Raw genomic sequence first — 57671 nt, forward strand, 5'->3', positions numbered from 1 at the left:
TCGTCGCTGCCACCTTGCCCGACCGAATCGCTTCAGCTGCTTTTTCAGGCTCATTCGTTTTAACGATATCGCCATCCGCGACACCTGCTTTTAAATAGGCATTCACCACATTTTCAAGCTGGATGTCTGCGGTGATGACCACGCGCATTCCTGACATATTTTCAATCTGGGAGACCATCCCTCTTCCCATCTGGCCTGCACCGACAAGCCCCACTTTGATGATCTTTCCTTGCTTCTCCAATTCTTCTAGCTTTCTATTTATCCCAAGCATGGCCCAGTCTCCTTTATGTCAGACTTTTAATATACGGATTTCAGCTCCGAGCGCCAGTTCCGGCAGAGGCGTTTTTTCCACACACATCGTGCCCGGCAAATCTGCATTGCAATCTCCTGTAAAAGCGATCGTGCAATGCCCGATGTCCCGAAGCGTTTCATTCACTTTGCTGCCAACGAAAAGTATTTCGTACCGTTCCCCATTGATTTCCAAAAAATCGCCCACTTCTACACCTTCAAGCAAGTCCGCTTTTTCATGGATGACGGCGAATGAGCGAAGTTCTTCTGGAACGGTGTTATTGAAAATGACCATCATACTTTCTTCGGCGAACAATTCCACTTCGTCCCCGATTTCTGTGATTTTCGCTTCGTATTTTTTTATCATATGCTTTCCACCCAATCCTTTTTTAATACATACCAAAGCTCAATAAGTACGCGATGACAACAGCCAGCGGCCCTGTAATCAGCCGTGAAATCAATACCGCTGGCACACCGACCTCGATGGTTTCCGGTTCTGCTTCCCCGAGAGTCAACCCGACCGGAACAAAATCAGCCCCTACTTGAGGGTTGATGGCGAACAAGGCAGGAAGTGCGAGTTCAGGCGGAATGTTGCCGCGCCCGATTTCCACACCAACCAAGACGCCGACGACTTGCGCAATAACTGCGCCTGGCCCGAGCAAAGGAGACAAGATAGGCAAAGAACAAACGACTGAGAGAATGAGCAGCCCCACAAAGTTTCCGGCAAGCGGCGTTACGAAGTTTGCGATGATGTCCCCGATGCCTGTAAAGGTGATGATCCCGATTAACATACTGACAAATGCCATGAAAGGCAAAATATTCTTGATGACCTGGTCGATTGTTTCGCGTCCCGCTTGATAAAGAACCCCGACCACTTTTCCTGCACCACGGCCGACCCGTTCGACGATGTTCATCTTTTTCGGCGGCTCGTCGCTGCTGTTCGCTGCCACTTTTCTTCTGGCTTCCTCTTTTAATTCCTGTGGAGTTTTGCGCACGGCTGGTGCTACCGTTTCATCCGCCGCTTTTTTTACTTCCTCCTGGTCTTCATAGGGTGCCGCTTCTGTACTGATATCTGAAACCGTTACCCCTGAGACGAAATTCTCTTCATTGATGAATTTCATCAATGGCCCGGATGGCGAGGTCGGATTTACATTGATCGTTAGGATGTTCATTTTTGGATAGACACCGCAACGCGCTGTTCCGCCGCAGTCAATGATGACGCAAGCCATCGTTTCTTTCGGATAGGAATTCTTGAACCCATCTACTGCTTCAGCACCTGTTAAGCGGGCAATTTCCGTTGCCACAGGGTGAATGCCCCCACCTGTAACCGATACGATGTAGCGCTGCGTTTCGTTTGGACGGATGGTCAGCGGGCCGCCCCAACCTCCTCGGCCTTTAGTCACGGAAATCGCTTTAAAATTTAATGGTGATTTAATGTCTGACATTTCGCCTGCCCCCTTTTCAATTAAGCACCTTTACTGTTAAACTTCCATGCCTTTTGATTTCATCATGCGGATCGTAATGAATTCAGTTACGATTCCACGAAGCAGGATAACGATGATCCCGACTAAAAAGAAACGGATAGCTAAAGGTCCGAGAGACAAGCCCAGCTCCGTAATCCCAGCTGCGATTCCGAGATAGACGAATAGTTCAGCTGGGTTCGCATGCGGGAACAATCCAGTAATGGGGTGTACAAATGACACAGCGGAGTCATAAAAAGCCGGTTTTTGTTTTTCAGGCAAAAATTTGCCGAATGTATAAGCCATCGGATTCGTTAAAAAGAAGACCGCCAAGACGGGGAAGATCGTATAGCGCAAGATAATGTTCTTTGTGCTCTTTGCGGCCAAACGGTTGATGCGTTCTTCACCGATCAACCGGATCAACGCATTGATTGCCGTGATTAGAACAATCAATAAAGGAATGATTCCTGTGACAAGCCCTGTAAATGTATCTGCCCCTGCTTGGAACATGCCGATAAAGCCTTCAGCGAGCGAAACTAGAAAATCCATCCTGATTCCTCCTTATACTGCTAGATTCGTTTTTTTGCTCATTTGCGCTTCAATTTTTTCAATTGCCATTTTAAACGCCTGCCCATCGGGTTCATCGTTCAGTTTTTCTTTTAACGACTCGATATGCAGCCCATTGTACTTAGAAAACTCCTCAAATCGGCTAAATACCGTCACCCCTTTCATGAGTTGGCACTCGATCAACAAGCCCTCTTCATCTGTCACCAATATGGCGATGACGCCTATTCCTAATTTTTGTTTCTGTATGCCCACCCCCAGATAACCGGAAGGCCGATTGCTCATTTTTTTTAATGTAGCTTGGTAATTCCTTAACTGGATTTTCGTCATCAAAATTTGAAGGATCCATATCCCTGCAAATATAGCGATAAACCATCCCCACAAAATATATCCCCCCTCGCCTTTTACATTTGTTCAAACTAAGCACAAATGTTATTAGAGTTATTATAAAAGCGCTTTCAAAATAAATCAATAGTTGTTGAAAGAATATTTTAATTATTTCGCCAAATGTAAATATCGGTTTCTTGGAAGCTGGTTTTGTCCACGTGTTTGGGGACTTGCAGCAGACTTTCTACTATAATAAAGGCGCTTGTTGTAATGTGATGTTCTTTGTATCGAGCCAGTTATTATTGTTTCCTATTGAAAACAGCGGTGCGAATATTGGTTTCGCACCGCTGTTTTATTTTTCAATTTGATGACAGCAATCGATTTTTAAAGAAACACAATAAACGCCAAGACGCTTGCGAGCACAATACGGTAAATGGCAAAGGGCATCAACTTGACGCGTGCGATAAGTTTCAGGAAAAACTTGATGGAAATTAACGCGAATATAAAGGCAGCAGCAAATCCGGCGGCATAGAAGCTGAGATGATCAAATGAAATGGCTTCCCAATTCTTCACGAGTGAGACAATCGAAGCTCCAAGCATGATCGGCACGGCCATGATAAACGTAAAATCAGCTGCGGTTCTATGATCCAAGCCAAGAAGTACGCCTCCTGAAATAGTTGAACCTGAGCGTGAAAAGCCTGGCCATAGTGAGAAACATTGAACAGTTCCGACACTCAATGCTTTGAAATAGCTGATTTCATCCAGTGAATTGATCGACGGTTTTTTGGGACCGAATTTATCGGCGATGATCATGAAGAAAGCGCCAACGACCAAACCGATCAGTACGGTTTCAATGCTGAATAGGTGCTCGTCAATGAAATCTTCAAACAGCAAGCCGAAAATCCCAGCCGGAATAATGCCGATTAAAACATGCAACAAATTGAATGCCGTGAGCGTGTCTTGCTCGATTTTGTACAAACCGACAAGGCTCAGCATGCGTTTCCAAAAGATGAAGACGACCGCGAGTATGGATCCGAGCTGAATGACGATTTTGAAGGTATTGGCTGATGGCCCGCCTAAAAAGCCTTCGGTGTTGAGCCACAAATCATCAAAGATGATCATATGCCCCGTTGATGAGATGGGCGCGAATTCGGTCAGGCCTTCCACTATCCCGAGCACCAGCGCTTTCAATATTTCGATGATCTCCATAATTGCTCCTTTTAAACGTAATGGACGGACAATATGAAGACGCTTGTTTTTTTGCATTGGTTGCGCTAAAAAGTTCTTGGCCGATTTTATTTTTTTCACTCAATACGGTTCCCGTTTACTGAACACATCTCTGTCCGGACAGGGGGCGATGTATTTTGTAAACAACCGCTCCAGCTTGTGCCCCGTCTACTGAAACATTCTATGAAAATCAAAACCCGCAAGCCGCCTATTGTTTAGACAGAGGGCCCGCGGGTTTAAAATGCTTATTCGTAAATGCCTACATCGTCAAATCCTTGAGCCGTGGCTTTCTCTTCTGCGCTGCCTTCTCCGTAGAGATCAGCCGCTGATTGAACGATGAGCTTGCGGGCTTCGCTGAAGTTGGAAGTTGGCGTCAAGTAAACCGTCAATGCGCGATAGAAAATCTGGCCCAGTTTTTCTTTGCCGATTTCTTCGCCGATCAAGTAAGCTGCGTGGTTGGTGATGGATGAATTGATATGGACGCCGCCATTGTCTAAGTTCATCGGTAAGTCATAGAATTCGTCCATATGGGAAGGGTAGTTGCCTTCGCCGTCACCGTACGGAATGTAATCCGCATTGACTGGATATTTGCTTGGGTCGCTCAAGCTGCGCAACGAGGCTCTTCCGTCTTCTTTGGCCTCAGGGCCCATGATGTCTTCCCCGACTTCCCAATCGTCCTCATCAACCAATGCGCCGAAAATGTCCGCAAAGGATTCGTTCAATGCGCCGGATTCAAAGCGGTATTGGAGGTTCGCCGAATTGGAGATCACGCCGTGTGTCATTTCATGTGCTGCCACGTCCAACCCTGCCGATAATGGCACCATGAACGAGCCATCGCCATCGCCGTAAGTCATGTGGCGGCCATTCCAGAATGCGTTATTGTAGTTTTCACCGTAATGGACATACGAAATGATGGCCATCCCCTTGTCGTCAAGCGAATTGCGGTCGTGTTCATCGTGAAAATATTCATAGACCTGTTCCGAGTTGTAATGAGCATCAACTCCGGCGTGTAAATATTCATCTTTCCACGATGCACTGTGGTTCGTCATGATTTCCCCGTCATTGGCATCGAAAGTATAGATCCCCTCCAAGCCTTCATGGGATTCATCTGACAAACTGAAGGTCGTGCCTCCTCTGGCTTCTTTAGTCTTTGTCGTGTGAATTTTGCGCTGCTCCCCAAGTACGCCGGTTCCGACGGATTGATGGATGTCTTCCGCATGCATGATTGCATTGTACTTGTCGACCACTTCACCGGTTTTCGCATCCACAAAGACAAACCAGTTGCCGGGCTCATCACCGAGGAAGTTGACGTTAACTTTATAAACCAGATGATTCTCCCCCTCAAACGGATAGACGACGACTTCCGATTCGGGCGCGTATTCGAGCTCTTCCGGTGCATCGACTGCGCCTTTCGCTGTTTGAACAGCATTCAAGACACTCACAGTCGGTGCCGTATCACTGCTGCTGGCGGCCGCTTCAGGGAAATGGCCGCCGTTGACGGAAACCAATTCATCTTGTTCATTGTAGTGGACGACCACTTCCGCTCCTTCCACCGGGATGCCGTTGACGGCCTGGTTAAAGCGGACATGCGTCATGCCGAGCGCATCCTTTTCCACCGCTTTTTGCTTTAAGTTTTTCTTAGGGTTTTTCAGTCCCGTCTTGTTTTCGTTTTCCGCTAGATAATCCAGCGCATTCGACGCATTGCTTGAAGCCCGTTTCTCGGCGATTTTCTCTTTGACGAATACAGGAACATTGGCGTTTTCATTCCACGTTTTATCAGGGGCCCCGTTACCTTGAGGGCCATTCGCCAATGCGTTGCTGGCTGTGAACGAACTTGCGACGAGAGCAGATGATAAAATAACAGGGACAATGTATTTTTTCTTCAAATTTTTTCCTCCTCGACTTTGATAAAATTTAGTATACCGAAGGAAATTTGGGCAATCAATTAAATTACAGATTATTTGGTATATTTGAAAAATACTACCTAGAAATTTTTGTAGAGCCTCTACCTTTCTGCATAAAGGAAAATATTGGATTTTTAAAAATTCCGCTAACAGCAGGAGAAAAGGCGTATGTGGAGATCAACACCGGCCATTTTGAAATTTAAAAAGAGGAACCGCTTAATTTGGTATCTGATAGATCCACGCACATTTAAAGGGCCATCCCCGACCGGATAGCCCTTTTATCGTGTTGCTGTGAAGCAAGCTGTATTCAGCTGATATTTTCCAATGCATCCTTCGACGCGCCCTCTTCTTTTTTTATGATGGACATCGAACCGTCGCCCTCTAGCACGATCGCTTCCACTTGTTCAAAGGAGCTCAAGCCCTGCTGGCGGACTTTTCCGCGCAGGTCGTCTTTTCGGATGCGATGTTTTTCCATGCTTTCTTCGTCGAACTCACCGTTATGATAGATGAAACTGGGCCTAGCTTTGATCAATTGGGCGAAGCTCTTGGAATTTACCGATAGTTTCGAAACAATATACTGCAGCAAGGTGAGCATGAACAAAACAACCGCCCCGTCTGCAAAAGACACTTTATCGCTGGTGATGATGCTGCCGAGTGTCGCCCCGTAGGTCACGGTAATGATGAAGTCAAAAATATTAACATTGGTCAAACTGCGTTTTCCCGAAGTCCTCAAGAGAAGGATCAGAAAAGGATATGCCAATAAAGACATAATCGCAATGCGCAGGACGCTTTTCCATCCATCGAATATAATCGTATCAAGCATTTCAAGACCACCTTCCTTGTTGCCGAAGATTCTCCTTATGCCCCACCCATACCCTGCACCTGCTTCATTAAACAGCTGCAACAACAAGAAAAAACGGAGACCTCGTCCGACTTCGGCCAAGTTCCCCGTTTTTTAAAGCGTTAATGTGTCATTGAAGCCAACTATCCAAAAACACCTGTTGGTCGCCTTTGAAATATCCTTCAAAGAACTCCCTGAATTGTTGCTTCGTCACCCGCTGAAATTGAAACTCTTCATAATAATCCGCTAAAAACTCCAGTGCCGCCTCGTTTCCGCCGCGTCCTTCGAAAAAGCCTTTCAGCAATAAAGGAACTTTTCCATACACGGTTGCATAATAGGCCGGTGTATTAAATTCGCCGAGCGCCAAATCAGCATAGGTTTCCGTTTCATAAGACTCTTCATAAGCCTTTGCATTTTGAAAACCGCTGTCTACATCACCGTAATAGTCGCTGAGAAACAAGCCGGTACTGAACTTGGTCAAACTCTCATCGAGCCAAGCGTTTTCGTATGGATCATTGGCAACGACATAGTAAAACCATTGATGGGCAATTTCGTGTACCAAAATCGAATCGAGCAAACCTTCTTCCGTCGGCACTTCAACAATATTTGGGTATTCCATATAGCCGTCATTCGCGATCACATCCAGTTCAGCAAACGGATAATCGCCAATGTTTTCTTCGAAATAAGCAAATGCTTCAACTGACAGTTCAGCTGTCTCTTCAAGGATGTTGGACTCCGCCGGCACAAACATTCGCAATTCTGTATTTCCGGACTTGCGCTCTGCGACTTGCCAATCGGCTGGATCCAAAAACGCCGCATAGAAATCCCTGATGGCTCTTCCGGTCAAAGTTCCAGATGAACTGGCTTCCGCATGACCATCTGGTGCAGAAGAGGCGATCAGATAATCGCCTGGCAATTGGTATGTAACCGTATAATCCCCGAACCCTGTTTCATAAGATTCGCCTTTGGGGTCGTATTCATTAACTTGCCAACCCTCGGCGTATTCAGCAAGCATCGGATACCAATGCGCTAAGTAAAAATTGTTTTCCACTTGCGCCAAACGCATGCCATCTTCGGGAACAGTGAGTGTGTATTCGACCGTGACAGCTTGTTGGTCGCCTGGCATTAACTTCGATTCCATCTCGATGAATAGACCGCTGCCATCCAATTCATAGCGCAATTCATCATCACCAGAAGTGATTGAATTCACTTCAACATTAGCCGGTTCACCTGAATAACCATTAGTCATTTCCGCATTCATGGCGTTGGGGACAAAGTGAAACGCGAGATCTGCCCAGCTTTCCGTCGAGTCATTTGTAATCAGGATGTCGGCAGAGACCTGGAACATGCCTGGTTCCGTCATCTCGAGCTTGATGTCATAGCTTGTGCTGCCACTTGGAATGATGGTATTTTCCGTCTGCTAATCCGGTTCTTCTAAATAGTGCTGAATAGACCAATAAGCAAAAACTAACACGAGTACAAGTACCGCTGCGACAACAGAAACCTTTCTCAATAGCACACCTCCTCACCTGAATAACGAATTCATCTCAGGAAATAACACACTATTCCCGGAATGAATAATAACTATTCATTCGGTTTTTTTGAAAGAAGCCCGTTTGCGGATATCCTTACCTACCAATGGTTCGCTATCTCCTGCTGGTTGTTTAGCTGAATTGATCATAGCCTCAGCCAACACCTCAGTGGGAAGTGGCTGTTGAGAGCGGAATAGCCCTGCTTTATTCATGAATTGAATGGCTTTCAATCCGAATACTTCAAATGTGCGATCACTTCCCTTTCTCATCAAGATGGGCGGTTTGATGATGGTTAGCTTAGGAAATCTTAGCTCTTTGACCGCCTCCTCCAATTGCCCTTTCATCTTCGAGTAAAAGCTGCGGGCTTTTGGCGAAGCGAATTCGGCAGACACCAATACATAACGGCCGACGCCATTTTCTCTTGCGGCTTTCGCAAATTCATATTGATAACCATAATCGACGTTCCATTGTGCCTCTTTGCTTCCTGCCGCTTTGATTGTCGTGCCCAAACAAGAAAACAATACATCCCCTTTCACCAAATCACGCCATTCATCCGGCCGGTCAAAATCGATGACATGCACCGTTAATTTATCATGCTGAATATCCAGGGCACGCCGAACAAATACATCGACACTTTCAAATGAATCGTCTTTCATCAATTGCTCTACAAGGTCTTTTCCTGTCGCTCCTGTTGCGCCAATCACCAATGCGTCCATAATGGTCCTCCTTGAAAGCTCCATGTTAGAATTGGGCTCTACTATTTGGTTGTTGCGTTTGTTTTAAATGATTTTAGTCACCAAACCGATAGTCTGTCACGTGAATCGTTCTCTTCATTCAAATATTCCAAATCTCGAAAACCAAAACTGCGCGCATTTTCATAGAGCGCGCGAAGCATTTGCTGATCTTTGCAATAGATCGTCGTATAGATTGTATCGACTATTAGCAGGACCAGCTGACAATCGCTTGCAACAAACTCTTCGTATGTTTCAGGATGTGAAGTGACAGGCCCCTGAAACGCCCGAAGTTCCGCAAAAATCACATAAGCTCGGTCGGTTTCGATTACTTCTTTCAGCTCTGAACCTGTCAATTGCTCTCTATTAAGTGGAAACAGCTCGTTCATATGACTTCCATTCCTACTTGCAAAGGCTTCTACTTTGTCTATGTGCCACTTAAAGTCTTGAACGTTTATTGGCTGGAGGATGTCTTTTACAAAACTTCCATAGTCATTCGGCAATTCAAAACTGATTCCTCTGAACAAATTCTCATCTCCTCTAAGTGATGGGTGAATTCAACTAGTAGCCATTCAACAAAAAAGCGCCAATCCTTTTTATGGTGGCACTTTTCCTTCACTGTATTAACATCTGACGAATTTCCGCTTAAAACCAAGACGCCCTTTTTCCAAGCCTTGCTGGATGCTGTCATAGGCATAGAGCTGCGTCGGTTTCCTGTTTTCCCGTTTGAGCTCGACTTTGCCGACAGCTTTTGCCGTGTCGGCCGCTTTGTCGCTCAATGGCTTATAGGAAATGCCGACTGTGTAGAGAAAATTATTCATCGATGCTTTTGTCCGTTCAGGGGAATGGTGGATCGTGGCTTTCACCGTATCCAGCGTGGCGGAAATTTTGTCTTCCGAGAATTCACTGTCCTTGCGGTTGCCGAGCAGCCAGCAATAACAGCTCCAGCCGGCGGACATGCGCAGCTCATCCCCGCTTTTGATCCATTTATCGGCGACTTGCTGTGCAATATCGGATTCCGATAAAGTGACCGCCACGACGTAATCCGACAGCATATAGAAATAAGCCCCGTCCATCCAACGGTCGAAATCGGCTTCTGTCATCGCTTTTGGGTCGGCGATAATGCCCGCAAAATACATCGCGTCGTAATTGCCTGTCGCGTATAATTCCTCTGCTAAAGGCTGGTCAAATTTGATTTGTTTGGCCATCGGCTTCATTGCGCCGGTCGCGACACCGAATACCGGTTCTTTCGCGCCGCTCGACAGGTACATCTTCTTCGTCCGTTCTTTCCCTAAGGCTTTGAGTTCTTGCATCACCGTATGGAAATCCATGTTTGGCACTCCCTTCCGTCTATTCTTCAAGGTAAGAAAAAGACTTTCCTTGCTGCTCCATTCGATGCTATCGAAAACAACCGGAAAACGCTTACTACATCAATTTTCTAGAATCTTTACCATTTGACGTTCTTTTTTATTCCAGCCGAATTCGTCAAAGTCGTGGGCGATTTCGCTATCCTCGTGCACCTTTCGCATGCTTTTCAATAGCTCTTTTTCATGTTCCGGCATAAACCGTGCGCTCATGTGGTTGACGATCAGCTTTTGGGCACCGGCACGGCTTGCCACTTTCGCCGCATCCAAAATTGTCGAATGGCCGTATTCTTTGGCGAGTTTTTCCGTTTCGCCATCGAACGTCGCTTCATGGACGACCAGGTCGGCATCTTGCGCTAATTGTTCCGATTTCAAGCAGTACTGGGTATCGCCGAGAATGGCGACCGTAAAGCCGGGTACTGCGGGGTCGGTCACTTCTCTGGATTCCACTTTTCGCCCGTCCGCAAGCTCTACGGTTTTGCCCGCCTTTAACTTGGCAAGCAGCGGGCCTTTCGGGACACCGAGCTGTTGCGCTTTGTCCATATCGAGCTTCGGCAACAGCGGTTTTTGCTTGATGCGGTAGCCGTAAGTTGGGATGACGTGCGCCAGGAGGCCCGCTTCGACTGTCATCGTCTCGTCTTCAAAAACGACGCCTTCTGTCACTTCATGGAAACGGATCGGGTATGTCAAATGCGTCCGGCTTAAGCGCAAAGTCATTTCCACATATTCCTTCAGCTCTTTCGGCCCATATAAGTCGAGTGGCTCATCGCCCCCCTGGAACGAACGTGACCCCAATAGCCCTGGCAAGCCGAAAATATGGTCGCCGTGCATGTGGGTAATGAAGATCTTCTCGATTTTCCGCGGTTTGATCGTCGTTTCAAGAATCTGGTGCTGGACCGCTTCCCCGCAGTCAAACAGCCAGACAGCGCCACGCTCCTCGTGTAATTTCAAGGCGAGCGCCGATGTATTTCGTTGTTTTGACGGCATGCCCGCCCCTGTTCCTAAAAATAATACTTGCATTAGCGTTTCTTCCTCTCATGGTCACTCAGAAAATCCTTGCTTAAACTGGTTTGTGCGTCATGCTTCGATTGATGATAAGGCATTCCCCTCGAGACGGAACCTTTGCCGAAACGGCTTTCGAGCTTGGAAACCAAGTCCAGGATCGGTTCATCTTTCGCGTGTTCCTCGAAATTGAACAGCGATAATTGCTCGGTCATGTCGCCTTTGTCGACGACGTTTGAGACGGTCACACCGACAAGCCGCAGCGGTTCGCCGTTCCAATGCGTTTCAAACAATTGCCACGCCTGCAGCATGATGTCTTGTTCTTTCCAGACGGTATTGTTCAAGGTGACGCTGCGCGTGCGGTTTTTCCAGTCCGCACTGCGCGTTTGGATGCTGACGGTCGGACCTGCCAGGTTTTTTGCATGCAGCCTTGCCGCGACTTTGGCGCTTAAGGTCCGGAAGATTTTCTTCAAACTTTCCAAATCGGTCTCATCAAATGGCAATGTCGTGGAGGTGCCGACGCTTTTCCGGTCGTAAATCGAATCCGGATCGACTTCGCGATTGTCTTCTCCTCTGGCGCGCGCTTGCAGCCGCACCCCGTTTTTCCCCATTCTTTCTTTAATCAAGCCCTCCGGCGCCTTCGCCAAATCGCCGATCGTATAGAGCTTCAAGCTATTGAGCTTTTTCGCGGTGCTTTCCCCGATGCCGTGCATTTCAATAACTTCCCTCGGCCATAGGATGCGCTGGATATCGCGCTTCCTGAGAATGGTGATGCCGAGCGGTTTTTTCATATCGGACGCCGTTTTGGCGAGGAATTTATTTGGCGCGATGCCAATGGAACACGGCAAGTCCAGTTCTTTCAGTATGCGCTGCTGGAGCTCTTCTGCAATATCCACCGGGTGCCGGTCAACCGAAAGTTCCGTCACGTCGATATAGGCTTCATCGATCGACACCGGCTCGACGGCATCGGTATAGGTGCGCAAGATCTCGAACATTTGCCGCGACGCTTCCCGGTAGCGGTCGAAGTTCGGCGGCATCAGCAACAGTCCCGGATACTTCTTTTTCGCCTCGTGCACTTGCATCGTCGTGTATATGCCATGCGCCCGCGCCTCGTAAGAGCAAGTGACGATAATGCCTTTGCGCTCTTTCGGATTCCCCGCAATCGCCAAGGCTTTCCCTTTCAGCGACGGATCGTGCGCCTGCTCGACGGATGCATAAAAGCTATTCATATCAATGTGGAAAATAACTCGCCCCGCCATAACAATCGCTTCGCTTTCCTTTTTCTTTCAGTGTATCAAAAAATAGGCGAACAGGCATCCTGTTCACCTTTTTGTTCTGGAGCATGGAGCACTGTTACATCAAGTATATCCGCTTGTTGTAATTCTTAGTTGGACTGGTGAGCGTGGTGTGTTGCTCATTGTTTGTTTCATCTTTAAGTAGCCGCCTCCCGCTTTGGGCTGGCCTCTCACAATAAGCCAAGAAGAATACTTGTCTTATTGCTTCGGCTCGCCTGTGTGCGCGGTTCGGCTTTAAGATTTCATTGGATGTTTCATGCGATGAAGAGTCTCTGTTGAATGGAATCATCCACTGGTGGATATCGCTTATTTAGACTTGTGAGCGTGGTTTGTTGTGCACTGTTTGTTTCATCTATTAAGCACCCGCCTCCCGCTTTGGGCTGGCCTCCCGCAATGAGCCGAGAAGAACGCTCGTCTCATTGCTTCGGCTCGCCCGTGTGCGCGGTTCGGCTTTTAGATTTCATTGAGGGTTGCGTGCGAGGAAATGTCATTGTTGAGTGTTTTCATCCGCTGGTGGGGACGCTTAGCTAGACTTGATGGTTACGAAGTTGCCGTGGCCATTCAATTTGAACTTACAAAGCTGAACAAAACTATTCAAATTAATTCCATTGTCAGATGCATTTTATTTACTTGTTAAAACTAGAGATGAAGCGGAAAGGGGAGAATGGATGGCGAGGGGAAGCCGAGTCCATTCATTTGCGACGCATCTGCTTGCAAATCATTTGCGATGCCCGAACATAGTGAGGATTGAGCAGATACAGGAGCAACGCTTTTCATATGATGCCCGATCACAGAGAAACTAGGCACCCTGGATTAAGCACTGGTGGGGGAAGCGGCTAAATACCCGCCCCATCCCCGGGCAGCGTAATCTCCAGTACTAAAAAACAGCCCCGATAAGCCAAGTGTAATGGCCTGTCGGGGCTGTTGCTATGGTTTGATTAACGTGTAGCTGCTTCTTTGACGATTTCGACCAAGAGCTCGGTCAGTTTCTCGAGCTCTTGGACCGGCATGCGTTCGTTCGTCGTGTGGATTTCTTCATAGCCGACACATAGGTTGACCGTCGGGACGCCGTGGCCGTTGATGATATTGGCATCGCTTCCGCCGCCGCTCGTGAGGACAGGCGATGGCCGTCCGATGCGCTCTGCTGCGGCTTTCGCGATATCTACGACAGGGTCCATTTCATCAAAACGGAAGCCTGGATACATGAGCTGGACATCTGTTTCCGCACGCCCGCCCATTTCCTTCGCAACTTCTTCAAACACGGATTCCATATGCGCCGTCTGGTCAGCCAATTTGTCTTCGCTGATCGAACGGGCTTCAGACAGGATGTGGACTTCGTCGCAGACGATGTTGGTCGCTTTGCCGCCTTCGAAACGGCCGATGTTGGCGGTCGTCTCTTCGTCGATGCGCCCGAGTTTCATGCGCGCGATCGCTTTTGACGCGATGGTGATGGCAGAGACGCCTTTTTCCGGTGCCACGCCGGCATGAGCCGTCTTGCCGTAGATGGTGGTCCACAGTTTTGCTTGGTTCGGCGCCGCTGTCACGATGCCGCCGACTTGGCCGTCGCTGTCGACTGCGTAGCCGAATTTCGCTTTCAAAAGGGATGCGTCAAACTCCTTGGCGCCGACCAATCCGCTTTCTTCGCCAGCCGTAATCAGGAATTGGATATCCCCGTGCTCGACGTTTTCTTCTGACAGATGGCGTGCGAGTTCCAATAATGCCGCGACGCCAGCTTTGTCATCAGCGCCAAGAATGGTCGTGCCGTCTGAATACACATACCCGTCGCGGACTTCCGGCTTGATGCCTTTGCCCGGTACGACTGTATCCATATGTACGGTGAAATAAATCGGCGGCGCGTCTTTTCTCGAACCTTCGAGTGTCGCGACTAGATTTCCAGCCCCGTGTCCGGTGCGTTGTTTCGAATCGTCTTCCACTACGCTAAAGCCGAGAGCTTCCAGCTTGTTCGTCAATATTTCCGCAATGGCGGCTTCTTCTTTTGTTTCGGAGTCGATTTGCACAAGCTCCAAAAATTCTTCCAATAAGCGATCGGTTTTCATTCCAAAAACTCCTCTTCTATTCCATTTATTCCAGCTTCTATTATAGCCTTAGCACTTGCCGACTTCATGCAAAACGCATCAATCTCTTCCCTCTGACAGGAAGAGATTGATCGCAAATGCTTATAGCGGCATATTGCCGTGTTTTTTCTTCGGCCGTTCGTCTTTTTTGTGGCGCATCATTTCAAGTGCCTGAATCAGTTTGATGCGTGTTTCGCGCGGGTCGATGACGTCATCGACCATGCCGCGGGAAGCGGCGACGTACGGATTTGCGAATTTCTCGCGGTACTCTTCGATTTTGGCTGCACGTGTCGCTTCCGGATCATCGCTTGCGGCGATTTCGCGGGCAAAGATGATATTTGCGGCACCGTTCGGCCCCATCACGGCGATTTCGGCATTCGGCCATGAGAATACCAAATCCGCGCCGATCGATTTCGAGTTGAGCGCGACGTAGGCTCCGCCGTAGGCTTTACGCAAGATGACGGTCATTTTCGGCACCGTCGCTTCCGAATAAGCATAAAGGATTTTCGCCCCGTGGCGGATGATGCCGCCGTGTTCTTGCTTGATGCCCGGGAAGAACCCAGTGACATCTTCGAATGTAATGAGCGGGATATTGAAGCTGTCGCAGAAACGGATGAAACGCGCCGCCTTGTCGGAAGAATCGATATCGAGTCCTCCTGCCATCACTTTCGGCTGGTTGCACACGAGCCCGACCGTTTCCCCTTTAATGCGGGCAAGGCCGATGACGATATTGCGTGCGAATTCTGGCTGCACTTCCATGAAGCTATCCTTGTCGACGACTTGTTCAACGACTTTCCGGACATCGTACGGCCGAATCGCTTCGTAAGGGACAATATCTGCCAGATCCGGGCGGTAATCGTCTTCGTTGTCGACTTCAATGCGCGGCGGCATTTCCTGGTTGTTCTGCGGCAAGTAGCTGACCAATTGGCGCACCATTTCCAAGACTTCCTGCTCTGAACCTGAACGGAAATGGGCATTTCCGCTGATGGCGGTATGTACGCGTGATCCTCCAAGATCCTCAGAGGAGATTTTTTCTCCGGTAACTGTTTCAATGACTTTCGGGCCGGTGATGAACATCTGGCTCGTTTTGTCGACCATGAAGACAAAATCGGTAATGGCCGGCGAATAGACCGCCCCGCCTGCAGATGGCCCCATGATCACGGAGATTTGCGGGATGACTCCCGAATAAATTGAATTGCGGTAGAAAATGTGGCCGTAGCCATCAAGCGACAGCACGCCTTCTTGGATGCGGGCGCCGCCGGAGTCGTTCAAGCCGATGAACGGGGCGCCGTTTTTCGCCGCCATGTCCATGACGTTGGCGATCTTTTTCGCGTGCATTTCCCCTAGCGCGCCGCCAAAAACGGTGAAATCCTGTGAAAACAAATAGATCGGGCGGCCATTCACTTTGCCGTAGCCGGTGACGACGCCTTCGCCTGGGCCTTTGCCCATGCCGAAGTCAGTCGTGCGGTGTTCCACGAACGGGCTCAGCTCGACAAAACTGTCTTCATCGAGCAATAAGTCGATGCGCTCACGCGCGGTCAGTTTGCCTTTTTCGTGCTGTTTGTCGATACGGGCTTCGCCGCCCCCGAGTTCGATTTCTCTTTTTCTGTCATACAATTCGTTGATGCGTTCATAAATGTCCATTTCCCCACTCCTCCATCACTTCTTTTCGCAAAGTTCGTATAACACGCCGTTAGACGATTTCGGGTGTAAAAAGGCGACCATCGCCCCGCCCGCTCCCGGTTTCGGCTCTTCACTCAATAGTTTGACACCGTTTTCACGAAGTTCCGCCATGCGCTCTTCGATGCCGTCGACCCCGAATGCGATATGATGGATGCCTTCGCCTTTTTTCTCGATGAATTTGTGGATCGGGCTGTCTTCGCTCATCGGCTCGAGTAGCTCCAGTTTGATGTTGCCGGCATCGATAAAGGCGACTTTCACTTTCTGCCCTTCCACCTCCTCAATCTTCATCAGCGGACACCCGAGTGTCTCTGTGTAATAAGGCAGGACCTGCTCTAAATCTTTTACAGCGATTCCGATATGATCAACTTTCTTCATCCTTATTCACTTCCTTTTTTGGCTTCCTCTTTATTGTACCCATTCAAAGGCAAAAACTCTAGTTGTTATCGAATATTAAGACAATAGCCAAGCTGGTTGTTTAAATTAACGCCCAGATGTGGTATGATTCTCTCAAAGTACAGGAATAAAGGAGCTATGCTATCCATGAGAAACCAAGCTTTCCGTAAAGTCATTGTCTACGCAATGGTCGGATTGATGCTGCTGTCGAGCCTGATGATGGGCTTAAGCTTCGTCATTTAATATGAAATTTGCTGAAGGGTTTCTTTCCGCGCATGAACTACGCGCCGAGAGGGCCCTTTTTTCGTACAAAAAACCGGCCAGAGAGCAATGTCTCTGGCCGATTTTTAGGCCGGGCTAGGGTTTAGCCCTTTTTTGTTGTGAAAGCCTTTATAGCTTTGCTTGATTTCGAGATAGGTTTCCATTTCCTGAATGATGGCATTCAGATCAGCCATCGCGAGGAATTTTTCGTGCGTATCCGGCAAGGGCATCTCGGCGAAATTCGCTTTCAGCCGATCCAGTTTGGTGATGTATTGGTCGGCGGTATTGCCGGAATGCACATGTTCCGACAAGTCTTCCAGAAAGTCGGCGACGAGCTGCGTCTGCCCGACAATGACCGGGAGAGCTGTAATTTTCGGCAAGATGCGCTCGATGATTTGGAGCTGCTGTTCGCGCATATCGAAATAATGATAATACTTGTTTTCGTGGCGCAATAAATGATTCTCAACGTCTTGATAGGCAAGTGCTTTCGCTTTATCGATCAGCTTTTCCGATTCCATCAATTCCTTGCCGGTCCACCCCGATTCCCCGTGGCGCAAGTATATGGTCGTTTCACGGAAAATCGTCGAATAGAGCCGTTCGACTTCTTCCCTGTAGCGGTCGAGCTTTTTCTCGATGCTCGGCATATACATATTGACGATCAACGCGGTGCCGAAACCGATCACCATCAGCATCACTTCGTTCAGGAACAATGCGCCGGTCAAGTTTTTGGCGTCGTATAAATGAAGCAAAATGACCGCACTGGAGACGAAGCCGTCCGAAAAGCCGAGGCTGACGAGCACCGGGATGAACAGCAAGATCAAGATGCCCAGCGTGACGGGATGATACATGCCCAGTTCAAAAAAGATGAAGGAGAAGCCAATGGCGATCATGCTGGCGACAAAGCGGGAGAAGGCGGCACGGACCGACTTCTTTTTCGTCGGCTGGATGCACAGGATCGTCAAGATGCCGGCCGAAACGTAGTATTCGAGGCCGATCAACTGGGCCAAATAAATGGCGATGGCGGCGCCGAGCGCTGTTTTCATGGTCCGGTAGCCGATGCGGTATGGTTTCAGTTTCATAGGCGTCTCCCCTCAACATACAAAAATGCCCCCGCAACCGGGGGCATTTTTTCTTACATTTCTTCGCAATGCTCTTCGAAAATGGACTGGATGTGGGTAATGACCGACATCGGATCGTGCCCTTCGATTTCGTGGCGGCCGATTTCATCCACCAATTTGCCGTCTTTCAAGAAAGCGAACGATGGCGACGATGGCAAGTGCTCATCGCCGAACAATGCACGCGCTTGCGCTGTTGCTTCTTTATCCTGTCCGGCAAACACCGTATACAAGTGATCCGGGCGTTTATCGTAATGGACCGAGTGAAGAGCAGCCGGGCGTGCGATGCCGCCTGCGCAGCCGCAAACCGAGTTGATCATGACAAGGCTCGTGCCGGGTTTTGCGAATGCCTCCTGCACGTCTTCAGCCGTTTCGAGTTGTGTATAGCCACCGTCAGTTAGTTCTTGGCGGGCTTGTGTAACAATATCATTCATCAGGAAATTAAAATCCATGCTCATCTGTACCACTCCTTCATTATTGCTGTTCTTATCATATCAGGACGGCGGCACAGTTGCAAAAAAGCTTACTTGAACAGTTCAGTGACCGCTTGTGAGACCGTCAACCGGTCCTTGAGAATGCGCTGTTCCATGTCTTTCACCTGCTGTTTGCGCTCGGGGTCCCCGTAGAAACGGCCAAGCAATTCATCGGTGATCATCGAATGGAACCAGTCGCGCGTCTGTTCCTGGCGCCTTGTGCTCCAGTAGCCGCTTTCTTTGACCGTTTGTTCGAATTCCTGGACCATATCCCAGATTTCCTGCATGCCGGTCCCTTCCAAAGAGGAAGCAGCCAAAGGACGGGTAGTCCAGCCTTCGGTCGCCGGCTGCAGAAAATGGAGCATCTGCTTGTATTCCCGCACCGTTTTCTTCGCGAGCGGCAAATTATCCCGGTCGGCTTTATGGACGATCATCGCATCCGCCAATTCCAAAATGCCTTTTTTCATGCCTTGCAATTCATCGCCGGCTCCTGTCAATACGAGCAAAAGGAACATATCGACCATGCCGCGCACCAAAGTCTCGCTCTGCCCGACACCGACTGTTTCGACCAGGATCACATCGTAGCCTGCCGCTTCGCACAAGAGCATCGTTTCGCGCGTCTTTTTGTGGACGCCGCCGAGCGTTCCTGCAGTTGGCGATGGCCGGATGAACGCTTGAGGATTGCGTGCGAGCTCTTCCATGCGCGTTTTGTCGCCGAGAATGCTGCCGCCGGTTCTCGAGGAGCTCGGGTCGATTGCAAGCACCGCCACACGGTGCCCAAGCTCTGTCAGCATCGTCCCGAAGGTTTCGATGAATGTGCTCTTGCCGGCTCCCGGAACGCCGGTGATGCCGATGCGAATGCTATTGCCCGTTTTTGGCAGCAGCGCATTCAATAATTCCTGGCCGCGCTTTTTGTGCTCGGGGTTCGTGCTTTCGAGCAAGGTGATCGCTTTTCCCAGATGCAAGCGAGATCCGCTTTCGACGCCGCGAGTAAGCTCGTTAAGATCAAACTGGCTCGTGCTGGGCTTCTTGAACTTCTTCCTCGGCAAAGCTTGCATCCCGTCGTGTTTATCCGAAACACCCGACATGACCTGTCTGGACTGCTTCTCGTGATCCATCAGTCTGCCTCTTCCTCGTACCCGAGGCGCGAATAGATTTCTTCGATGACTTTTTGGGCCGCAACCGGGATGACTGTCCCTGGCCCGAAGATGGCGCTTGCGCCGTTATTGCGCAGGAATTCGTAATCCTGGGCCGGAATGACACCGCCCACGACGATCAAAATGTCTTCACGCCCCACTTTTTTCAACTCTGCCGCGAGATCCGGCACGAGGGTCATGTGGCCAGCTGCGAGCGAGCTGACGCCGATGACGTGGACATCATTTTCCGCTGCCTGCTGGGCTGTTTCTGCAGGCGTCTGGAACAACGGCCCGATGTCGACATCAAAGCCTAGGTCGGCGAACGCAGTCGATATGACTTTCGCGCCGCGGTCATGTCCGTCCTGGCCCATCTTGGCGATCAAGATACGCGGGCGGCGTCCTTCGTTTTCAATGAATTCCTCGGTCATTTGTTTGACGATCTGCATTTCTTCCTGGTTGGAGAAGTTTGAACTGTATACACCGCTCACGGAACGGATCACCGCCTTATGCCTGCCGGAAGCTTTTTCAATGGCATCCGAAATCTCGCCGAGCGATGCCCGGTGGCGCGCTGCTTCGATTGCACAGGCCAGAATATTGTCTTCACCGCTTTCTGCCGCTTTCGTCAGCTCCAGCAGCGCTTTCTCTACTTTTTTCTGGTCGCGCGAATCACGCATCCGGTCGAGTCGCTCGATCTGCTTTTTGCGCACCATCGTGTTGTCGATGTTCAAAATATCGATCGGGTCTTCCTCGTCGAGGCGGTAGCGGTTGACGCCGATGATCGTCTCTTCATTCGAATCGATTTGAGCTTGCTTTTTCGCAGCCGCTTCCTCGATGCGCATTTTCGGAAGGCCCGTTTCGATCGCTTTCGCCATGCCGCCGAGCTCCTCGACTTCTTCGATCAAGGTCCAGGCTTTTTCCATCAATTCCTCCGTCAATTTTTCGACGTAATACGAACCGCCCCAAGGATCGATCGTATTGTTCATCAAAGTCTCTTCCTGAAGGAATAATTGCGTGTTGCGCGCGATGCGTGCGGAGAAATCGGTCGGCAGGGCAATCGCTTCATCGAGTGCATTGGTGTGCAAGGATTGCGTATGGCCCATCGCCGCCGCATTCGCCTCGAGCAATGTGCGCGTCACGTTATTGAACGGATCCTGTTCGGTCAAGCTCCATCCCGAAGTTTGGGAATGTGTGCGGAGCGCCAAGGATTTGGCGTTTTGTGGGTCGAAGCTTTTCATCATCTTCGCCCAAATTTCGCGCCCAGCCCGCATTTTTGCGACTTCCATGAAATAGTTCATGCCAATGCCCCAGAAAAATGACAAACGCGGCGCGAACTGGTCGATGCCGATTCCTGCATCCAAACCGGTCCGCACATATTCCAACCCATCTGCCAAAGTATAGGCAAGCTCAATATCCGCAGTGGCTCCTGCTTCCTGGATATGGTAGCCCGAAATGGAGATCGAGTTGAATTTCGGCATATGATCGGATGTGTATTTAAAGATATCCGCGATGATTTGCATTGACATCGCCGGAGGGTAGATATAAGTGTTGCGCACCATGTATTCTTTCAGGATATCGTTCTGGATCGTACCGGCCAATTGCTCCGGTGATACGCCTTGTTCTTCTGCAGCGACAATGAAAAATGCCATGATCGGCACGACTGCGCCGTTCATCGTCATCGAAACCGACATTTGGTCAAGCGGGATGCCGTCGAACAAGATTTTCATATCTTCGACGCTGTCGATCGCGACGCCCGCTTTCCCGACATCGCCGACAACGCGCGGGTGGTCGGAATCATAGCCGCGGTGCGTGGCGAGGTCAAATGCGACCGACAAGCCTTTTTGCCCCATGGCCAAATTGCGGCGGTAGAACGCGTTGCTTTCTTCAGCTGTCGAGAACCCGGCATACTGGCGTACGGTCCATGGCCGTGACACATACATGGTCGGGTATGGGCCGCGGACGTTCGGCGCAAAGCCGGGAAAGCTCGTCTGTTCTTTGTTCAAGTCTTTCGAAGAATAAAACGGTTTCACGGCAATGCCTTCATTGGTCATAAAAGCGCTCTCATCCCGGTCGCCCAATTTAGCCGTATCGAGTTTCGTGACGTCAATTTTCGTAAAATCAGGTGTCGTCATTTACAGCGCCTCCTTTCCAAGTGACAAAACAGCTTCCAACTTATCGATTAACGGTTTCCCGGCATAGAGGGAATCGCGGATGCCGTTTGCTTCCCAGCTCTTCAATGTATCAGCATCAATTTTCCCGGCAACATCAATCGCCGCTTTCGCGTCCAGTTGCGGAATGGTTTTTTCGAGTGTTTCCCGGCTTCCGCACAGAACGGCGTAGTCGAGTTCTTCGGAACGGATATAGCGGTTCACTTCGTCAGCAGAGGACAAATACGGGCTGATTTCAGGTTCAATTCCTGCAACGGACAAGAACCCTTGCACAAAATCTGCCTGCGGTTTTACGGCTTTTAATGGTTCCAGCAGGATCACAGCTGATTTGACGCCCGTTTCACGGCTTTTCGCACGCAATTTCTCAAATGGCGTCGCCAGGCGTTTGGCTGTCATGTATTCCAAATGGGCGGCATCAATTTTCGCGTCCTTCACCGGCTCTTGCGGGTTGGCGTAAATGTTCGTGCCAATCAAGGACGCTTTGCGGTTGGCTACTTGCTGTTCGCGGTCGAGCCATTTGGCTTGGATGTCGTCTGTTAGCCAGCCGGTTCGCTTCACTTCGGAATAGCCTCCTGCTTCCTGGATCTCCAAGAAATACTGCCATGCCGCGTCCACGTATTCACGCGTCAAACTTTCAATGTAATAAGAGCCCGCTGCAGCATCGGTGACATGCGACACATGCGATTCCTCTTTAATGACCAATTGCACATTGCGTGCGATGCGCCGGCTTGAGCCGGTCGGGACTGTCAGGAAATCGTGCGGATGCACGGTATGGCCATCCGTTCCCGCCAGCACGGCGGAAAAAGTGGCATTGCCTGCCCGCAGCAAATTGACATAAGGGTCCAATTTGGAATACGAGCGCACGGAAGTTTCCGTAAATACCGGCACGCGCAGCGCTTGTTTTCCGTAAGCGGAACAGAAGGCCTGCCACAACACGCGGAATGCGCGTATTTTGGAAATTTCCTGGAAGAAATGCGTATCGACTGCAAAACGAACCCAGAAATTTTTCGCAACCGATTCGAATTCTTGTTGTTTCAACGCTTCGGCCATCATGCTAAGTGCCACGCCGAGTTCATGGATGATCGTCCCGCCGGCATTGTGCGTCGGCAATGTATCGATCAAGCCTGTGCGGACATTTTCCGGTGCCTGGACTGGCTCTTCCGTGAAAATAACGCCTTGAACGTTTGCCTGCTGTTCAGCTGTCAGCAAATCGAATACTTGTAAAATGGGATCGTTATCTTCGGTTACTTTGAAATAAATCGGATAGCGGACGATCAATTCCGCAAGCTGCTCAAGTTGCCCTTCTGTCCAGTCGAATGGCTGCGCACCGGAATAGACGACCGCTTCATTGCCGCGGGACAGATCGTCTTCTGTCACAGCCAGGAATTCCTTGGCGTCGTGCGCCGTGATTTCCTGTGCCACGATCCAGGATGGGCCGAACTTTCCGCTTTGGACAGCGGCTACTTGCGCATCCACATCGGATACCGTTCGCTCCAGCATGTCTTTTGTATAGAGGGGTTCGAGGGTAATGTCCTCAATGGTATGGGTCTTCATCACCTTTTCAAAATCTTTGCCTTTCAGCGCAGCTTCTGCTGCTTGTTTCCATTCCTCATATGTACGCTCAGGAAACTGAATGTTCTTCATCGATTCAATCGTCAAACTATTCCCTCCTCAAAGCTTTCTGTCTCCATTTTACCTGACACGGCAAGTTACTGAAAGGAAAAAAAGTTTGAAGTCCGAAGACTCCAAACTTTTCATCAATAAACCGATGTATTGTCTTTGTTCATTTTTTCAAGGATTTCTTTGACGCGTGCCAAAAACTGACCGCAAACGAGGCCGTCGAGCACACGGTGGTCGAGCGATAGGCACAAGTTGACCATATCGCGTGCAGCGATCATTCCACCTTGCATGATGACTGGGCGCTTAACGATCGACTCGACTTGGATGATGGCAGCCTGTGGATGGTTGATGATGCCCATCGATTGGACAGATCCGAACGAGCCGGTGTTGTTGACGGTAAATGTGCCGCCTTGCATATCTGCCGACTTCAACTTGCCTGTGCGCGCTTTTTGCGCCAGTTCGTTGATTTCACGGCCGATGCCTTTGACGGATTTCTCGTCGGCATTTTTGATGACCGGAACGAACAAAGCATTATCGGAAGCAACGGCGATCGAGATGTTGATGTCTTTCTTCTGGATGATCTTGTCTCCAGCCCACATCGAGTTCATCATTGGGAACTCTTTTAGGGCTTGTGAGATCGCTTTGACGAAGAATGCGAAATACGTAATGTTGAACCCTTCTTTTTTCTTGAAGTCGCCTTTGATGGAATCGCGGAATTGCGCAAGGTCCGTTACGTCGACTTCGATCATCATCCACGCATGCGGCGCTTCGTGCTTGCTCTTGAGCATATTGGCTGCAATCGCTTTGCGCACGCCGGTGACCGGAATCTCGATATCGCCAGGTGCCGATTCGATTGATTCCTCCTTCGCTGCCGGCGCTTTCGGTGCTTGTTGCGGCACCTCTTGTTGAACAGGTTCTGCTGCCTCAGTTTCTTGTGGCGCTTCTGTAGTCGCACCGCCTGCTTGTGGAATGTTGCCGCTGTCGATCAATTTCATCAAATCCTTGCGGGTGATGCGGCCTTCGTTTCCAGACCCTTCGACTTGGTTCAAGTCGATGTCGTGATCTTGCGCGAGGCGCAGAACGGCTGGTGAATAACGTGCTTTGCCGCCTTGTGGCTTAGCCGGTTTTGACGAACCTTGTTCACCTTCGAGCTTTTTCGTCGGTGCCGCTCCTGCAGCCGGCATTTCATTGGCTTTTTCGCCTGCAGCGGGTTTCGCTTCTTCCACTGGGGCAGAATCTCCACCTTCAGTCTCGATGGTGCAGACCACTTCGCCGACTTCCAATGTATCGCCTTCCGAAGCGATCAATTCCTTGATCGTTCCCGTAAAGGATGAAGGAACTTCTGCCGTTACTTTATCGGTATTGACTTCCGCCAGCGGGTCATACTTGTTGACATGGTCGCCTGGCTGGACGAGCCATTTTTCGATCGTGCCTTCTGTTACACTTTCGCCAAGTTGGGGCATCGTGATTTTTTCAATAGCCAAAGGGATTCCTCCTTTTCAATCTGTGATGCATGTTCATTTATAAGGGATATGCGCAATTAGCCGGTTCGGCTTATGCCCGCCGAACCTCATCGGCCGTTTCTGCTTTTCTTCTGTCCAGCTGCAACGGCCAGCTTCTCGGGTCATAAGTCATTCTGACTGTGCGGCAAAAAGCGCCGCTTCGCCATCCTGCCTTATGCCCGCCAAAGCTTATCGGCCGTTTCCGCTTTTCTTTTGTCCAGCTCCGTTGCCCAGCCCCTCGAGGTCGCTTCGGTCCCACCTGCACTGGCAAAGAGCGCCAGTGCTGGCGTTACCTCCAGCGCTTGTCGGGGCTAGATGGGCAACTCCGCTTTTCTTCTGTCCAGCTGCAATGGCCAGCTTCTCGGGTCATAAGCCATCCCAGCTGTGCGGCAAAGAACGCCGCTTCGCCGGTTTGTCTTATGCCTGTCGAAGCTAAACGGCCATTTCCGCTTTTCTTCTTAAAACTCGGCTAGTTCTCTCATGGCTTTTTCTACTTTGTCCGGGTTGATCATGAAGAATTTCTCCATGGTCGGTGCGTATGGCATGGCCGGAATGTCTGGCCCTGCGAGGCGCTTGATCGGTGCGTCAAGGTCGAATAGGCAGTTTTCAGCGATGATTGCTGCGACTTCGCCGATGATGCTTCCTTCTTTATTGTCCTCAGTGACCAAAAGGACTTTTCCGGTCTTTTTCGCTGCTTCGATGATGCCTTCTTTATCCAATGGGTAGATGGTGCGCAAGTCCAAAATGTGGACGGAGTAGCCATCTTCCGCGAGACGTTCTGCTGCTTGCAACGCGAAATGGACAGCCAAGCCGTATGTGATGACGGTGATGTCTTCGCCTTCGCGTTTCACGTCGGCTTTGCCGATTTCGATTGTGTAATCGTCTTCCGGCACTTCGCCTTTGATCAATCGGTACGCGCGTTTATGCTCGAAGAACATGACCGGGTCTTCATCGCGGATTGCGGCTTTCAATAGCCCTTTAGCGTCGTATGGAGTCGATGGGATAACGATTTTCAATCCTGGCTGGTTGGCGAATATCGCTTCCACGGATTGCGAGTGGTAAAGTGCACCGTGGACGCCGCCGCCGAATGGAGCACGGAAAACGATTGGGCAAGACCAGTCGTTGTTTGAGCGGTAACGGATGCGCGAAGCTTCCGAAATGATTTGGTTGACTGCCGGCATGATGAAATCTGCGAACTGGAATTCAGCGATCGGGCGCAAGCCGTACATGGCCGCTCCGATTCCGACTCCGGCAATTGCTGATTCAGCGAGTGGCGTGTCGACTACGCGGTCTTCGCCGAATTCATCGTAAAGGCCTTGAGTCGCTTTGAAGACGCCGCCTTTCTTCCCGACATCTTCCCCGAGTACGAAAACGTTTTCGTCACGCGCCATTTCTTCTTTCATGGCAAGCGTGATGGCATCGATATAACTCATAACCGCCATTATTCGTTTCCTCCTTCTTCTGCATAGACATATTTCAGAGCATCTTCCGCTTTTGCGTATGGTGCACTTTCTGCATAGTCCGTCGCTTCGTTCACCAACGCCATGATGCGGTCGTTGATTTCTTTTTCAAGTTCGTCATCCATGATGCCGTTTTCCTTCAAATAAGCACCGAACAACAGAATCGGGTCTTTTTCTTTTTGCGCCGCGAGTTCATCCGCAGAACGGTATTGGCGGTGGTCATCGTCGGACGAGTGGGCCGTCATGCGTTCTGAAACCGTCTCGATCAAGCTCGGCCCTTCGCCGTTGCGCGCGCGGTCTGCCGCTTCTTTTATGTGCTTATAGACTTCGATCGGGTCGTTTCCGTCGATCGTCACGCCTGGCATGCCATAGCTTGCCGCACGGTCCGAGACGTTTTTACTCGCCACTTGGCGTTCAAACGGTACGGAAATCGCATAGCGGTTGTTTTCAACCATCGTGATGACCGGCAATTTATGGACACCGGCAAAGTTCAAGCCTTCGTGGAAATCACCTTGGTTGGACGAGCCTTCACCAAGCGTATTGAATGTGATGAAATCTTTTTTCTTCATTTTTCCTGCAAGTGCAACGCCAACAGCATGTGGTAGCTGCGTCGTTACAGGAGATGAACCTGTCAGGATGCGGTTTTTCTTCTGGCCGAAATGCCCAGGCATCTGGCGTCCGCCGGAGTTCGGGTCTTCTGCTTTGGCAAATGCCGACAGCATCAATTCTTTCGGGGTCATGCCGAAATGAAGGACTACGCCAAGGTCGCGGTAATACGGTGCGACATAGTCTTTCGTGTTGTCGAGCGCATAAGCCGCTCCAACTTGCGCTGCTTCCTGCCCTTGGCAAGAGATGACGAAAGGAATTTTCCCTGCACGGTTCAGGAGCCACATGCGTTCATCAACGCGGCGTGCCGTCAACATCGTTTCGTATATTTTCAAGACATCTTCGTTCGTCAAACCTACTTCTTCGTGTTTCGTAGCCATTGAATTTCCTCCTTTAACTATGGATCGCTTTGCCGTCTACTGCTAGTGCCGCTTCTCCCATGACTTCGGAAAGAGTCGGGTGCGGGTGAATGGTATCTGCAATTTCCCAAGGCGTTGCGTCAAGTACCATGGCAAGCCCGGCTTCCGAGATCATGTCCGTCACATGCGGCCCGATCATATGGACACCGAGGATGTCGTTCGTTTCTTTATCGGCAATGATTTTCACGAAACCATCCGATTCTCCGTAGACCAGCGCTTTGCCGATCGCCTTGAATGAGAATTTTCCGGTTTTTACGTCATAGCCTTGCTCTTTCGCTTGGTCTTCTGTAATGCCGACGCTTGCTGCTTCGGGATTGGAGTAGACGCAGCGTGACACCAGGTCGTAGTTGATGGCATGGGGTGCGTTCCCTTTAATGTGCTCAACCGCGGTAATGCCTTCGTGAGACGCTACGTGAGCGAGCTGCATGCCGCCGATGACGTCGCCGATTGCGTAAATATGGGATTCTTTCGTTTGGAACGTGTTCTTCACTTGGATAAAGCCTTTTTCGACAAGAATGTCGGTGTTTTCAATCCCGATATTTTCCACATTCGCTTGGCGCCCGACCGATACCAGCATTTTTTCAGCAGTGAAGGTTTCATTGCTGCCGTTGATTTCGGCTTGGATCGACACTTGGCCATCGCCTTTCTCAACGGTTTCCGGCAAGACTTTCGCGCTTGTCGCGAATTTGACGCCTTTTTTCTTCAATAATTTCTGCATTTCTTTGGAAATGTCTTTGTCTTCAGTCGGGACGATGCGGTCTGCGTATTCGAGCACCGTGACCTCGACGCCGAAATCGTTGAGCATTGAAGCCCATTCGATTCCGATAACGCCCCCACCGACGATTAAGATCGATTTCGGCAGTTCGCTCATGGCAAGCGCTTCGTCTGAACTCATGACGAAGTCCCCATCGATATCAAGGCCCGGCAATGTCCGCGGGCGTGATCCTGTCGCAATGATGACGTTATTCGGGATGAGCATTTCGTTCTCTTCCCCGTTGTTCATCTCGACAGAAATCGTTCCGGGGTTTGGTGAGAAGATGGACGGGCCGAGAATGCGGCCGATGCCTTCGTACACATCGATTTTGCCTTTTTTCATCAAGCCTTGGACGCCCGCGTGAAGCTGGTCGACGATCCCTTGCTTGCGCTGTTGGACGCGTGAGAAATCGAGCGATACTTCACCGGTATTGACGCCGAAATCGGCAGCATGGTTCTTTGTCGTTGCGTATACTTCTGCACTGCGGAGCAATGCTTTACTTGGGATGCAGCCTTGGTGCAGGCATGTGCCGCCCAAATTGCCTTTTTCGACAATCGCAGTTTTGAGGCCGAGCTGGGCCGAGCGGATTGCCGCTACATAGCCGCCCGTACCGCCGCCGAGAATGACGACATCGTAATTTTGAGCCATTGGGTATTCCTCCTTTGGAATGTTAACCGTTTGGATAGATTCGGGCGTGTTCTTCTCCGTCGAGCACCCGGCTGGCGCCTTCAGCGAGCGCTTGCAGTTCGTTTTCGCCGGGATGGACCACGACATCGGCGATCCAGGAAATCCGGTCTGAAATCGATTTGACGAAGTCTTTTCCATAAGCGAGGCCGCCCGTCAAGATGATCGCATCTACTTGCCCTTTTAACACGGTGCTTGCAGAGCCGATTTCCTTGGCGACTTGATAAGCCATCGCCTCGTAAATCAACGCTGCTTCCTTATCGCCTTTTTGGATGCGTTTTTCGACTGTCACGGCGTCATTCGTGCCAAGGTAACCGACCAATCCGCCTTGCCCGACTAGTTTTTTCATGATTTCGTGGCGGTAATATTGGCCAGAAAAACATAGTTCGACCAAATCGCCTGCCGGCACGGTCCCTGCCCGTTCCGGGCTGAAAGGGCCATCGCCGTGCAAGCCGTTGTTGACGTCGATGACTTTGCCGCCTTCGTGGACACCGACCGTGATGCCGCCGCCCATATGCGTGACGATGAGGCGCAAATCTTTATAAGCGCGCCCTGTTTCTTTGGCATAGCGCCTTGCCACTGCCTTTTGGTTCAGCGCATGAAAAATCGATTTTCGTTCGATCAATGAAAAGCCCGAAATGCGCGCAACAGGCGACAATTCGTCGACGACTACCGGATCGACGATAAATGCCGGGATGTTCAGCCCTTCAGCAATTTCATGGGCGATGATGCCGCCGAGATTGGAAGCGTGCTGGCCGGAATAGCCTTCACGCAAGTCTTTTAGCATCGCTTCGTTGACAGCGTAGGTGCCGCCTTCGATCGGGCGCAGCAAGCCGCCTCTTCCGCATACGGCCGAAAGTTTTGAGACGTTCATGCCTTCCTCATCGAGCGCTTCTAAAATGGTTTGTTTACGAAATTGAAACTGGTCAATAATGGCAGGGAAATCCGCCAACTCTTCAGTGGAGTGGCGGATAGTCTTTTCAAGGATCTGTACATCGTTGTCAAAAACGCCGATCTTTGTCGAAGTTGAGCCGGGATTAATGACCAGAATTCGATTCAGCTGTTTTTGCACATCGATTTCCTCCGTTTCTTCTTTCAACTTTAGCGTCTGCTTAAAATGTCGTGGCTGTGGCCGTTGCGCAGGAACTGGCTTCTTGATTTGCGTACGCGTTCGATGCGTTCTTCCGCCATGCGGTCAGCAGCGATATAGCTTGGAATCCCGTCGCGCTTTGCGATTTCGAAAATGCGCGTGATGCTGTCGTAAATGGTTTCAACACGTTTCATCGCACGTTCGTTATTGTAGCCATAAAGCTCATCCGCTACGTTGATGACGCCGCCTGAGTTGATAACGAAATCCGGTGCATATACAATGCCGCGTGCTTCAAGCTCATCGCCGTGGCGCTGTTCTTTCAATTGGTTGTTCGCAGATCCTGCAACTACTTTTACTTTCAATTGAGGAATCGTATCGTCGTTGATGATCGCACCCATTGCACACGGTGCAAAAATATCAGCTTCTTGCGAGTAGATGTCATTTGGCTCGACTGCTGTAGCGCCGAATGCTTCGACCGCACGCTGGACTGCTTGTTTATTAATGTCAGTGACGATCAATTTCGCGCCTTCTTTATGCAAGTACTCGCATAGCGGGTACGCAACGTTTCCGACGCCTTGGACGGCAACCGTTTTGCCTTCTAGTGAATCGTCGCCGAATGCTTCAAGAGCTGCTGCTTTCATGCCGATGTATGCACCGTAAGCCGTCACGGGTGACGGGTTGCCGGATGAACCGAATGCTGGCGAGATGCCTGTGACGAAATCCGTTTCTTCGTGGATCATGTCCATGTCAGCGACAGTCGTCCCCACATCTTCAGCTGTGATGTAACGCCCGTTCAAGCCTTGGATGAAACGGCCGAACGCACGGAACATTTCTTCGTTTTTGTCTTTCAACGGATCGCCGATGATGACTGTTTTGCCGCCGCCTAGGTTCAGTCCGGCTGCTGCGTTTTTGTACGTCATGCCGCGGCCAAGGCGGATGGCGTCTTCAATCGCTTCTTCTTCACTTTCATAGTTCCACATGCGCGTGCCGCCAAGAGCTGGCCCAAGCGTTGTGTCGTGGATGCAGATGATGGCTTTTAGCCCTGAGTTTTTATCTTGGCAAAATACCAATTGCTCGTAATCGTGTTCTTCCATCTTTTTGAAAATTTCCATCGTAAATTCCTCCTAATAGTGTGCTGTGTTAGTAATCGTAGCCTGGTTGCGTTAAACAATCGGCAAGCTTTTCCTTAAAAGGAAGCTGCTCTTTATAAAGTCGCCGAGCGCAAGGCTAAAGCGAGAGAAAATAATTTACTTTCCGCACTGTCGGCGCGAGATGTCAAAACGATCGGCGCTTTAGCGCCTGCGATGATGCCGCCGACTTTGGCTTTTGAAAAATAGACAAGTGATTTATAGAGGATGTTGCCGGCTTCGATATTCGGCACCAGCAAAATGTCTGCGTGTCCCGCCGCATCCCCTTCGATGCGTTTATGTTTGGCCGCTTCCACCGAGATGGCGTTGTCCAAAGCAAGAGGCCCGTCTATGATGCAATCCGTAATCTGCCCGCGTTTGTTCATGGCGGCCAGCGCTGCAGCATCCAAAGTCGCCTGCATCGCCGGGTTGACGACTTCTACCGCCGCAAGCGCCGCTACGATCGGCAAATCGACGCCGTTCGCCCGCGCCACCTGGACAGCATTGCGGATGATTTGCGCTTTTTCCTGCAGTGACGGTTCGATGTTCATGCCGGCATCGGTGACGAAAATTAGCCGGTCATAGCCTTCGACTTCAAACGCTGCCACATGGGACAATACCGAACCGGTACGAAGGCCGTAGTCAGCGTTGAGTGCGGCTTTCATCAATGTCGCGGTCGGGATATGCCCTTTCATCAAGACGCTGGCGTCATTCAAGAAGACAGCTTTTACTGCTTCTTTCGCCGCTTGCTGCGGACCCTTGGCATGATGGATTGCCAATTTCGGATGATCTTTCAACTGGGGGAAATCATCCTGGATTAATTGCTTCAATGTTGCTTCGTCATCGTATAGATGAAAGCTTGCCAAGTTTTGATCGAGCGCTAATGAAACGGCTTCCATTACTGCGTGGTCAGCAGCTGCTGCCACTGCGACAGCGTGCTCATCCTGCAAGTCGATTTCATCGACGATGTTCTGTAAAGTGGTCATATCTATCACCTCATTCCTTTTTATTAAAACAGAAGAAAGCTTGAGATATAAGGGATGTAAGCGTTTTATTTGCAAAATACGGCAGTTCTCTTTGCAAATTCTTGCAAAACCTTGCAAAGAGTTGCAATCCGTTATAATAGTCCGAATTTTTCCAATTTATAGTACAAAGTGCGGAGGGAAATCTGGAGCTGTTTAGCGGTTTTCGATTTATTCCCTTTCGCCTCTTCCAAAGCCCGGTGCAAAATTCCGCGTTCGACTGTTTCCAATTGTTCCTGTAAAGGCGCCGATGCCGGAATGACCACTTCGTTCTTCGCTTCTTTCGCTTTCAGCATATTCAAGGGGATATGGTCTTCAGTCATCGTTTTGTCATTCATTTGCATGAAAATCATCGAACGGCTTAAAATATTTTCCAGTTCCCGCACATTCCCTGGCCAATCGTACATCTTCAAAAACTGCAAAGCTTTCTCCGACACACTTTCGACGTTGCGGCCGTATTCCTGGTTGAGCTTCAACAAAAGGCGGTCGACAATTCGCGGAATGTCTTGTTTCCTGCTTCGCAGCGGTGGAATCAAGATCGGCATGCGGTTCAGCCGGTAATACAAATCTTCCCGGAAGGTCCCGTCCAGCAGCGCTTTTTCCATATTGGCGTTGGTCGAGGCGATGACCCGGACATTGACCGGGATCGGCTTGGTTCCGCCGATCCGCATCGTTTCGTGTTCCTGCAAAACGCGTAGCAATTTGCTTTGGATTTGCGGCGACAATTCCCCGATTTCATCGAGAAAGATGCTGCCGTTGTTTGCCTCTTCCAATAAGCCGCGTTTCGTCCCGGTCCGGCTTTCAAGCGTCGCGCCTTCCTCATAGCCGAACAATTCGGCGTCGAGTTGTTCGCTCGACACCGCCGCACAGTTGACGCGGACGAATTTATTGAACTGGCGCTCGCTGGCGCTGTGGATGGCGTGCGCGAACAATTCCTTGCCCGTGCCCGATTCACCGCGCAACAGCACCGTCACAAGCGTCTGGGCGGCAAGTTTCGCTTGCTGCAGCGACAATTGCATTTCCGGGGACAATCCGATGATGTCATCGAATGTGTATTTCGACTCCAGCGTCCGGATGATGCTCCTCGCACGGTCCAGCTCTTTCATGAGCGAACGGATTTCCGTCGTGTCATGGATGACCCCGACACTCCCTTTCAGCTGGTTGTCGACGATAATCGGCGCCACATTGACGATGACTTCCCGTCTGGCTGGGCCGACTTTCAAATTGACGCCGCGCACAGGTTTCCGGGTTTGCAAAGCTTTGAAGTGCATGCTTTCGCCTTCTGAAATATCCGCAGATGCGGGGCGGCCGATCACTTGCTCCATTTCGAGGCCGGTGATTCGCGTATAGGCCGGATTGACAAGCAAGCCATTGCCTTTTTCGTCCACCACTGAAATGGCATCGTCGCTGGATTGGATGATTGCCTGCAGCATCGTTTGGATTTCTTTCAAATCGGTAATTTCCTCGGCGAGCGAAACCACTTCCGTAATATCCTTGAACACCGCAAAGGCACCGATCAATTCACCGGTTTCATCGATCATCGGAAAACGGCTCGTGACGATTTTCGAGCCGTCTTTCAGTTCGAGCTCGCGGTTCAATTCCGTCCTGCCCGTTTCGATGACCCTCGGCAATTCGCTCATCGAAATTAATTCATGGATATGGCGGCCAATCGCCTCATCTTGCTTGACCGATAGCATGCGTGCGGCACTGCGGTTGATGAAGTTAATGTGATTGTCGAGGTCGATGCCGACCATGCCTTCATCGATTGAATTGAAAATGATCGATCCTTTATGGCTTTCGTTGCTTAGGCGATTGATGTAATGCTCTTTCTCATCCATCAAGCGGACGAAGATATTGGCGACGCTTCCGGGAATGATGACAGTCCGCGGGGGATAATAACGGCGCAGCCGCTGCGTCAAGTCATCGTCTCCCGTTACGTTGAAAACGATGTCGACTGTTTTCGGCAATTCACGGTAATCTGTTCCGGTGGCAATGCGGAATTTTTTCGCTTCTTTTAACGCCGGCGCATCTGCGTGGATATCTGCGACTCCCTCGACATGAAACCATCCCGATTCAACGAGCAGTTTTAAAATCGCGGACCCGCCAATCCCTCCGCCAATAATGATTACTTTTTGCAATTTTCTTCAAACCTTTCCGTCGCGATTCGTGCAATAGGCTGCACACATATTTCTAGCCTACCGCAGGGGACAATTCTTGACAACTTTAAGCGGATTGGAAACAATGGAACATGAAGGATGTGGAATAGATGGGACGTTTGATTGCATTTATCATTTTGCTCATTCCCGGCATCATGGCCGCTTATGGCATTAAATTAATGCGGGATACCCTTTTCAATAAATTGCTCGAACCGTATCCAGCCCTTTGGATGCAATTTACACTTGGGACGCTTTTTACCGTGATTGGCATCGGTTTCTTCGCGGGATTCCTGTTGAACCGCGACCGCAAAAAAGGCAATGTTTCCGAACGGTTCCAAAAGCGATAAATGAGCGCAAGCAACGGATACAGCAAAAAAGCCAGCCCGGAACAATAGTTCCGGGCTGGCTTTTGTATTTAGCGAGGTATTTCCGTTGTTTTTTGTGCCCATAAAGCTTTTACGCGCGCCGGATAATCTGTGATGATGCCTATGACCGAAGGATGAAGATTTTTCAGCATGCGTTCATTTCCGGATATGCCATAAAGGCGTACCGGCTTATCCAGCTGGGCAATCGGCTCCAGCCATTTCGCCTTATGGAATCTTTTATGGAAATGAAAGCTGTCGAGCCACTGGCAATTCTCCAATTCGTTCCACTGCACTGCGCGTTTCAAGATCCACGCTATTTCTACATGCGGCAGCAAACTTTTCATTTTCTTAAGAAGCTCTGCATCAAAAGAGGAGAGATGGATATGTTCCGCCCCTTCCAGCAGTGCGCAGACAATTTCAGGGCCATCCGGATGGCTGGCGACGGAAGACTTCAATTCGATATTCAAGGGAATGTGTTTCTTTTTCGCCCAGTCGATCACTTCATAGGCCAGCGGAATCGAATGGCGACCGAAACGTTTGAAGCGTTTCCGGATCGATAGCGACTTCAGGGATTCATAGGGCATCGTATAGATATCTGCTTGCGTTCCTGCCAAACGCTTCAACTGTTCGTCGTGATACACGATTGCAATTCCGTCCCGTGTCATTTGGATATCCAACTCGATGCCGACTTGCAATTGGTGCGCCAATTCAAATGCCTGCCATGTGTTTTCAAGCGCATGCCCTGAGGCGCCGCGATGTGCGTAGATTTCGATTTCAGACATAGCTTCCTCCCCTTTTTGGATAGGACCTAGCTTTAATCATTTATTTTATCATCTCCTTGTCTGGCTGCAAGTGTTGGGCTTTCTTATGGGCGTTTTTTGATTTTTCTATAATTCCTTATGTAGTTTAATACATTTATTACTAAAGTGCTGCCGCGCAAAAAAACCGTCGCTCTTTGCAGGCGACGGTTCGTACAAATTCTTATTCGTTATTGCCAAGGCTGTCGACGATCATGGCGATGAATTCGGAATTGGACGGTTTTGACTGGAGGTGCGTTTCACTATAGCCAAACACGCTAGCGATATGCGCGACGGATTCGCTGCGCACCCATACTTGCTCAATCGCATGGCGAATCGACCTTTCGACCCGTGCCGCCGTTGTATCGAATTTCAAAGCGATTTTCGGGTACAGCTCTTTCGTCACTTTGCCAAGTGCGGAAGGTTCATCCACGACAATCGACACGGCCGCCTTCAAATACATATAGCCTTTCAAATGCGGAGGCACGCCGATGTCTTTCAACCTCAAGGTAATGAGCTCGTCTTTTGTCACCATTCCGCCCTTTGCTGTTTGATCGCCATTTTTCATGATGTGGTTGATCTGGACGACCAGTCGCTCGGTCTCGAATGGTTTCATGATGAAATAGGAAGCCCCGTAGTCAGCCGCTTGGCTCATGATCGATTCCTGGCCGAATGCGGACAGCATAATGACATGGATTTTACTCATGCGTTCATCGGCTCGCAAGACATCGAGCACGGCAATGCCATCAAGATACGGCATGATGATGTCGAGCAGCAGGATATCCGCTTCCGTCTGTTCCAAGATGCCGATGCATTCCCTGCCATCGTAAGCAACACCCACCACTTCCATATTCGGCTGTGAATCGAGAAACTCTGTCATCAATTCGACAAGCTCTCGGTTGTCATCGGCAATGGCAATTTTTATTTTCTCCATATTTTTCTCTCCTAAAATACAGGCTCCGGACCCTTATTTCATCAACAGCTTCCGGTCCCTTGCCAAAGTCAGCAATTCATCAGCATGCTGCAAAGTCAATTCGGTAATTTCCGCCCCTGACAGCATGCGGCTCATTTCTTCAGTGCGCTTGCGCCCTGTCAGTTCTTTCACCGATGTAGTCGTGCGGTCTTTCGATACTTTTTTTTCGATAAACAGATGCTGGTCTGCCATGGCCGCAACTTGTGGCAGATGGGAAATGCACAGCACTTGGGAATGGCGGGCGATGGCAGCGATTTTCTCGGCAATTGCCTGCGCCACGCGTCCGCTGACTCCCGTGTCGACTTCATCGAAAATGATCGATGTGATGCCTTGATGCTTGGAAAAAATCGTCTTCAGCGCGAGCATCATGCGCGACAATTCGCCGCCAGACGCTACTTTTGTCAACGGCTTCAAGGGCTCCCCGACATTTGTCGAAATATGGAATGCGATGCTGTCCTGGCCGAAACGGTCGAATTTGCCTTTTGGCAGCAAGTTGAATTGCACCGAAAATGAAGCTTTCCCCATATGGAGCTCTTTTAGCTGTTCCATGATCGCTTTTGATAATTTGGTTGCCGCCTGCTTTCTCAGCATCGTCAGTTCTTCCGCTTCGATGCGCAAATCCTCGGTCAATTCCTTCAGTTTCTCCTGATCGAGGCGCAGGCGTTGGTCACGGTTGAGCAATTTATCGAGTTCATCCGCTTGTTCTTCCTGATACAATAACATGTCTTCGACCGAGGCGCCGTATTTGCGCTTCAAGGATTGCAATAGGCCAAGGCGCTGTTCGATTTCGTTGAGCCGTTCCGGATCGAATTCCAGCTGGTCCAGTATGCGTTTGATTTCAGTTGACGTGTCTTGAAGCTGATAGAATGCCCCGGCAACCGATTCCGACGCTTCCTGGAACTGCTCATCGACCGATGCGGCGTGTTCCAGTTCACTCATCGCATTACCGACCCAATCCAGCCCTTTTGACTCCCCTTGAATCGCTTCATGGGCCTGGGAAATCGACTCGAAGATTTTGGTGAAGTTCTGCAGTCGTTTGCGTTCTTCCAGCAAAGTTTCTTCTTCACCCGGCACAAGCTGGGCTTCTTCGATTTCGCGCAATTGGAATGTCAACAAGTCGATGCGTTGTGCGATCTGCTGCTCGTTTTCGTTATAGCTGGCAAATTCACGTTTCAATTTCGTGTATTTCTCAAAGGTATGGCTATAGCCTTCTTTGGCTTTGGTCAACAGTTTCCCGGCAAATTGATCCAATAGATGAAGATGCTGCTTTTCATCCATCAATTCCTGCGTCTCATGCTGGCCATGGATATCGATCAACGCGGCCCCCACTTCACGCAAAATGGAAATGGTCACGAGTTTCCCGTTGATGCGGCAGACGTTTTTGCCTTTGCCGTTCAGCTCGCGGCGCAACAAGACATCGCCGTCACTCGCCTGGATCCCGAAATCCTCCAGTTTTTTATGGACCGGATGCTTTTCGCTTTCGATCTGGAACAAGCCCTCGATCTCAGCTTTTTGCGCCCCGTGGCGAATGAATTCCTGGCTTCCGCGGCCCCCGGCTAGTAGATGCACGGCATCGATGATGATCGATTTCCCTGCACCGGTTTCCCCTGTCAGAACTGTCATACCTTCTGTAAAACTGACCGATAATGTATCGATAATCGCAAAATTGCGGATATCCAATTCTCGCAGCATATACATCCACCTCTTTAATTAAAGCATTTCAATCAAACGCTGTTTCAGCACTTCACGGTGTTCCACATCACGGCAAATGATCAAACACGTATCATCCCCGCAAATCGTTCCCAAAATTTCCTCCCAATCCAAATGATCGATCAACGAACCGATGGCATGGGCATTGCCCGGCAAGGTTTTCATGACCAAAAAATGGCTGGCCCCATCGATGCTGACGAAGGCATCGGTGAGCGCGCGGTGCAGTTTCTGCATCGGGTTAAAGCGCTGGTCCGCCGGCAAACTGTATTTATAGCGCCCATCCTGCAAAGGGACTTTCACTAGATGAAGTTCCTTGATATCACGAGAAACGGTCGCTTGCGTCACTTCATAGCCCGCAGCTTTCAATAAGTCGACCAAATCATCTTGCGTTTCGATTTCGCGATTTGAGATCAAGTCGCGGATTTTGATATGACGTTGTCCTTTATTCATGGTGCTCCCCCTTGAGTGAATAATTATTCCATATGCTTTATATCGTACCTCTAAACCGCTTTGAAAACAAGGAAACTTCCTGCCCACGCTAGAACTATTTACCCCTTAACGGCAAGCTTCACTCATTTCCTACGGCAAGTTATCAAAAAAAGGACAGGGAAATATATTCCCCTGTCCTTTCATGATGATGGCGTATTTTTTTCCTTGAACGCGGAATGTGCACGGCCGACCACTTGTGCAATCGAATTCGCATCCGGCAATTCACTTTTTTCAGCCTGTTCGTTGGAGACAAGATGGAACAAAAACTCGATATTGCCTTCACCGCCGGTAATCGGCGAATGAGTCATCGCCTTTACTTCGAAACCGCAATCGATTGCATAAGCTGCCACTTTTTGCAGCACTTCCTCATGCACTTTCGGATCGCGGACAATGCCTTTTTTGCCGACTTTCTCGCGTCCCGCCTCGAACTGCGGTTTGACGAGTGCGACGCAATCGCCGCCCGGGACCAAAATGGTCTTCAGCACCGGCAAGATGATGCGCAACGAAATGAAAGAGACGTCGATGGTCGCCACTTCCGGCAAGCCTTCCTGGAAATCTTCCGGTTTCGAATGCCGGAAATTGGTGCGTTCCATGACCGTAACGCGCGGATCTTGCCGAATTTTCCAGGCCAGCTGGTTGTAGCCGACATCGAGCGCGTAGCCATGGCGTGCGCCATTTTGCAATGCGCAATCGGTAAACCCGCCAGTCGATGACCCGATATCGAGCATCATTTTGCCTTCCACCGTGACATCGAATTCAGCGAGTGCTTTTTCCAATTTCAAGCCGCCGCGGCTGACATAACGCAGATCATTGCCTTTTTTTTCAAGCGGCGCGTCTTCAGGGATTTTTTCGCCGGGTCTCTCGAGCCGTTCACTGCCTGAGAAAATCACCCCGGCCATGATGGCGCGCTTGGCTTTTTCACGTGTTTCGCAAATGCCCCGCTCCACTAGCAAGACATCCACCCGTTCTTTTTTCACTTTATTCATAGAGCGTTCGACCGCTCCTGTTGCTGGACATTCTGTTGGACGCGTGATTTCACTTTTTTGACCACTTCGTCGCTATTGAGATGGATTTCATCCATCAGCTCGGCGACATCACCATGTTCAATGAAGAGATCCGGAATGCCCATGCGGTCGATGACAGCGTCAGTATGGCCGTTATCATGCGCATACTCAAGCACTGCGCTCCCGAAGCCGCCTTGCAAGACCGCCTCTTCGATCGTCAAGACCGGCACATTGCGTCCGAAAATCGCTGCGAGCATTTCTTCGTCCATCGGCTTGATGAAACGCGCATTGACGACTTCCGCTTTGATCCCTTGTTCGCGCAATTGCTCCGCTGCATGAAGCGCCATCGGAATCGTCGTGCCGAATGTCAAGATGACGGCATCCGCCCCTTCTTCCAGCACTTCCCAGCTGCCGATCGGAATCGCCTTCAGCTCCCCGTCCATCGGCACCCCGAGGCCATTGCCGCGCGGATAGCGCAGAGCAATCGGGCCATTGTCGTAATCGATGGCGGTTTTGACCATATGCTGGCCCTCATTTTCATCTTTCGGCATCATCAACACCATGTTCGGCAAATGGCGCAAGAAGGCAATATCAAAGACACCTTGATGCGTTTCGCCATCCGCCCCGACAAGGCCCGAGCGGTCGATTCCGATAAAGACATTCAAGTTCTGGCGGCAAATGTCGTGGACGACTTGATCATACGCGCGCTGCAGGAATGTCGAATAAATAGCCAGGAATGGTTTCATCCCTTGCGTTGCAAGTCCCGCAGCCATCGTGGTCGCGTGCTGTTCAGCGATGCCCACGTCAAACATGCGCTCAGGAAATTCAGAGGCAAATCCTTCCAATTTTGACCCAACAGGCATTGCCGGCGTAATGGCGACGATGCGCTCATCAGTACGCGCAAGCTTGCGGGCGGTTTCCGCAATCAAGCCGCTCCAGGAAGGGGCTGTGGAGGAAGACTTCACCAAATCGCCGGTTTCCATTTTATAGGGCCCGATTCCGTGCCATGTGCCGATTTTATCCTGTTCGGCAGGCAAATAACCTTTGCCTTTTTTGGTGATGACGTGAAGCAGGACAGGGCCTTTTGTTTTCTTTGCATATTCCAGGTTGTCTTCGAGCTCTTCCAGGTCATGCCCGTCGATCGGGCCAAGATAGGTGAATCCGAGCTCTTCGAAGAACATGCCGGAGACCACCAGATATTTCAGGCTGTCTTTGACGCGCTCTGCCGTTGAAGCGAGCTTGCCGCCGACTGCCGGCACTTTTTTCAGCAAGTATTCAAGATCGTCTTTGACTTTATTGTATTTTCCGGCTGTCCGCATGCGGCCGAGTACGCTATGGAGCGCCCCGACATTCGGTGCGATCGACATTTCGTTATCGTTGAGGATGACGGTCATGTCGGTTTGTGCGTGCCCGATATGGTTCAGCGCTTCAAATGCCATGCCGCCGGTCAATGCCCCGTCGCCAATGATCGGAATAACGTGATTTTTATCTTTTTTAATATCGCGCGCTGCCGCCATGCCCATTGCTGCAGACAAGGAAGTGGAGCTATGGCCGGTTTCCCAGACATCGTGATCGCTTTCATTGCGTTTCGGGAATCCGCACAGGCCTTTGAACTTGCGCAGCGTGTCGAACTGGTCTGCACGCCCCGTCAAAATTTTGTGGACGTAGGACTGATGCCCGACATCCCAGATCAATTTATCATCAGGGCTATCGAAGACACGATGAAGTGCAATCGTCAATTCCACCACGCCGAGGTTCGGGCCAATATGGCCACCGGTTTTCGAGAGATTTTCTATGAGAAATCGACGGATATCTTCACTTAAGAGCTCCAATTGCTCTGGATTTAGCTCTTTTAGGAAAGATGGACCAGTTATCGAATGAAGATCCATTTGCCATCACACACCTTTTTTCTATATTTTCCTGTATTGTTGTCTCCCCATATTATAGCAAGACAGGGCAAATGTACAAACAAGAGCCCTATTTTCAGCTTTTTCGCTGGACAATCAACTCTGTCAATTCCCTAAGTAATTGCTGCTCTCCCGGAAGTTCCGCAATCGCGCCAAGCGCCTGCTGTGCGTGGTAATCCAGCTTTTCTTTCGCTTTCGGCAAGGTCAGGATGCCGGGATACGTGCTTTTATCGCTCGTTTCGTCCTTGCCGGCCGTTTTTCCGAGCTCTTCGGAAGTGCCGGTTACATCCAAAATGTCATCCTGGATTTGGAACGCCAGCCCGAGATGGCGGCCGAATGTTGAAAGCGCCACCAATTGCTCAGAGCTGGCACCTGCAAGGATGGCCCCTGAAATGATGCTATAGGTCAATAAGGCTCCGGTCTTCAACAAATGCACTTGTTCCAATTGTTCCAGGCTCAGCTGCTTTTCTTCCCCTTCGATATCGAGAACCTGGCCGCCGACCATGCCTTCCGCGCCGGCCGCTGTCGACAATAAGTCGATGAGGCGCACTTTGTCTTCCGCAGAAACATCTTCCAGGCGCGCCAGAATCCCAAAGCTTAACGTTAACAAAGCATCACCCGCTAAAATGGCGACGGCTTCCCCGAATATTTTATGGTTGGTCGGCATGCCGCGCCGCAAGTCGTCATTGTCCATGCTCGGCAAATCATCGTGGATCAAGGAATATGTATGGATCATTTCAATCGCAGCCGCCACTTTCAAAGCATCCGGATGGGCTGCACCTTGTTCATGCATCGTCGCGAGCACAAGCATCGGCCGAATCCGCTTGCCTCCTGCCTGAAGCGAATAATGCATTGATTCTTTCAAGGATTCGGGAATCGCCAAACCACTGATCAATTCCGCCATCTCCTGCTGGATGACCGGTTCATAATGGGTTCTGAATTGTTTTAAGTTCATTGCGCATTCCCTTCCCCTTCGATTTCAGCAGGGACTTCTTTTCCGTCTTTCATCATCGTCACCAGCTGGTTCTCGGCATTTTTCAATTTATCGTGGCACAGCTTCGACAACTCCATGCCCTTCTGGTAAAGCGTCAAGGCTTCTTCGAGCGGTACATCGCCTTGTTCGAGCAATTTGACGATTTCCTCCAACTGCTCCATTGCGTCATTGAACATCAAGTTATTTTCTGCCATTTAGTCGCGCTCCTTATCTTTTGGGTTGATCGCTTCGATGACGGTCTCGACTTCCCCGTCTTTCAATGAAAGGCTCAGCCGATCGCCAAGCTCCAACTGATCCACTGATTTCACCACTCCGCCTTCCTTGAACGGAATTGCATAGCCTCTGTCCATGATCTTCAAAGGGCTGAGCGCATCCAAGGTACGGATTGCAGACTTCAATTGCTGCTCCCGCTGCAGGAATACATTGGCGATACGCTGGTCGAGACGCTCTTTGAGGCTGGCCAAATCGCGTTCGGCTTGGCGGATGCGGTCAGCCGGGTTGCGATTTTCCAATTGCCGCGAAAGCATCGCCAGACGGTCGCCCGAGCGCCTTGCAGTCAGCAAGGTCTCGCGCTGCAGCGCATCCGTCGCCCGTTCGATGCGCTCGATGAACGGCCGGTAGAGCCGGTCCGGGTAGGCCATCGGATAGGAATTTTGCAGCTGTGCCAGGCGAATGCGCCGTTGCTCCAAATCATTCGACATGAGCCGAAACATCACTTGGCGCTGCCCCATGACACGCTCAAGCAGCTCTATGCGGCTTGGAACCGCGAGCTCTGCTGCGGCTGTCGGGGTGGCTGCGCGCAAATCGGCCACAAAATCAGCAATCGTCGTATCGGTTTCGTGACCGACCGCCGAGATGACGGGAATACTTGAATCATAAATCGCCCGCGCCACCGCTTCTTCATTGAATGCCCACAAGTCTTCAATCGACCCGCCACCGCGCCCGACAATCAAGACGTCGCTATCCGTGCGGTTTGCTTGTTGGATGGACTGGACAATCGACTGGACAGCTCCCTGGCCTTGCACCAATGTCGGAAACAGCACAATTCGCGCGAGCGGGTAACGCCGCCTGAGCGTCGTAATGACATCGCGTACCGCTGCTCCGGTCTGCGCCGTGATGACTGCAACTTTTTCAGGAAAGGCAGGCAGCGGCTGTTTATGCGCAGCATTGAATAAGCCTTCTTTGCCGAGCTTTTCCTTTAATTGCTCGAACGCCAAATAATAATCGCCGATGCCATCGGGCTGCATCGACTGGGCATATAATTGGTATTGTCCCGATGCTTCGTAAACGGAGATATCCCCGCGGATCAGGACTGTCATGCCGCTTTCGGGACGGAATTTCATCGATTTCGCCTTCGCCGAGAACATGACAGCCGGCATGCGTGCTTTCTGGTCTTTCAACGTGAAGTAGATATGCCCGCTTGTATGGATTTTTACGTTCGACAGCTCCCCTTTGACGTAAACATCACGCAAATGGGGATCGGCATCGAATTTCTTTTTTATGTATTTCGTTAATGCTGCAACACTTAAGTACGGGTCGGTCGCCAAAATGTCAACCCCTGTCTATGGAAAGTAAAAAGCTGTCTTTCTTTCGAAAAACAGCTCTATTTGCTATTCATTTTACACGCTTTCGCTGGCTTTGTCTTTCGATAATCCTTTTTCAGCCGACTGCAAGGTATTTTCCATCAGCATCGCGATGGTCATCGGCCCAACGCCGCCCGGCACAGGCGTGATGAAGCTGGCACGCTCACGCACCGCTTCGAAATCGACATCGCCGCAGAGCTTGCCGTTTTCGTCACGGTTCATGCCGACATCGATGACGACGGCGCCTTCTTTAATATGGTCTGCCCCGATGAACTTCGCACGGCCGATTGCCGCGATGACGATGTCTGCCTGCTTGGTCATCGCCTTCAAGTCCTGTGTTTTCGAATGGCAATAAGTCACGGTCGCATCTTTTTGCAATAGCAGCTGGCCGACCGGCTTGCCGACGATATTGCTGCGGCCGATGACGACGGCGTGCTTGCCTGCGGGGTCGATGCCGTAATGCTCAAGAAGCGCCATCACTCCGTGCGGCGTGCACGGCAGGAACGTGTCTTTGCCGATCATCATATTCCCCACGGAAATCGGGTGGAAGCCGTCGACATCCTTTTCGGGAGCGATTGCCGTGATGATCTTGAACTCATCAATTTGGGCTGGAAGCGGCAATTGCACCAAAATGCCATGGATGTCCGGGTCGTTATTCAATTCATCGATTTTTTCAAGCAGTTCGCGTTCGGTCAGTGAAGCAGGGTATAAATGGAGATCCGAACGCATGCCCAGCGATTCACAGGTTTTCTTCTTGTTTTTGACATAAGTTTGCGAAGCGGAATCATCGCCCACCAAAACGACCGACAGGCCAGGGATGATTCCGTTTGTTTTCAGTTTCTCTACACGTTGTTGCACTTGCTCTTTAATTTTCAGGCTTACGGCTTTTCCATCAATCAATTCAGCAGTCACGTAGATTCCTCCAATGATTAGTTCGCAGTTTGGTCAGTGAATTTCGAAAGGACGCCGTTGACGAAACGGCTTGATTTATCGTCACCGAAGGTCTTGCTCAATTCGATCGCTTCGTTCAAGACGACGCGGCTCGGCGCATCGTCCATATATTCAAGTTCGAAAACAGCCATGCGCAAAATGGTGCGTTCGACTTTCGGCAAGCGTTCAAGCGACCAGTTCTGCAAATGGCCTTTCAGTTTTCCGTCGATTTCCTGCTGTTTGCTGTTCGTGCCTTCTACCAGCAGTTTATAGAACTGGTCGGTTTCCCCGTCCATGACATGTTCCATCGCTTCTTCGATTGTCAATTCGGTTCCATCGAGCTGGAATAGCGTCTGAAGCGCTTTTTCCCGTGCTTCGTGTCGTTTCATCATAATTCCGGTCTCCTTTTTCAAGCTGATTATCCCCCCATTATACAGGTAATCGCGTGGAACTTCCAAGTTTGAAATGTTCCAACAAATCACCACTGGCGCAGCGCTTCCATAAAAAGCAGGCTGGCCGGACATGCTCGTGCATGATCCGGCCAGCCTGCTTATCAGTCCACTTGGGGATTGTCGAAATGTATACCGGTAATGTGCACATTCACTTCCTGCGTCTGCAAAGAAGTCATTGTCTCCAAGGTCTGGCGGACTTGTTCCTGGATTTTCTTGGCGGTATTCGGGATCGAGACGCCGTAATCGATGACGCAATAGACATCGATCGCTAAGCCTTCATCCGACAATTCGGTTTTGATGCCTTTGCCATGGACTTTTTTGCCCAAACGTTCAACGACGCCTGAAGCGAAATTGCCGCGCATGCTGGCAACGCCTTCGATATCGGTGGCCGCAATGCTGGCGATTATTTCCAGCACTTCCGATGCGACTTCGATATTCCCAAGATCCTGGGCACCGGGTGATTTCATTTTTACGTAAGGGATTACTTTTTCTGCCATCTGCTTATTCCTCCTCAGGAGCCCATTACATCATATTTTTCCAGGAATTTCGTATTGAAGTCCCCGGACTTGAACACCTCATGGTCCATGAGGCGGAGATGGAATGGAATGGTCGTGAAGACGCCCTCGACGACAAATTCATCAAGCGCACGCTTCATCTTGGCCACTGCTTCCTCGCGCGTGTCGGCGAATGTGATGAGCTTGGCCACCATTGAATCGTAATAAGGCGGGATTGTATAGCCAGAATACATCGCCGAATCGACGCGCACGCCCATGCCGCCCGGCGGCAAGTACATATCCACACGGCCAGCAGAAGGCATGAAGTTTTTCAGCGGGTTTTCGGCATTGATGCGGCATTCGATCGACCAGCCTTTGAACGTCACGTCCTCTTGTCTGTAAGCGAGCGTCTCGCCGGAAGCGACTTTCAATTGCTGTTGGATCAAATCGATGCCGGTGATCATTTCAGTGACCGGGTGTTCAACTTGGATGCGTGTATTCATTTCCATGAAATAGAACTTTTGGTTCTCAACGTCAAAGATGAATTCGACTGTTCCAGCGCCGCGGTAATTGACCGCTTGCGCCGCTTTTACCGCCGCTTCGCCCATTTCAGCTCTTAGTTCGGCTGATAACGCGGGAGATGGTGCTTCTTCGACAAGTTTTTGCATGCGGCGCTGGATCGAGCAATCGCGTTCGCCGAGGTGGATGGCATTGCCATGCGAATCGGCCAACACCTGGATTTCGATGTGGCGGAAATCCTCGATGAACTTCTCGATATAGACGCCCGGGTTGCCGAATGCTGCAGCTGCTTCTTTTTGCGTCATATTCAAGCCCTTGACGAAGTCTTCGCGCGTTCTCGCCACGCGGATCCCTTTGCCGCCGCCGCCTGCCGTCGCTTTGATGATGACCGGGAAACCGATTTTCTCAGCAATTTCCAAGCCTTCCTCTTCGCTTCCGACGATGCCGGTCGAGCCTGGCACGACCGGAACACCGGCTTCGCGCATCGTTTCGCGGGCGACATCTTTTGTGCCCATTTTCGAAATCGCTGCGGCTGTCGGCCCGATGAACATGATGTCGCACGCTTCGCATAACTCCGCAAAACTCGAGTTTTCAGCGAGGAAACCATATCCCGGGTGAATGCCATCACAATTCGTCAGTTTTGCGACGCTAATGATATTGGAAAAGTTCAAATAGCTGTCTTTTGACAATTTCGGCCCGATGCAATAGGCTTCATCGGCCAGTTCAACGTGGAGCGCTTCTTTATCCGCTTCTGAATAAACCGCTACCGTCTGGATGTCCATTTCTTTGCAGGCGCGGATGATTCGAACGGCGATTTCCCCGCGGTTGGCAATCAATACTTTTTTCATCATCGTCAGCCCCCCTTAGTTTGCTTTTACGAGGAACAAAGGCTGTCCGTATTCGACCAGTTGGCCATCTTTGACTAGGATCTCAGCGATTTCCCCATCCACTTCTGCTTCGATTTCGTTAAAGAGCTTCATCGCTTCTACGATGCAAACGACTTGGTCTGCAGAAACTTTCGTTCCGACAGCTACGTAAGCATCTTCTTCCGGTGATGGCGATTGATAGAACGTGCCGACCATCGGAGAAAGGATTTTATGCAAATCTTCGTTTGACGCGTTGGCAGCCTCAGCCGCTTCTGTTTGCACCGGCTGTTCGGTCGGGGCAGCTTCAGCTGGTTCTGCTTGTTTCGGAGCTGCTGGCGCTGGTGCCTGTGCAGGTTCTTCAACCACTTTTGATTGAACCGCTGCCGGTTGTGAAGGGCTGGATGAATTTTTCTTCATCTTGACCTTGACGCCGTCAAATTCATAGCTGAATTCGCTAATGGATGAATTATCCACCAATTTGATGATTTCACGAATTTCCTGGATTTTCATTATATACCTACTCCCCTGTTATGTATTTATTTTTAGCTACTTCCCCATTTTAGACTTTTTTGAATCATTTTGAAATAGCAAGGCCGACATTTTAAAAAAAGGCCCCTTAAAAGAGGCCTTTCTTACTTATTGGGCACGCGATACGTACGAAGAATCGGTCGTATTGATGATTAGTTTATCCCCTTGATTGATAAAGAACGGCACTTGGACAGAGAGACCTGTCGTCAGGATTGCCGGTTTTGACCCGCCGCTGGCTGTATCTCCCTTGATGCCCGGGTCTGTTTCAGCCACTTCGAGGACCACTGTATTCGGAAGTTCTACGCCAAGCACTTCGCCGTGGTATTGGATGACTTGTACATCCATGTTTTCCTGCAGGAATTTCAGCTCATATTCGATGCTTTTTTCCGGCAATTCGATCTGGTCGTACGTTTCTGTATCCATGAATGCGTGCATATCGCCATTCGCGTACAAATATTGCATTTTGCGGTTGTCGATTTGCGCTTTTGCCACTTTCTCGCCGGCGCGGAATGTTTTTTCATTGACCGCTCCCGTGCGCAAATTGCGCAATTTCGAACGGACAAATGCCGCCCCTTTGCCCGGCTTGACGTGTTGGAATTCCATCACGCGCCAAATATCGTTATCCACTTCGATGGTCAATCCTGTTTTAAAATCGTTTACTGAAATCATTGTAGTTCCTCCGTTTGTTATAAAATGCGAAGCTCTTTGGAAGAATGCGTTAAACGCTCATTCCCCGTTTCGGTAATCAGTATATCATCTTCGATGCGCACTCCGCCAATTCCCGGCAAATAGATGCCCGGTTCGACCGTTACAGCCATACCCGGTTCCAAAACGGTTTCGGAACGGAACGACAGCCCTGGCCCTTCATGGACCTCAAGCCCGATGCCGTGGCCTGTCGAATGGCCGAATGCTTCCCCGTAGCCTTTCGACTTGATGTAATCGCGTGCAATGGCATCCGCTTCGATGCCGGTCATGCCCGGCTTGATCTTTTCAAGCGCCAATACTTGCGAATCCAAGACCACTTGATAGATTTCCTTCAACTTGTCGGACGGTTCGCCGACCGCGACCGTACGCGTGATGTCCGATACGTAACCATTGTACAAGGCGCCGAAATCGAGCGTGATAAGGTCGCCTTGCTCGATTTTCTTTTCGGATGCAACACCATGCGGCAATGCCGAACGCAAGCCCGATGCGACGATGATGTCGAACGATGAAGAAGTCGCGCCTTGTGAACGCATGAAAAATTCCAGTTCATTCGAAACTTCCAGTTCTGTCATTCCCGCCTTGATGTACGAGCAGATATGTTCGAACGCATCGTCGGCGATCTTGGCTGCCGCTTTCAGCACCGCCAGTTCTTCCGGTGATTTCACCATGCGCAGCTTTTCGATCAAGCCGCTAACCGGTTCAAGCGTTGCGGATAATTTTTCCTGATACTGCGAATAAGTCGCAAAGGTCATGTAATCCTGTTCGAATGCCAGACGCTCGACTGCCGCTTCCTGTGCGATGCGCGCCACTTCGTCAATCAAGCCTTTTTGGGCTTGGACCACTTTGAATTCCTTGACTTGCTCCCCTGCCTGTTCCGTGTAGCGGAAATCGGTAATGAACCAAGCATCGTTCGGCGTGATGAGCGCAAGCCCGGCCGTTCCGGTGAAGCCTGTAATAAAACGAAGATTGTACGGATTTGTCACCAGCAGGGAATCCAGTTCCCGCTTTTGCATTTGTTCACGCAGTTTCATCAATTTCATCGGTTTCATCCTTTCTGTTGTCGAAGCAAGAGCGACTGGAGCCCCAGCCGGTAGACGTCCTTGCCAAAGCCGGCAATTTGCCCGATGGCTACCGGCGCGATATGGGAATGGTGGCGGAACTCTTCACGTGCATGGATATTGGAAATATGTACTTCAACGACCGGCACTTGGACCGATGCGATGGCGTCGCGCAAGGCGACGCTTGTATGCGTATAGGCACCGGCATTCAAGACGATGCCGGAAATGCCATCATCATCCGCGCCGTGAATCCAATCGATCAGTTCGCCTTCGTGATTGGACTGCCGGCACATCAGCTCGAAGTTTTCACTTTCTGCAAATTCCACCAGTTCCTGCTCCAGCTCCTGCAATGTAAAACTACCGTACGCTTGTTTTTCGCGTTTGCCGAGACGGTTTAAATTGGGACCGTTCAACACCAGGACTCTCATGCCCTTGCACCCCTTTCTTGGCTTTCCTTTTCCATTTTAGCATACGATCAATTCGCAGCAAGCCAGAAGACGGAGACGCGTATGCATACAAAAAGCGGAAGCCTTTTGGGCTTCCGCTTTTGCCGCCTGAGAATATCGCTCCGGCTATATGAAGTTCTGTGTTACAGTCCGCATTTTAATTGGGCTGCACAATTTGTGCACGTATTGCATCCACCCATTTCTTCCACTGTCCCTTTGCGGCACACTGGGCACGTATTGCCCACTTCCGAACCGATCGTGACATTAGTCGAGCGCAAGTCTTGGATCGTGTCGATCAAGACCACTGGACGTTTGCCGGTATCTTCTTCCTTGTGTTCTTCTTCGAATGTATTGTCTTCTGCTTTTAATGTCAGCACCTGCGAATCACGGCTGCCGTCGACATAGACTGTGCCGCCTTTGGCACCGCCTTTGTAGAGGCGCTCATAGACGCCTTCAACTTGTTCGACGGTATAGCCTTTCGGCGCATTGACCGTTTTCGAGATCGAGGAATCGATCCAGCGCTGGATGATGCATTGGACATCAGCATGCGCTTCGGGCGCGAGGTCCATCGATGTGACAAATGCTTTCGGCAAATTGTCTTCGTCTGCATCCGGGTTACTCTTCAAGTATTCACGGACGATATCCGCTTTTACTTCGATGAATTTCCCGAGGCGCCCGCTGCGGTAATACGTAAACGAATAATATGGTTCAAGTCCCGTCGAAACCCCGACCATCGTGCCCGTAGAGCCTGTTGGCGCAACCGTCAATAGATGGGAGTTGCGGATTCCTTTGTCAAGCACCGCTTGGCGGATTTCTTCCGGCATTCCTTGCATAAAGCCGGTCTCGGTAAAGGCACGGCGCAGGTTCTCGGTTTCTGCATCTGTTTCGCCCACAAGGAACGGGAAGCTGCCGCGCTCTTCAGCAAGCTCAGTAGAAGCTTCGTACGCTGCGACTGCGATCGTTTTGAAAATCTCATCGACCAGCTCGTTGCCTTCTGGCGATCCGTATTCACGGTCCGAATAGATGAGCAGATCAGCAAGGCCCATGACGCCAAGGCCGACACGGCGTTCGCCGAGTGCCTGGATGCGGTTTTCTTCCAGGAAATAAGGCGTTGCATCGATGACGTTGTCTTGCATGCGCACGCCGACGCGCACCGTTTCTTTGAGTGCTTCAAAATCGACTTGCTTCGTTTTCGGATCCGCAAAGCGTGCCAAGTTGACGGCCGCCAAGTTGCATACGGAATATGGCGCAAGCGGCTGTTCACCGCACGGGTTCGTCGCCACGACTTTTTGGCCATATGCGGTCGCGTTCGTTTTTTCATTGGCGTTATCGATGAAGAAAATGCCCGGTTCTGCGGAATATGTCGCGCATACATTGATCAAGTTCCACAGTTCGCGCGCTTTGATCACGCGGTAGGTCCGGACTTTATGACCCATTTTTTCCCATTCGCGAACATCACCGATCTTATGCCATTCTTCGTTGTAGACGGCCATCTCTTCTTTTGAATAGGATTCGACCGCCGGGAAACGCAATTCGAAATCTTCGTCTTTTTCGACTGCTTCCATGAAGTCTTTCGTCAAGGTGACGGAAATATTGGCGCCGGTAAGGAATTCTTCGTTATGGACGGAGAATGTGCCGCCGTCGCGCAGTTTCGTTTCCGCGTCGCGCATGATTTTTTCGTTGAAGCCGCCCATGCCCGGAATCGTCCGGTAATTGAGCAATCCTTGGTACATCGCTTCTTCCTGCTCGGTTAGCGGTTTGAACTTCAATTTATCGTTCGCCAGGCGTTTGATCGTTTCATCTTCTGTGTTTTCGATCAAATAGCGCAAAATACGCGGGTTCTGCATTTTGGAAATGATGAATTCCGCAATGTCCGGATGCCAGTCGGCAAGCATGATCATCTGGGCGCCGCGGCGCGAACCGCCTTGTTCGACGAGATGTGTCAGTTTTGCGATGTCATCCAGCCAGGAAACAGAACCGGATGATTTGCCGTTGACGCCTCTTGCCAGCGTATTGCGCGGGCGAAGTGTCGACCCGTTCGTACCGACACCGCCGCCGCGGCTCATGATTTCCATCACTTGCTTGCGGTGGTCTGAGATGCCTTCACGCGAATCGGCGACGAATGGCATGACGTAGCAGTTAAAATATGTGACATCTGTGTCAGCGCCTGCCCCGTACAGCACACGGCCCGCAGGAACGAAATTCAAGTTGACGAGCTGCTCGTAGAATTTCGTGAACCATTCGCTTTGCTTTTCAGGGGTTGTCTCGACTGCTGAAAGCCCAGTGGCATTGCGTTTGGCAATTTGCTCATAAAATACTTCGAGCGGTTTTTCGATGACATCGATTGGCCGGTTGACGATGCCTTGTTCGACCTCTTCAGGCTTGTCGATGGCGCTGCGGTAATCTTCTTCGATCCAGACGCGCGCTTTGTTGGCATCTTTGTCGATCGAGACGATGTAGCCGAGGCCGCGCGCCGGGAATTTCGGGTCTTCTTTGACCGTCAGCACGACGAAATCACCGGGCTTTAATGTGCTTTTGCTTGTGTCCTTGAAGGAATAGCGGTCAATCATGACCAGGCGGGATACGCCTTTATGGGTTTTTTTCATGTCCTTTGTTACCGCGTGGACTTGGGGGAAAGCTTCAATGTCTTTGTTCAGGGACTCGACGTTTAATGTATATTCGGATTGTGTGGCGGAAACCATTTGACAAATCCTCCTTTATATTATATGGAGTTAACACTATATATAGTATTATTACAATTCCCATGATACTATATATTGAAACCCACTCGCAATAACATTTTTCTGATGGAAAATTCGCCACAGCAGATAACTGAGCAATGACAAGGGTTTGGCGTTTTGCCTTTCGTTAAAATGAGACGAAAGACACGTATGTTCGCATAATTCAGCGCAAAAATCGATTTAATTCCTTCGGGAAAGCACTTGACAATTGAAAGCCCACCAGCAGCGCGCTTCCTGCCTGCAGCTTTCACAGGATTGCCTCTGATTTGCCCAGAATACTGTAACATAGCCATTGAATATCCGTCACCTTATCTCTTATAATGGGTAAGTATAGAAAGGGGCAAGAACAGTGGAATTTTTGTATATCACATTGGGCGTCGTTATCGCCATCCTCATTTTTGCGGTCGTCTCCTTCCTGCGCATCCGCAAAGCGGTCACCGATCTGAATCAGGAAGAATTCATCCAAGGCTACCGCAAAGCGCAGCTCATCGATGTCCGGGAACCGAAAGATTTTGCAGCCGGCCATATCCTCGGGGCGCGCAACATCCCGCAATCGCAATTGCGCCAGCGCTACAAGGAAATCCGCGCCGACAAACCGGTCTACCTGTATGACCAGAACGGGGCAAGAAGCGGTCGCGTCGCATTGTTCCTGAAGAAAAAAGGGTATGACCAATTGTTCCAATTGCAGGGCGGCTTCAAGAAATGGACAGGCAAAATCAAATCCAAATAATAAAAACCCGGAAGCATCTGCTTCCGGGTTTTTTTATTTTTGGTCATTCGCTGTCTGTCGGTTTCTGGTAACGAAGCACCGGCTTGCGTGCCGCTTTCGTTTCGTCCAGCCGGTTGATGACCGTCGTATGCGGGGCATTTTGGACGATCTCCGGATTTTCTTCCACTTCTCGCGCAATCTGGATCATTGCATCGATAAAGTCATCGAGCGTTTCTTTCGATTCCGTCTCGGTCGGCTCGATCATCATGCCTTCTTCCACATTAAGCGGGAAGTAAATCGTCGGCGGATGGTAACCGAAATCGAGCAGGCGCTTCGCCATATCGAGCGTTCTGACGCCGAGCTTCTTCTGGCGGCGGCCGCTCAAGACGAATTCATGTTTGCAGTGGCGGTCGTACGGCAGATCGAAATGAGGCGCGAGCCTTCTCATCATGTAGTTGGCGTTCAAGACGGCGTATTCGGTCACTTTCTTCAAGCCGTCAGGCCCCATCGTGCGGATGTACGTATAGGCACGAACATTGATGCCGAAGTTGCCATAGAACGGCTTGACGCGCCCGATGGAGTCAGGGCGGTTGTAATCGAATGTAAAGCCTTCATCGGTCTTGATAAGGATCGGCTTCGGCAAATACGGGATCAAGTCCGCTTGCACGCCGACTGGGCCAGATCCTGGGCCGCCACCGCCGTGAGGGCCTGTGAAGGTTTTATGCAAGTTCAAATGGACGACGTCAAAGCCCATGTCGCCAGGGCGTGCTTTCGACATGACAGCGTTCAAGTTTGCGCCGTCATAATACAGCTTGCCACCGACTTTATGGATGATCGACGCCATTTCAAGGATATCTTCTTCGAAAAGGCCGAGCGTGTTCGGGTTCGTCAGCATAAGTGCCGCCGTGTCGTCACCGACCACGCGCTTCAAATCGTCCAGGTCGACCAGGCCGTGCTCGTTTGATTTCACGGTCACTGTCTCGAAACCAGCGACTGTCGCAGAAGCGGGGTTCGTGCCGTGTGCAGAATCCGGCACAATGACTTTCGTGCGGTTGAAATCACCGTTCGCTTCGTGGAAAGCGCGGATCATCATGAGGCCCGTCCATTCCCCGTGTGCACCTGCAGCCGGCTGAAGCGTCACTTCGTCCATGCCGGTGATTTCCTTCAAGTGTTCCTGAAGGTCATACATCAATTCCATCGCGCCTTGAACAGTCGATTCTTCCTGCAGCGGGTGGATGTTCGCAAATCCGGAGTAGCGGGCAACGGATTCATTGATTTTCGGATTGTATTTCATCGTGCACGAGCCGAGCGGATAGAATCCCGAATCGACGCCGTGGTTGCGTTTTGATAGCGCTGTGTAATGGCGCATGATGTCGAGTTCCGAGACTTCCGGCAATTCCGCAAATTCCTCGCGTACTAGCTCTTCACCGAGCAGTTCATTCAAATCCACTTCCGGTACATCCAGTTCCGGCAAGCTGTAGCCGACGCGGCCTTGTTTGGTCATTTCAAAAATGAGTGGCTGGTTGTCTTTATGCATGGGAAGCCTCCGTTTCTCGCACGAATGCATCGATTTCCTGTACAAACGCGTCGATTTCTTCTTTAGAACGCTGCTCAGTGACTGCAATGAGCATATGCCCTTGCAACTCATCGTAGCTCAAGCCAAGATCATAGCCGCCGATCATGCCTTTCTCGAATAAAGCCGCATTCAATTCCTTGACCGATGAGCCGAGCTTGACGGCAATTTCATTGAAATGGGCGCCGTCGAATGCAATCTCGAAACCGGACTTCTTCAGTTGCTGCTTCATGTAATGCGTCTTGGCGATATTCTGCACTGCGATTTCCTTTGCGCCTTCCTTGCCGAGCGCCGTCATGGCGACAGAAGCCGCCAAGGCGTTCAAGGCTTGATTCGAGCAAATATTCGACGTCGCCTTGTCGCGGCGGATATGCTGTTCGCGCGCTTGCAAAGTCAAGACAAATCCGCGTCTGCCTTCATCGTCAGTCGTTTCACCGACAAGGCGTCCCGGGACTTTGCGCATCAATTTCTGCGTCACGGCGAAATAACCGCAATGGGGGCCGCCGAATGCTTCCGGAATGCCGAATGGCTGAGCGTCGCCGACTGTGATATCAGCGCCGAATTTGCCCGGAGGCGTCAGCGCGCCGAGTGCCAGCGGGTTGGATGACACCGTGAACAAAGCGCCCGCTTCGTGGACGATCGGTTCGATTTCCTTCAAGTTCTCCACTTGGCCGAAAAAGTTCGGGTATTGGACCATGACGGTCGCGGTATTTTCATCGACCATTTCCTTCAAGGCGTCGATATCCGTACGGCCGTCTTTTAACGGGATTTCCACGACATCGATTGATTGGCCGAGCGCATAGGTGCGGACGACGTCTCTTGATTCCGGGTGGACGGCACGGGAAACTAGGATTTTCTTGCGGCGCGTCTGGCCAGCTGCAAGCATGCCCGCTTCCGCGAGTGCCGTGCCGCCGTCGTACATGGAGGAGTTCGCGATGTCCATGCCGGTCAGTTCAGCGATCATCGTCTGGAATTCGAAGATTGCCTGCAATTCCCCTTGGGAGATTTCCGGCTGGTAAGGTGTATAGGCTGTGTAAAATTCAGAACGGGAGATGACGTGATCGACAATGATCGGTTTGTAATGGTCATAAACACCAGCACCGAGGAACGAAGCATAACGGACCGAATCCGCATTCTTGCCGGCGAGCTGTGCCAGCTCTTTCGTCAGGGCCGATTCGGATTTTGCAGGCTTGATATTGTACTCGCCTTTGAAACGTACTTTTTCAGGAATGTCCGAAAACAATTCGTCGATCGATTGGACGCCGATCGTCTCGAGCATGTCTTTTTCATCTTGGGAAGTCATTGGTAGATAGCGATGTTTCATCGTGTGCAGTCCCCTTCTTTATTCGGATTATTTGGAGCGTTTATAAAATGGCGCTGCGACAATTTTTGCTTTCAGGCGCTTGTTGCGGATTTCGACATCCACTTCCGTGCCAAGCTCAATATGGTCAGCATCCAGCAAGGCCAGTCCGACATTCTTTTTCAATGTCGGCGACTGGGTCCCGGTCGTGACTTCGCCGATTTTTTCCTCGCCCTTGTACACTGCATAGCCATGGCGCGGGATGCCCTTGTCGATCATTTCGATGCCGACGGATTTGCGCGGCACTCCAGCTTCTTTTTGTTCCGCTAAAGCCTGTTTTCCGATAAAGTCGGAGTCTTTTTTCAATTTGACGGCAAAACCGATGCCGGCTTCAAGCGGCGTAATCTCTTTTGACAATTCCTGCCCATAAAGCGCAAGGCCTGCTTCAAAACGCAGCGTATCGCGGGCGCCTAGCCCTGCCGGCACAACGCCTTGTGATTCGCCCGCTTCCAGGATCCGGTCCCATAGAGCCGTAACGGCATCCGGGCTGCCGTAGATTTCAAATCCATCTTCTCCTGTATAGCCGGTACGGGAAACCAACACTTGTTGACCGGCAACTTCTACATTGTCCTTGAACCGGAACGGGCGGATCGCCGATAAGTCTTCTTCGGTCAACGCAGACAACACTTTTTCAGCCAGCGGCCCTTGCAGCGCCAGCAAGCCAAAGCGCTCCGAGGCATTGTCAAGCTCGACTTCGCCTTCGTGGTGTTTTTGCATCCAATCGAAATCCTTGTCGATATTCGATGCATTGACTACCAGCAGATAGCGGTCATCGCCGAGTTTATAGACAAGCAAATCGTCGATGGTGCCACCATCTTCATAACATAAGGCCGTGTATTGCGCCTGGCCGTCTTGAAGCTTCGATACATCATTGGTCAGCAATTTCTGTAAATAAGTCAGGCTGTCTGGGCCTGAGACGAATATTTCGCCCATATGGGAGACATCAAACAATCCCGCTTTCGTGCGGACTGCTTCGTGCTCGTCTTTGATGGATGAAAATTGCACCGGCAATTCCCATCCGCCGAAATCGATCGTCTTTCCGCCGTAGCGGGCATACGATTCAAACAAAGGTGTTCGCTTCAATTGTCCCAATCTTTTCCCCTCCTGTTTTCAAGGCACACAAAAAGGACAGAAAATCCCCTTTACTGTGAAAGGGAATTCTCTGTCCTGGCACCTGAAAGTTTACCGTAAC

At 50.5% G+C, this 57671-nt stretch carries 54 protein-coding genes (1 of these 54 only partly in view); 3 read left to right on the plus strand and 51 right to left on the minus strand.

Annotated features, from left to right (window positions below; all coding sequences use genetic code 11):
- From AB9R92_RS04445 to mce, 17 genes are all read right to left on the minus strand, one after another.
- Positions 1-271, minus strand: the beginning of a protein-coding gene (locus AB9R92_RS04445; RefSeq protein ID WP_370668304.1) for an NAD(P)H-dependent oxidoreductase. It extends 1031 nt beyond the left edge of the window; only the first 271 of its 1302 coding nucleotides appear in the window; its start codon is at positions 269-271; its stop codon lies off the left edge, out of view.
- Positions 272-289: 18 nt separating this feature from the next.
- Positions 290-655 (minus strand): PTS glucitol/sorbitol transporter subunit IIA, encoded by a 366-nt coding sequence (locus tag AB9R92_RS04450; RefSeq protein WP_370668305.1) that lies wholly within the window; start codon positions 653-655, stop codon positions 290-292.
- A gap of 22 nt (positions 656-677) precedes the next feature.
- Positions 678-1733 carry a PTS glucitol/sorbitol transporter subunit IIB gene (gene srlE, locus AB9R92_RS04455; protein WP_370668306.1) on the minus strand — a complete coding sequence of 352 codons (1056 nt, stop codon included), beginning with the start codon at positions 1731-1733 and terminating at the stop codon, positions 678-680.
- A 36-nt stretch (positions 1734-1769) separates the two neighbouring features.
- Positions 1770-2297 (minus strand): PTS glucitol/sorbitol transporter subunit IIC, encoded by a 528-nt coding sequence (gene srlA / locus AB9R92_RS04460; RefSeq protein WP_370668307.1) that lies wholly within the window; start codon positions 2295-2297, stop codon positions 1770-1772.
- A 12-nt stretch (positions 2298-2309) separates the two neighbouring features.
- Positions 2310-2696, minus strand: a complete 387-nt coding sequence (locus AB9R92_RS04465; RefSeq protein ID WP_370668308.1) for a transcriptional regulator GutM — start codon at positions 2694-2696, stop codon at positions 2310-2312.
- A gap of 327 nt (positions 2697-3023) precedes the next feature.
- Positions 3024-3848: an undecaprenyl-diphosphate phosphatase gene (locus tag AB9R92_RS04470; RefSeq protein ID WP_370668309.1), complete on the minus strand. Its 825-nt coding sequence runs from the start codon at positions 3846-3848 to the stop codon at positions 3024-3026.
- Positions 3849-4111: 263 nt separating this feature from the next.
- A complete protein-coding gene (locus tag AB9R92_RS04475) occupies positions 4112-5752 on the minus strand; it encodes a M4 family metallopeptidase (protein ID WP_370668310.1) in 1641 nt (546 codons plus the stop codon).
- A gap of 325 nt (positions 5753-6077) precedes the next feature.
- Positions 6078-6593, minus strand: a complete 516-nt coding sequence (locus AB9R92_RS04480; RefSeq protein WP_370668311.1) for a DUF421 domain-containing protein — start codon at positions 6591-6593, stop codon at positions 6078-6080.
- A 148-nt stretch (positions 6594-6741) separates the two neighbouring features.
- Positions 6742-7974 carry a M1 family metallopeptidase gene (locus AB9R92_RS04485; protein WP_370668312.1) on the minus strand — a complete coding sequence of 411 codons (1233 nt, stop codon included), beginning with the start codon at positions 7972-7974 and terminating at the stop codon, positions 6742-6744.
- 225 nt (positions 7975-8199) lie between these two features.
- A complete protein-coding gene (locus tag AB9R92_RS04490) occupies positions 8200-8859 on the minus strand; it encodes an NAD(P)H-binding protein (protein WP_370668313.1) in 660 nt (219 codons plus the stop codon).
- A gap of 77 nt (positions 8860-8936) precedes the next feature.
- Positions 8937-9401, minus strand: coding sequence for a DUF2691 family protein (locus AB9R92_RS04495; protein ID WP_370668314.1), 465 nt, complete (start codon positions 9399-9401; stop codon positions 8937-8939).
- A gap of 96 nt (positions 9402-9497) precedes the next feature.
- On the minus strand, positions 9498-10205 hold the full coding sequence (locus AB9R92_RS04500) for a DNA alkylation repair protein (RefSeq protein WP_370668315.1): 708 nt from the start codon (positions 10203-10205) through the stop codon (positions 9498-9500).
- Between the two features lie 99 nt (positions 10206-10304).
- The gene (gene rnz / locus AB9R92_RS04505; RefSeq protein WP_370668316.1) at positions 10305-11258 is read right to left on the minus strand and encodes a ribonuclease Z; all 954 of its coding nucleotides are present in this window, start codon (positions 11256-11258) and stop codon (positions 10305-10307) included.
- Complete coding sequence (locus AB9R92_RS04510) at positions 11258-12499, minus strand: DNA polymerase IV (RefSeq protein ID WP_370668317.1); 1242 nt, start codon at positions 12497-12499, stop codon at positions 11258-11260. Before AB9R92_RS04510 ends, rnz begins: the two co-directional genes overlap by 1 nt.
- Before the next feature lie 974 nt (positions 12500-13473).
- The gene (locus AB9R92_RS04515; protein WP_370668318.1) at positions 13474-14592 is read right to left on the minus strand and encodes a M20/M25/M40 family metallo-hydrolase; all 1119 of its coding nucleotides are present in this window, start codon (positions 14590-14592) and stop codon (positions 13474-13476) included.
- Between the two features lie 120 nt (positions 14593-14712).
- Positions 14713-16254 (minus strand): acyl-CoA carboxylase subunit beta, encoded by a 1542-nt coding sequence (locus AB9R92_RS04520; RefSeq protein ID WP_370668319.1) that lies wholly within the window; start codon positions 16252-16254, stop codon positions 14713-14715.
- Between the two features lie 15 nt (positions 16255-16269).
- Positions 16270-16668, minus strand: coding sequence for a methylmalonyl-CoA epimerase (mce, locus tag AB9R92_RS04525; RefSeq protein WP_271852528.1), 399 nt, complete (start codon positions 16666-16668; stop codon positions 16270-16272).
- Between the two features lie 165 nt (positions 16669-16833).
- On the opposite strand from mce, the gene prli42 reads away from it, so the two are divergent.
- Positions 16834-16929: a stressosome-associated protein Prli42 gene (gene prli42 / locus AB9R92_RS04530; RefSeq protein ID WP_156889046.1), complete on the plus strand. Its 96-nt coding sequence runs from the start codon at positions 16834-16836 to the stop codon at positions 16927-16929.
- A 104-nt stretch (positions 16930-17033) separates the two neighbouring features.
- Here the strand turns inward: prli42 and AB9R92_RS04535 are convergent, their stop codons facing one another.
- The 13 genes from AB9R92_RS04535 to AB9R92_RS04595 all read right to left on the minus strand — a co-directional run bounded on the left by AB9R92_RS04535 (position 17034) and on the right by AB9R92_RS04595 (position 34258).
- On the minus strand, positions 17034-18026 hold the full coding sequence (locus tag AB9R92_RS04535; RefSeq protein ID WP_370668320.1) for an aromatic acid exporter family protein: 993 nt from the start codon (positions 18024-18026) through the stop codon (positions 17034-17036).
- A 53-nt stretch (positions 18027-18079) separates the two neighbouring features.
- Complete coding sequence (locus AB9R92_RS04540) at positions 18080-18520, minus strand: BrxA/BrxB family bacilliredoxin (protein WP_370668321.1); 441 nt, start codon at positions 18518-18520, stop codon at positions 18080-18082.
- Positions 18521-18585: 65 nt separating this feature from the next.
- Positions 18586-19653 carry a methylmalonyl Co-A mutase-associated GTPase MeaB gene (gene meaB, locus AB9R92_RS04545; protein WP_370668322.1) on the minus strand — a complete coding sequence of 356 codons (1068 nt, stop codon included), beginning with the start codon at positions 19651-19653 and terminating at the stop codon, positions 18586-18588.
- Positions 19653-21800, minus strand: coding sequence for a methylmalonyl-CoA mutase (gene scpA, locus AB9R92_RS04550; protein ID WP_370668323.1), 2148 nt, complete (start codon positions 21798-21800; stop codon positions 19653-19655). Before scpA ends, meaB begins: the two co-directional genes overlap by 1 nt.
- Entirely contained in the window at positions 21801-23495 is a 1695-nt protein-coding gene (locus AB9R92_RS04555; RefSeq protein ID WP_370668324.1) for a methylmalonyl-CoA mutase family protein, read from the minus strand.
- 98 nt (positions 23496-23593) lie between these two features.
- Positions 23594-24940 carry a dihydrolipoamide acetyltransferase family protein gene (locus AB9R92_RS04560; protein WP_370668325.1) on the minus strand — a complete coding sequence of 449 codons (1347 nt, stop codon included), beginning with the start codon at positions 24938-24940 and terminating at the stop codon, positions 23594-23596.
- A gap of 476 nt (positions 24941-25416) precedes the next feature.
- Positions 25417-26400 carry an alpha-ketoacid dehydrogenase subunit beta gene (locus AB9R92_RS04565; protein WP_370668326.1) on the minus strand — a complete coding sequence of 328 codons (984 nt, stop codon included), beginning with the start codon at positions 26398-26400 and terminating at the stop codon, positions 25417-25419.
- Entirely contained in the window at positions 26400-27404 is a 1005-nt protein-coding gene (locus tag AB9R92_RS04570; protein ID WP_370668327.1) for a thiamine pyrophosphate-dependent dehydrogenase E1 component subunit alpha, read from the minus strand. Before AB9R92_RS04570 ends, AB9R92_RS04565 begins: the two co-directional genes overlap by 1 nt.
- A 13-nt stretch (positions 27405-27417) precedes the next feature.
- Positions 27418-28845 carry a dihydrolipoyl dehydrogenase gene (gene lpdA / locus AB9R92_RS04575; RefSeq protein WP_370668328.1) on the minus strand — a complete coding sequence of 476 codons (1428 nt, stop codon included), beginning with the start codon at positions 28843-28845 and terminating at the stop codon, positions 27418-27420.
- A 22-nt stretch (positions 28846-28867) separates the two neighbouring features.
- On the minus strand, positions 28868-29953 hold the full coding sequence (gene buk, locus AB9R92_RS04580) for a butyrate kinase (RefSeq protein WP_370668511.1): 1086 nt from the start codon (positions 29951-29953) through the stop codon (positions 28868-28870).
- A gap of 29 nt (positions 29954-29982) precedes the next feature.
- Positions 29983-31083, minus strand: coding sequence for a branched-chain amino acid dehydrogenase (bcd, locus tag AB9R92_RS04585; protein WP_370668329.1), 1101 nt, complete (start codon positions 31081-31083; stop codon positions 29983-29985).
- 92 nt (positions 31084-31175) lie between these two features.
- Positions 31176-32084 (minus strand): phosphate butyryltransferase, encoded by a 909-nt coding sequence (gene yqiS / locus AB9R92_RS04590; RefSeq protein ID WP_370668330.1) that lies wholly within the window; start codon positions 32082-32084, stop codon positions 31176-31178.
- 131 nt (positions 32085-32215) lie between these two features.
- On the minus strand, positions 32216-34258 hold the full coding sequence (locus tag AB9R92_RS04595) for a sigma 54-interacting transcriptional regulator (protein ID WP_370668331.1): 2043 nt from the start codon (positions 34256-34258) through the stop codon (positions 32216-32218).
- A 128-nt stretch (positions 34259-34386) separates the two neighbouring features.
- Here AB9R92_RS04595 and AB9R92_RS04600 point away from each other — a divergent pair, with 128 nt between their 5' ends.
- Complete coding sequence (locus tag AB9R92_RS04600; RefSeq protein WP_068462085.1) at positions 34387-34623, plus strand: DUF2627 domain-containing protein; 237 nt, start codon at positions 34387-34389, stop codon at positions 34621-34623.
- 68 nt (positions 34624-34691) lie between these two features.
- On the opposite strand, the gene AB9R92_RS04605 is transcribed toward AB9R92_RS04600, so the two are convergent.
- The 18 genes from AB9R92_RS04605 to AB9R92_RS04690 all read right to left on the minus strand — a co-directional run bounded on the left by AB9R92_RS04605 (position 34692) and on the right by AB9R92_RS04690 (position 52798).
- Positions 34692-35423, minus strand: coding sequence for a glycerophosphodiester phosphodiesterase (locus AB9R92_RS04605; protein ID WP_370668332.1), 732 nt, complete (start codon positions 35421-35423; stop codon positions 34692-34694).
- 199 nt (positions 35424-35622) lie between these two features.
- Entirely contained in the window at positions 35623-36372 is a 750-nt protein-coding gene (spo0A, locus tag AB9R92_RS04610) for a sporulation transcription factor Spo0A (RefSeq protein ID WP_370668333.1), read from the minus strand.
- Between the two features lie 33 nt (positions 36373-36405).
- A complete protein-coding gene (gene recN / locus AB9R92_RS04615) occupies positions 36406-38103 on the minus strand; it encodes a DNA repair protein RecN (RefSeq protein ID WP_370668334.1) in 1698 nt (565 codons plus the stop codon).
- 18 nt (positions 38104-38121) lie between these two features.
- On the minus strand, positions 38122-38571 hold the full coding sequence (gene ahrC, locus AB9R92_RS04620) for a transcriptional regulator AhrC/ArgR (RefSeq protein WP_058380870.1): 450 nt from the start codon (positions 38569-38571) through the stop codon (positions 38122-38124).
- Positions 38572-38750: 179 nt separating this feature from the next.
- Entirely contained in the window at positions 38751-39596 is an 846-nt protein-coding gene (locus AB9R92_RS04625; RefSeq protein WP_370668335.1) for a TlyA family RNA methyltransferase, read from the minus strand.
- The gene (gene dxs, locus AB9R92_RS04630) at positions 39593-41503 is read right to left on the minus strand and encodes a 1-deoxy-D-xylulose-5-phosphate synthase (protein WP_370668336.1); all 1911 of its coding nucleotides are present in this window, start codon (positions 41501-41503) and stop codon (positions 39593-39595) included. The genes AB9R92_RS04625 and dxs overlap by 4 nt, the downstream gene beginning before the upstream one ends.
- Before the next feature lie 94 nt (positions 41504-41597).
- On the minus strand, positions 41598-42476 hold the full coding sequence (locus AB9R92_RS04635) for a polyprenyl synthetase family protein (RefSeq protein ID WP_370668337.1): 879 nt from the start codon (positions 42474-42476) through the stop codon (positions 41598-41600).
- Positions 42473-42709 carry an exodeoxyribonuclease VII small subunit gene (gene xseB / locus AB9R92_RS04640; protein ID WP_068869076.1) on the minus strand — a complete coding sequence of 79 codons (237 nt, stop codon included), beginning with the start codon at positions 42707-42709 and terminating at the stop codon, positions 42473-42475. Before xseB ends, AB9R92_RS04635 begins: the two co-directional genes overlap by 4 nt.
- Complete coding sequence (gene xseA, locus AB9R92_RS04645) at positions 42710-44062, minus strand: exodeoxyribonuclease VII large subunit (protein ID WP_370668338.1); 1353 nt, start codon at positions 44060-44062, stop codon at positions 42710-42712.
- Between the two features lie 72 nt (positions 44063-44134).
- Positions 44135-45010: a bifunctional methylenetetrahydrofolate dehydrogenase/methenyltetrahydrofolate cyclohydrolase FolD gene (gene folD, locus AB9R92_RS04650; protein ID WP_370668339.1), complete on the minus strand. Its 876-nt coding sequence runs from the start codon at positions 45008-45010 to the stop codon at positions 44135-44137.
- A 17-nt stretch (positions 45011-45027) separates the two neighbouring features.
- Positions 45028-45417: a transcription antitermination factor NusB gene (gene nusB / locus AB9R92_RS04655; protein WP_370668512.1), complete on the minus strand. Its 390-nt coding sequence runs from the start codon at positions 45415-45417 to the stop codon at positions 45028-45030.
- Positions 45418-45581: 164 nt separating this feature from the next.
- A complete protein-coding gene (locus AB9R92_RS04660; RefSeq protein ID WP_058380877.1) occupies positions 45582-45977 on the minus strand; it encodes an Asp23/Gls24 family envelope stress response protein in 396 nt (131 codons plus the stop codon).
- 14 nt (positions 45978-45991) lie between these two features.
- Positions 45992-47344 (minus strand): acetyl-CoA carboxylase biotin carboxylase subunit, encoded by a 1353-nt coding sequence (accC, locus tag AB9R92_RS04665; protein WP_370668340.1) that lies wholly within the window; start codon positions 47342-47344, stop codon positions 45992-45994.
- A 12-nt stretch (positions 47345-47356) separates the two neighbouring features.
- A complete protein-coding gene (gene accB / locus AB9R92_RS04670; protein WP_370668341.1) occupies positions 47357-47869 on the minus strand; it encodes an acetyl-CoA carboxylase biotin carboxyl carrier protein in 513 nt (170 codons plus the stop codon).
- Positions 47870-47995: 126 nt separating this feature from the next.
- Positions 47996-48556 carry an elongation factor P gene (gene efp, locus AB9R92_RS04675; protein WP_370668342.1) on the minus strand — a complete coding sequence of 187 codons (561 nt, stop codon included), beginning with the start codon at positions 48554-48556 and terminating at the stop codon, positions 47996-47998.
- A 17-nt stretch (positions 48557-48573) separates the two neighbouring features.
- Entirely contained in the window at positions 48574-49632 is a 1059-nt protein-coding gene (locus AB9R92_RS04680) for a M24 family metallopeptidase (RefSeq protein ID WP_370668343.1), read from the minus strand.
- 5 nt (positions 49633-49637) lie between these two features.
- Entirely contained in the window at positions 49638-50078 is a 441-nt protein-coding gene (gene aroQ, locus AB9R92_RS04685; RefSeq protein WP_370668344.1) for a type II 3-dehydroquinate dehydratase, read from the minus strand.
- 161 nt (positions 50079-50239) lie between these two features.
- Positions 50240-52798: a vitamin B12-dependent ribonucleotide reductase gene (locus AB9R92_RS04690; protein ID WP_370668345.1), complete on the minus strand. Its 2559-nt coding sequence runs from the start codon at positions 52796-52798 to the stop codon at positions 50240-50242.
- Between the two features lie 388 nt (positions 52799-53186).
- On the opposite strand from AB9R92_RS04690, the gene AB9R92_RS04695 reads away from it, so the two are divergent.
- Positions 53187-53567, plus strand: coding sequence for a rhodanese-like domain-containing protein (locus tag AB9R92_RS04695; protein WP_370668346.1), 381 nt, complete (start codon positions 53187-53189; stop codon positions 53565-53567).
- A gap of 43 nt (positions 53568-53610) precedes the next feature.
- On the opposite strand, the gene gcvPB is transcribed toward AB9R92_RS04695, so the two are convergent.
- The 3 genes from gcvPB to gcvT are packed head-to-tail and all read right to left on the minus strand — an operon-like array spanning position 53611 to position 57571.
- The gene (gene gcvPB, locus AB9R92_RS04700) at positions 53611-55083 is read right to left on the minus strand and encodes an aminomethyl-transferring glycine dehydrogenase subunit GcvPB (RefSeq protein ID WP_370668347.1); all 1473 of its coding nucleotides are present in this window, start codon (positions 55081-55083) and stop codon (positions 53611-53613) included.
- Positions 55076-56443 (minus strand): aminomethyl-transferring glycine dehydrogenase subunit GcvPA, encoded by a 1368-nt coding sequence (gene gcvPA, locus AB9R92_RS04705; protein WP_370668348.1) that lies wholly within the window; start codon positions 56441-56443, stop codon positions 55076-55078. Before gcvPA ends, gcvPB begins: the two co-directional genes overlap by 8 nt.
- A 27-nt stretch (positions 56444-56470) precedes the next feature.
- Positions 56471-57571 carry a glycine cleavage system aminomethyltransferase GcvT gene (gene gcvT / locus AB9R92_RS04710; protein ID WP_370668349.1) on the minus strand — a complete coding sequence of 367 codons (1101 nt, stop codon included), beginning with the start codon at positions 57569-57571 and terminating at the stop codon, positions 56471-56473.
- Between the last annotated feature and the right edge of the window lie 100 nt (positions 57572-57671).

This window comes from Planococcus sp. SSTMD024, assembly GCF_041320495.1.
GTDB lineage: Bacteria > Bacillota > Bacilli > Bacillales_A > Planococcaceae > Planococcus.

Coding starts and splice junctions, on each gene's coding strand:
- AB9R92_RS04450 (WP_370668305.1), bottom strand. CDS start 655: ATGATAAAAAAATACGAAGCGAAAATCACAGAAATCGGGGACGAAGTG.
- srlE (WP_370668306.1), bottom strand. CDS start 1,733: ATGTCAGACATTAAATCACCATTAAATTTTAAAGCGATTTCCGTGACT.
- srlA (WP_370668307.1), bottom strand. CDS start 2,297: ATGGATTTTCTAGTTTCGCTCGCTGAAGGCTTTATCGGCATGTTCCAA.
- AB9R92_RS04470 (WP_370668309.1), bottom strand. CDS start 3,848: ATGGAGATCATCGAAATATTGAAAGCGCTGGTGCTCGGGATAGTGGAA.
- AB9R92_RS04480 (WP_370668311.1), bottom strand. CDS start 6,593: ATGCTTGATACGATTATATTCGATGGATGGAAAAGCGTCCTGCGCATT.
- AB9R92_RS04485 (WP_370668312.1), bottom strand. CDS start 7,974: ATGACGGAACCAGGCATGTTCCAGGTCTCTGCCGACATCCTGATTACA.
- AB9R92_RS04490 (WP_370668313.1), bottom strand. CDS start 8,859: ATGGACGCATTGGTGATTGGCGCAACAGGAGCGACAGGAAAAGACCTT.
- AB9R92_RS04500 (WP_370668315.1), bottom strand. CDS start 10,205: ATGGATTTCCATACGGTGATGCAAGAACTCAAAGCCTTAGGGAAAGAA.
- rnz (WP_370668316.1), bottom strand. CDS start 11,258: ATGCAAGTATTATTTTTAGGAACAGGGGCGGGCATGCCGTCAAAACAA.
- AB9R92_RS04510 (WP_370668317.1), bottom strand. CDS start 12,499: ATGGCGGGGCGAGTTATTTTCCACATTGATATGAATAGCTTTTATGCA.
- AB9R92_RS04515 (WP_370668318.1), bottom strand. CDS start 14,592: ATGAAAACCGATCGCTTATTGGAAGAATTTTTGGAGCTTGTGCAAATC.
- AB9R92_RS04520 (WP_370668319.1), bottom strand. CDS start 16,254: ATGGACATTTATGAACGCATCAACGAATTGTATGACAGAAAAAGAGAA.
- mce (WP_271852528.1), bottom strand. CDS start 16,668: ATGAAGAAAGTTGATCATATCGGAATCGCTGTAAAAGATTTAGAGCAG.
- prli42 (WP_156889046.1), top strand. CDS start 16,834: ATGAGAAACCAAGCTTTCCGTAAAGTCATTGTCTACGCAATGGTCGGA.
- AB9R92_RS04535 (WP_370668320.1), bottom strand. CDS start 18,026: ATGAAACTGAAACCATACCGCATCGGCTACCGGACCATGAAAACAGCG.
- AB9R92_RS04540 (WP_370668321.1), bottom strand. CDS start 18,520: ATGAGCATGGATTTTAATTTCCTGATGAATGATATTGTTACACAAGCC.
- meaB (WP_370668322.1), bottom strand. CDS start 19,653: ATGGATCACGAGAAGCAGTCCAGACAGGTCATGTCGGGTGTTTCGGAT.
- scpA (WP_370668323.1), bottom strand. CDS start 21,800: ATGACGACACCTGATTTTACGAAAATTGACGTCACGAAACTCGATACG.
- AB9R92_RS04565 (WP_370668326.1), bottom strand. CDS start 26,400: ATGGCGGTTATGAGTTATATCGATGCCATCACGCTTGCCATGAAAGAA.
- AB9R92_RS04570 (WP_370668327.1), bottom strand. CDS start 27,404: ATGGCTACGAAACACGAAGAAGTAGGTTTGACGAACGAAGATGTCTTG.
- lpdA (WP_370668328.1), bottom strand. CDS start 28,845: ATGGCTCAAAATTACGATGTCGTCATTCTCGGCGGCGGTACGGGCGGC.
- bcd (WP_370668329.1), bottom strand. CDS start 31,083: ATGGAAATTTTCAAAAAGATGGAAGAACACGATTACGAGCAATTGGTA.
- yqiS (WP_370668330.1), bottom strand. CDS start 32,084: ATGACCACTTTACAGAACATCGTCGATGAAATCGACTTGCAGGATGAG.
- AB9R92_RS04600 (WP_068462085.1), top strand. CDS start 34,387: ATGGGACGTTTGATTGCATTTATCATTTTGCTCATTCCCGGCATCATG.
- AB9R92_RS04605 (WP_370668332.1), bottom strand. CDS start 35,423: ATGTCTGAAATCGAAATCTACGCACATCGCGGCGCCTCAGGGCATGCG.
- spo0A (WP_370668333.1), bottom strand. CDS start 36,372: ATGGAGAAAATAAAAATTGCCATTGCCGATGACAACCGAGAGCTTGTC.
- recN (WP_370668334.1), bottom strand. CDS start 38,103: ATGCTGCGAGAATTGGATATCCGCAATTTTGCGATTATCGATACATTA.
- ahrC (WP_058380870.1), bottom strand. CDS start 38,571: ATGAATAAAGGACAACGTCATATCAAAATCCGCGACTTGATCTCAAAT.
- AB9R92_RS04625 (WP_370668335.1), bottom strand. CDS start 39,596: ATGAATAAAGTGAAAAAAGAACGGGTGGATGTCTTGCTAGTGGAGCGG.
- dxs (WP_370668336.1), bottom strand. CDS start 41,503: ATGGATCTTCATTCGATAACTGGTCCATCTTTCCTAAAAGAGCTAAAT.
- AB9R92_RS04635 (WP_370668337.1), bottom strand. CDS start 42,476: ATGAACTTAAAACAATTCAGAACCCATTATGAACCGGTCATCCAGCAG.
- xseB (WP_068869076.1), bottom strand. CDS start 42,709: ATGGCAGAAAATAACTTGATGTTCAATGACGCAATGGAGCAGTTGGAG.
- nusB (WP_370668512.1), bottom strand. CDS start 45,417: ATGAAACGACACGAAGCACGGGAAAAAGCGCTTCAGACGCTATTCCAG.
- AB9R92_RS04660 (WP_058380877.1), bottom strand. CDS start 45,977: ATGGCAGAAAAAGTAATCCCTTACGTAAAAATGAAATCACCCGGTGCC.
- accC (WP_370668340.1), bottom strand. CDS start 47,344: ATGATGAAAAAAGTATTGATTGCCAACCGCGGGGAAATCGCCGTTCGA.
- accB (WP_370668341.1), bottom strand. CDS start 47,869: ATGAAAATCCAGGAAATTCGTGAAATCATCAAATTGGTGGATAATTCA.
- efp (WP_370668342.1), bottom strand. CDS start 48,556: ATGATTTCAGTAAACGATTTTAAAACAGGATTGACCATCGAAGTGGAT.
- AB9R92_RS04680 (WP_370668343.1), bottom strand. CDS start 49,632: ATGAAATTGATGAAACTGCGTGAACAAATGCAAAAGCGGGAACTGGAT.
- aroQ (WP_370668344.1), bottom strand. CDS start 50,078: ATGAGAGTCCTGGTGTTGAACGGTCCCAATTTAAACCGTCTCGGCAAA.
- AB9R92_RS04690 (WP_370668345.1), bottom strand. CDS start 52,798: ATGGTTTCCGCCACACAATCCGAATATACATTAAACGTCGAGTCCCTG.
- gcvPB (WP_370668347.1), bottom strand. CDS start 55,083: ATGCATAAAGACAACCAGCCACTCATTTTTGAAATGACCAAACAAGGC.
- gcvPA (WP_370668348.1), bottom strand. CDS start 56,443: ATGAAACATCGCTATCTACCAATGACTTCCCAAGATGAAAAAGACATG.